We start from the raw sequence: 56457 nt of genomic DNA on the forward strand, positions 1-56457 counted from the left end.
GTTCATCCAAATGGCGGGATAAACTGCTCGCCAAATCCACTGATGCTTTGCCATCTAAAAAGTTTGCGACAGAACCGTACTCGGTGTCCTTGCGAGATCTGGAGGAGATCCTGGCCGAGCGCGGTGTCACTGTTGATCATGCAACGCTCAGCAGATGGGTGGTTAAATTCTCGCCCTTGGTCGCGATCGAGGCGCATAAGCGAAAGAAGTCCGGCGCCGCTTCCTGGCGCATGGATGAAACCTATCTCAAAGTGCGCGGCCAGTGGATGTATCTCTATCGTGCGATTGATCGTGACGGGAAAACCCTTGATTTCATGCTATCTGAACATCGGGACACTGCAGCGGCCAAGAAGTTTTTTGCGAAGGCATTGGCCAACAACGGCATTCCATTGCGGATCGTGATCGACAAGAGCGGAGCAAATGCTGCCGGAATCAATGAAGTAAACAAGATCCTCAAGCGATTTGGTTGCCCAACCAAGATCACCGCAGTGAGATCCAAGTACCTAAACAATCGAATTGAGCAAGACCATCGCTTTATCAAACGGCGAACGCGTCCGATGCTTGGATTCAAATCCTTCACGTCAGCGGCAGCGACGCTCGATGGCATCGAAGTTGCTCAAATGATCCGGAAGAAACAATTTGAACTGGAGGGCGACGGCTTCGCGCAGTTTGCGGCTCTCGCTGGATAACCGTGTCTAGTCGTTAGGATATTTTTGCGCTGAGTACGAGTTTGCGACAAAACCGAGAGATCAGCTTCTTCGGGCTTGTCTTCTTCCGGTTGGGCTTCATCTGCCTTGATCTCGTCGAGATCTGTTGTCCCGCGGGTGATGGACCTGAATGGCTTGCCGTCGAATTCTGTGATGTGCTGCAACCAGAACTCATCCACATGGTCGGACAGGAGCAGCACCTCGACCCCTTTGGCTTTGAAGCCCTCCAGATGTGGAGACTGGGCCAGTTTGGCCGGATCTTCGCCCGCGATGTAGAAGATCGCCTCTTGTCCCTCTTTCATACGAGCCACGTAATCTGCAAGGCTTGTCAAGTCGCCGACAGCGGTGGAGGCGAAGCGGCAAATCTCGAGGATCCGATCGCGGAGCGCGGCATCTTCGACCAGGCCTTCCTTCAGCACTGCACCGAAATTGCCCCAGAATGTTGCGTACTCATCAGGTGCTTTGGTGGCTTTTTTCTTCAGCTCACTCAAAACCTTCTTCGTGATCGAAGTCTTGATCTTGGCGAGCTGCGGATCGGTTTGCAACATCTCGCGCGAGACGTTGAGCGACAGATCCTGGCTATCCACAACCCCGCGCAGAAAGCGTAGATACGCTGGTATCAGATCCTTCGTAGTCTCGGAAATAAAGACCCGATTGACATAGAGCTTCACATGGCTTTTGCGCTCGGGCTCAAAGAGGTCGAACGGTTGGGTGCTGGGTACAAAGAGCAGGCTGGTGTGGTTGAGCGTGCCTTCGACCTTATTATGCATCACGTTCCACGGCGCATCAAAGGCGTGGGAGCAGTGACGGTAGAACTCGGTGTATTGCTCCTCCGAGATGTCCTTCGCAGGGCGGGTCCAGAGTGCTTCGGCTGAATTGAGCGTGTCTTCTCCAAGTTTAACCGGGAAGTTGATATGCTCGGAATAGGTCTTGATGATGTGCCGAATACGGGCCTCTTCGGCAAACTCCTTTGCGTCTTTTTTGAGGTGCAACGTCACTGTAGTTCCGTTGGTCACGCGCTCGGTCGGCTCAATGGAGAACTCGCCCTTGCCGTCAGAAGACCAAAGCCAGGCCTCGCTCTCGCCTGCCTTGCGGGTCACGACATCGACCCGAGACGCCACCATGAACGCTGAATAAAAACCCACACCAAACTGGCCAATCAGGCCTGGCTTGTCCTTGTCGTCAGCCTTGAGCGCTTCAATGAAAGCACCGGTGCCGGATTTGGCAATGGTGCCAAGGGTCTCAAGCAGATCAGCGTGGTTCATGCCGATACCATTGTCCGAAATCGACAACGCCTTGGTCTTGGCATCAATCTCAAGCGTGATCGCAAAATCCTCGGATGGGGCAAGCGACGCGTCGGTCAGGGCAGCGTAGCGCAGCTTGTCACAGGCGTCGGATGCATTGGATACGAGCTCTCGCAAAAACACCTCGCGGTTGGAATAAAGCGAACCCGCGACGATCTCCAAGAGCTGGCCCACTTCGGTCTGGAAGGAAAACGTTTCTTTCTCAAGGGTCTCTGTCATGGCTCGTAACTCCTATTGGCAATCGCGGCGCAAACTAATGATCTATCATGCCGGTTTCAACTAGCCCCAAGGGCCACCTCTCGAAGGGTGGGCGCTGCTTTTCAACCCTTTGGCACCACCAAGTGCCCGCAGCTTGGCGATGCGCTTGTCTATCGGCGGGTGCGTGGCAAAAAGGCTATCCACCGCCTGCATATGAAGCGGGTTGACGATGAACATATGCGCCGTGGCCGGGTTACGCTCGGCAGCAATATTGTCGATCCGGCCAGAGAGCTGGCCCAATCGGGCGAGCGCCGAGGCCAACCAATCAGGATTACCGCAGATCGCGGCCCCCTCGGCATCTGCCTCATACTCACGCACCCGGCTGATCGCCATCTGCACCATGCCCGCAGCCAGGGGCGCAAGGATCATCATGGCAATAGTACCGACAATACCCAAAGGCCTGTCGCGCCCGCCGCCAAAGAAGATCGCGAAATTCGCCAGCATCGAAACTGCCCCGGCCAGGGTTGCGGTGATGGTCATCGTAAGCGTGTCGCGGTTTTTGATATGTGCCAGCTCATGAGCAACAACAGCAGCCATCTCTTCGCGGCTCATGTTGCTCAACAAGCCGCGCGTGACGGCAACAGCGGCATTCTCCGGATTGCGTCCGGTGGCGAAGGCGTTGGGCTGCTCGGTCTCCATGATGTAGAGCGCGGGCATGGGCATACCGGCCTTCCGGGCCATCATTTCGGTCATTTTCCACAGCTCCGGTGCCGAGCGCGCATCAACACGCCGCGCACCATGCATACGCAGAACGGCTTTGTCCGAATTCCAGTAGGAGAAGAAGTTCATCGCAAATGCGAGGCAGAGCGCGATGACAAGGCCCACCTCACCGCCCAGCATGAGCCCGATGACACCCACAAAAGCTGACATCACGGCCATGAGAACAAACGTACGCACCATCAGACTTGGCCTCCAAAACCCATCGCCGCGCATATAGGATCTGCCTTTTGCGAGAACAATGACCTGGTACGGGAAGTAGCTGGATTGCGGGCAAAACTGTAATTCGGAGAAACTAATTCAACTTCTTCTATCCCAAGCTGCGGCCTTTGATGTTAGAACCGCAGAAGAAAAACATTGAACAGATGACTGACAATGAAGCTGGAATTTCATCACATTAACTTTGTGGCCGACGATGTCGATCGTATGCACGACTTTTACACAAGCGTACTTGGTCTTGCTGATATCCCACAACAAAATTTCCCTCGCACTGAAGCAAACGAAGATATGGGCTATGACGGCAAAATCAGATTTGCGACCGAAGGTAGCATGCAGATGCATCTTGCAGAACGGGACTTAGGTGTCGCGTTCAAAAACATGCATGCAATAAATCCGGTTGAACGAGGGCATATTGCCTTTCGTACCGATGACCTTGATGCCTTTCTCAGAAAGCTCGATGAATGCGGCATTCCATACTCAGACTATGGAACGGCTTTCTCGAAAGAGTGGCACCAAGTGTTCTTTCACGACCCAGAAGGAAACGTGATTGAAGTTCATCAAAAAGTCTCCTCCATGGGATAGGCAAATCGCTTGCGAAGCGAAGTTCCACTCGTGCATTTGACGGCCCAAAGCTGCCATTCATCGGGTCAGGCCACGCCGCAACGCAGCTTCATCAAACCGGCCATTCGCTGCGCGGGCGAGATCCGTGCGTTGTGATAGGTAAGCACCGCGGACGAAGGGGGCTTTCGCATTATCTCGGACAACGACGCCAGGCAGCCCTAAAAACAATCAAGGGATCTGTCACGACCGGCCGCCAGAGCGGCGGCGACCTTGACCGACGCCTTCCGGCACAGCCGCGCGCCAAGCTGAGGTGCCCTTGCAGCGGGAACAGATGCGCTCGCCAAAACCTTCACTCCAGAAAGAGGATTTGCAGCGCAAGCAGAACCGTTCCTTGGGCGCATCTGCAAGCGCACGCATTGGCGGTTCCGAGACGATGAATTCCTTCTTCTTTTGCATCAGTTCCTCGCGTATCGTTGATTCAGGCATTCGCTTCTTCCACTTCATTCAGGTACAAGCGAAGTGGCCTGTTGGCATGGCATCCCTTCATTTTCGGCGTTCTGAATTTCAGAGCTGTCCTGCGAAAAAACTTGCGGGGTCTCGTCTTTGGGACTTTGGTCAACGAGATCGATATTCTCCCGCGTTGTCCGCGATCCAGAGTAAAGATGGCGCAATTGGGCCTCGGATACCCCGTCGGCCTGCATCACAAGCTGCACCATTGGGTCTGCCAGCATTTCTTCCAGAAAAACATCAGACAGCTCTCTTCCTGAAAGCTTGTCCTTCGCGCGGGCATTGTCGAGATCAATTAATGAAACGGTTAGGCTCCGGGTTAATCCCGGATGGGAAATGCGTGGATGCAGGTGGACAACAACCGAGGCCTTCCAAGCTTCAGGGTCTTGGTGATCCGGAGGCGAGGCGAGTTCGGTCTCGATTTCATACTCGCCGGCGGGGAGCGTTTCTGCAAAACCGGGCACTGTGAATGGCCAGTCGAAAACTGCGATGGTCTTGCTGAATTGGTCATCCATTGCGGTGGTCCTTTCGATTAAGGGCCAGGTAGGGCTCGCCAGCCCGTTCCGGCGCGACTCTCGGGGTTTTTCGAGATTGGCTGAACCGGCCTTTGCCGCCCTGATTGTCGGTTTCCTTATTCGACGGTTCAGCAGGACGGCAGACCTAATAGCCAGGTCATTGAAAGACATGATCCCAATCGATTTCGGATTTTCCACTGAGACCTCGGTGCGTCGGTCAGACCCGAAAATTCGCACGTAGCCTATCAGTATATGGGGTTTGAAGGGCCGATTTACTACGGCGCGTTGCCAAGCAAATCAGCACATGACGCTCGGTATCGGACCGCTATTTGAGAAGTTACAACAACTTCAAATTTAGGCAGGCTTCGCTATCCCCGTTAGTTTTGGCAAGTTTTCCTTGCATAGTCGAATTCTCGCGACATCCGGCGCGTTTATTGCCCCCAATAAGAGCGTTGTAGTTCATGCCTATTTTCATTTCGCGCCTGACGGGCCCGGTGAGTTTGGCTGAGCCAGTGTGATCGCTTGTTGCGCCGCGGTAGATTGTACCTGAGGGAAATTTCAGACTGCTTGCATCGGCATCCCACTTTCTAACACCAAGGGTCGAACAGGTTCCTTGGTCGCCTTCCAGTTGCAATCCAAACATCCCACTTACCGTAGCAAACCAGTGTGAATTGACAAGGGCGGCCTTGACGCAATCATATTAAGATGCATCAAGGTTCAGCCCTTCTATGCACGCTTTGGCGAGATCGCGGTTCGGAGAATCGGAACCAGGCATGGTTGCCCAACCCGCATCCATCACGGCGTCGCGTCGCTTGTACGACGTGGCAGCCTGGATCGTTGCGAGCTTTGCTAAACGCTGATTATCCGTGCGGGACATGTCGTGGCAAATTGGCACGAGCGCCGCGATCACCTGGTCCCGCGCCATTTCGCTTGCCAACTTGTTCGCGCTTCCGCCAGTCATCCAGCCGCCCCAAGAAAATCCAACAACGCCGACAAACACCGCGCCGAGCAGCGCGCCATACATACCAGGTTTCAGCCATTCAGGATTGGTCATATCAAGTCCTCCAGCGGAGAAAGCGCCGCTTCGCTATGTTGAATTGTTTCACAACGGGCCTAGTCGCAGGCAATGGCGTGCTCCAGATCCTTTTGTGTTGTCATGTGCATCGTTGTTTGACCGACATGACTCCCTCGACCTCTGACCATCAGGTAGGTCGCGGTGCGTCGGTAAGCCTCAAAGCTGACGCCTTGCAGCAACTCCTCCTCGAAGAGAATTTCATACGCACCAGCCGGAAACACGATGTCGCTGTTTCCCAACCTGAAGGCATTGGTGAACGTCACCATTGATCTGATCGAACGCGTGAGCATCCCATACCTCCGTTGAATTGATCGCTGGATTTCCGGCACCGACCATGGTCGGCCGCATCAGTCCAGATGCCCCGTCAAGTCACAGCACTTAGGGCTATATTATTCCCAACCCACGGGCTTTATGCTGATCGAAGTTAGTACCCATCAGATTCTTTACTGTCAGGATGTGTGCAACAGCCTCACTCCCGACAATCGGGGCTAGAAGGTGGCGCATCCAGGCAGATGCAAGTCTTTGCGCCTTGCAGCAATCAAGCAATATTGAATGCGGTATACAACGCGTTGGTCGGTATCTTTGTCCCAACGATTTTTGTCGAGCGCCGCTCCCCCAGTCCGAAAGGAAAAATCATGTCTGTATCAGATGTTCTTCGCCCGGATGGCTCCGACTACGACCCTTTCCTGCTTGCAGAAGTGGGTGAAGAACCGGTGCAACAGTCACGGCTTTGTCAGCCCTTGCGCGTCTCGGGCTCGAGCCTTGGACCGAGGCTCGTGAGCTTACACTTCTGGGCCGAGATGCAGCGCATGCCCGGCTGAAAGCGCATCTTTCAACAGTCAGAGATGTACCCACGCTTAATCATGCGAGCGGTAGTGTGGCGACAAAGTTGGTGGCCTTGTTACCTAAGCGCGTGTCGCATCGCGTTTCGAAACTGCCAGAGACAATAAAGTATAACGGCCCCAGGATCCCGATTTATTGGATGCTGATTGCACTCATGGGCGCTCTGATACTTGCGCGGATCTTTTATCTCGCTCAAGCGGGCTAACCTGCGTCAGTACGAAGGCGCTCTGAAACCCGTTAGGTAACATGTGTCCGCTGTGTATTTGGTTGGCATTTTTTTTGAGTATCTGAGGGGCGCGGGGAACATGGAGCTCCCCAAAAGGGCTGTATGAGTCTCGTGCTTCTTATTCTCGGACGGTCAGGAAAGGACATTCCAATGAATGATGAAGACCAGAGTCAGGAAAACCTCACCGTCAAGCACATGGCCTCCGTCAAGGCCGCCTAGGACAAAGCGCCTGAAGGCCCCAAAAAGGCGACGGCATTGAAACACTATCAGGCCGCTGAAAGTGCCCACGAAGCAGAAAATGACGAAGAGGCTCACAAGGAACTCAAGGAAGCCAGTAGGGCGCTGATGTAACGTCACGCGTTGGAGATGTAGGCAGGATCGTCCAAAACCAGATTGTGGACCCAATCAGGCCAGAAGCGGCCGCTTCTGATCCAGATACGCTGGATCGAAATCCGCCAGTTTAACCAGACCCTCATAGTTATTGAACGTCACAGACCCATCCCGAAATGTAACCAACTCGTCCTCCCTGAGTTTGCGCAGGACGCGGTTGACGTGAATGGCGCTCAATCCCAGTGCATCGGCAAGATGGTACTGTGTGAGCGGGCAGGCATAGCCTTTCTTGCTGCCCATCCCCACAAGCGACAGCCTGACTCCAAGTTCCAGTAGGAAATGTGCCATGCGCGCATCCGCATCACGCCGCCCAAGCCCGACAAGATGTTCGACAACCATCGCTTCGTCGCGTGACACGGCCCATAAAACTGCAGTGGCCAGCCGAGGTGTCTCTGCGAAGGCTTGCAAAAGATCACTCACCAGAACCTCGGCGGCTTCGATATCAACAATCGGCTCAATGCCATGGTCTGAAGTGTGCAACAAAACGCTGCGCAGCCCAAGGAAATCCCCAGGAATCTGGAAATCGACGATTTGGCGTGATCCGTCAGGCTGAATCTTATATGAAACAACCCAGCCTGCGGCGAGGATATAGGCAGCCTGTTCCGATTGTCCCTGATAAACAAGATCTCGGCCAGCCTCAAAGGTTCTCCTCCGCTGGTGCAATTGTTCCAAAACGGCCAGTTCCGCCTCTGCCAAGGCAACAAATGCCGAGAGTTTCTGTGTTAGCGGGCTGGTGTTGGTGTTCATCGTTGGATTTCCCCGAGCCTGCAAAGACTCTACGAAGAATTTGGTATTGAGGCTACTTTCGATCAGTCCAAAATACCAAAACTCATATGACAATAGAAAAACCATCACCACCTCGCCTGGTCACGAATCCAATGACTTTAAAAGGAATGACCCCAATGTCAGACCACCAAGATCCCGCAGGCATGGCTGCACTCTCGATCTGCGAGGCTCTTCTACTTGCCTTAAACGATCTCAATCTTCTTCAGGAACGTGAGATCGTCGGGGTTTTGCGCGATGCTGCCGTGACCCACGAGTGTGCCAATGGTTCGGAATTAGAGCTAGAAACCCATTCGGCAGTCGCCAAATTGATCAACGAGATTATTGTCAGCGGTAACTTCTCGCGCCGATCTTAGATCACGCGGCCGGATACTTGGACGTCCTGTTGTTCGTGTTTCTACCGACGATGCTCCTCGCTGCAATTGCTGGTATGTGGTTCTTTTACCTGCAGCACCAGTTCGAGGATACCAGTTGGCAGCGGGAAAATGATTGGAGCATTCTGGATGCGGCGCTTGAAGGCAGTTCACACTATGCACTGCCCGGAATGCTGCGCTGGATCACCGGGAATACCGGAGTTCACCATGTTCATAATCTGGCCAGCCGTATCCCGTTCTATCGTCTTCCCGAGGTCCTTCGAGGTCATGACGTCCTTGCCAACACCCGGCGCATCACTCTCCGCGATAGCTTGCGCTTCTCAAGCCTCGCGCTCTGGGACGAAACCGAACGCATCGTTATAGTGAGTTATGAATCAATCCGGGTATAGATCAGAAACTTCGGAAACCAAATTGCGAAGCATGCCAAAGCGGCGCTCCAATGGCCTTCGGACACCATGGGCCGGAGTTGCGGCTATTGCCCATGTCTCCATCCCTTCCTAACGACGCGAATCCTGCACGCACTGCTGTGGTTCAATCTTCGTCTTGCGACTATGAAAATTACTTTTTCTTATTCCCGATCCTGACCGGCCTCTGACCCTTTGTGAAATCGGCCGTCGCCACGATTTTTTCCTTTGGTTTCTTTGGCTTTTTAACTTCGCGGTTGCCGCGCCTCTTGTCACCTTTTGACATCTAAATTCCTTTCAGGTTGGTTTCTCTCAATACGTTTGCATGTTACAAATCGACCGACTGCATTGAGGTGGTCCCGTCGTTGGGTCAAAAGACCTGCGTCACGCCCTCAAGGGTCCCAAATCTGATGCAGTTCCAGACCTGTTGGGTTTTTGTGCGACCATCGCCTCGGTTGTGATCAGAAGGCTTGCAATCGACGCCGCATCTTCCAGAGCAACCCGGACAACTTTGGTGGGGTCAATGATCCCCGCTGTCAGCATGTCGACATAAGTTTCCGTTTGAGCGTCGAACCCGAAGGATGGGTTTTCGCTTTCGATGATCTTTGCCGCGACGACCGATCCGTCCACGCCGGCATTTTCGACAATCTGGCGCAGCGGTGCCTGGATTGATCGCCGGACGATCCTGATGCCGGCATCCTGGTCGGAGTTGGCACCTTTAAGGGTCGCAAGCGCTTTGTCTGAATGGAGCAGCGCAACACCACCGCCTGGAACAACACCTTCCTGAACCGCCGCGCGAGTGGCGTTCAACGCGTCGTCAACCCGGTCTTTGCGTTCCGTTACCTCAATCTCCGTGGCCCCTCCGACCCGGATGATGGCGACCCCGCCTGTCAGTTTAGCAAGACGACTCTGCAGCTTTTCCCGTTCGTAGTCGGACGTCGTATCTTCGATTTGGGAGCGAATCTGGGCGACCCGTGAAGTGATTGCTGATTTGTCGCCAGCGCCATCAATGACGGTCGTATCGTCCTTTGAGATGACGACTTTCTTTGCGGCACCGAGCATGTCCAGCGTGACGGTTTCAAGCTTGGCCCCCAAATCGGTCGAGATCACTTGACCGCCCGTCAGGATCGCGAGATCCTCCAGCATCTCCCTGCGGCTATCCCCAAACCCAGGCGCCTTCACGGCGGCAACTTTCAATCCACCACGAAGCTTGTTGACCACAAGCATGGCCAGCGCATCGCCCTCCACGTCCTCGGCAACAACCAGAAGCTGCTTTTCGGCTTCCATGACTGCTTCGAGGAACGGCACCATGTCGGCAAGAGACGACAACTTGCTCTCGTGGAACAGTATAACGCAGTCTTCCAGCTCTACGCTCATCTTGACCACATTTGTTATGAAATATGGGCTAAGGTAACCGCGATCGAAATTCATACCTTCGACCACTTCGGTTTCGGTCTCCAATCCCTTGCTCTCTTCAACCGTGATTACGCCTTCAGTGCCGACCGCAGCCATCGCATGGGCGATCTGACGGCCAATCGCTATATCTCCGTTGGCGGAGATGGCCCCTACCTTCGCAATTTCGACACTGTCGCCAACCGGTCGGGACAGGTCCTTGATCTTTGCGGCGACGACCCGGACGGCTTGTTCAATACCTCGCTTCAGATCCATCGGATTCATGCCAGCGGCAACGGCCTTCATCCCTTCCTTGACGATCGCCTGAGCCAGTACGGTAGCAGTGGTTGTGCCGTCGCCAGCCTCTTCGTTGGTGCGGGACGCGACTTCCTTCACCATCTGGGCTCCCATGTTTTCAAAGTGATCCGGAAGCTCGAATTCTTTGGCAACAGTAACGCCGTCCTTGGTGATACGCGGGGCACCGTGGGATCTGTCCAAAATGACGTTTCGACCTTTTGGACCAAGAGTGATCCTGACGGTGTTCGCCAGCATGTTGATCCCTGTTAGCATTCGGCTGCGCGCATCAGCACTGAATTTGACGTCTTTGGCGGACATGTCGGGAACTCCCTGAGACAAGGATTGGATGATGGTCTGCTGCGTCGGAAAAGACCGTCTGGTCCATGGTCTTTTCGTCTTCGTCGAAAAGGCGACGCTAAGTGAACGGCTTCGAAGCACTCCTTTTTAAGGTTTGCCGAGCAGAACAGCACTGGACGGAGGCGTGCTGATCGGGCGAGTTTCATTCGGGCGGGAGCGGTGGCGGATTCTTTTTCGGGTCCACTTCAAAGGTCGGGAGTCAAACCACTACCGCGCGGTGTCACAAACATCGAACCGTGTTTTTGGTGACTATGATCGCGTTAATCAAGTCAGCAACGGCCTGATGGCATTTTGTTTCCAATCCTATTGTTGGAGCGTTTTCGTGAGCCGTCACCGCGGCGCGTAATTCCCTCGCGGCTTGGCGTTCCGGAAGCAATTTTTGATTATTCAAGGAGAGCGATGGTGCCTCATAGATCGAGAGTGCCGCTATTCCTGCAAACTCTGTTGGGTCAGACATCATGGGCCGTTCCTGTCGCGTTAACTCATCAGGACCAGAAGTGGGCTCGATGAATTCAACCATCGTTGCAGAATTTTCTGCATGTTGGACTGATTGAAAGCAGCTTCGCGTCGAATTTTCTCGTGAAATTTTCGCCGCACTTGGATGACCCAATAAAAACAATCGAAAACAGACCTCTCACTCGAAAACTATCTGCAATCGTCGCTCTTTCGGGTGCTGAACGGTTGTGTTGCAAACTTTTAGAACGGCCAGAGTTAACGACATGCTGGACACATTTATCCAGCGATCACACCAAACAACCGAAAGCCCAAAGTTGTAGCGCTAGAGAGCTGCTTCATTCGGATCATATAGACGACTTCAATGCCATCCAAGTTAGCGGACGCAGATGCGAAAGATTTGAACCCACACATGCGCCGAACACGCTGTATTTTGAACTGATGTTCTTGCTCGATCAGTCTATTCAGGAGTTTCGACCTTATTGTCTGTACTTTAACCGGGCAACCAAATCGCCTCAAGTTCCTGTTCACTTCTTGAAATACCTGCTGCGTTGGCTCCGCTCTTATCGATTACGGTTTTGCCAGTGCTTCCGATTGACTACAACGCTTTGGCAAAGAACTTGGTTGCTGCGAGACCGTTCCATCGCTCAGGCAGCACGAAATCATGGGTGTTCCCTGTCACCTGCTTTATCGACAGTTCGATAAAGGCGCATCCAATTGCCGCGAACACGCAGTTAAATCCGGTCCATGCGCCAGGAATTCAGCACAGGGTGCCTTTTCGATTGTGCTCGCGCGGCGATCATCGGCGAGTATTTGGGAACCTACCTATTCAATGTGGCGTTATCTACGCGCACGACCGACCGCTCTGCGGACACTAAGCGGACATAACTTGCTCCTTCAACTTGTGCGATTGCCATGGAGTGTAGTCTAATCGTGGAAGCATTGGAGGACGTCACATTGTGGGTGTCATTGCTTGACCGCCTTTTGACCAAGATCATCCAAGAAGGTGAGCTTGCGGTGACTTGGCCGGATGGGCGTTGCAGCACCTATGGCCGCGGAAAAGGGCCCAGTTCAGCCATAACCCTCCACGACAAAGCGCTTCCGCGCAAATTGGTAATGAACGGCGATCTCGCCTTGGGCGAAGCCTATATGGATGAGACTCTCACAATTTCGCAAAACGATTTACGCGGCTTTGTTTCGCTAATTGTGCGCAATGCGAACAACTATGGTGGTGGGCGTTACGGCACGTCGGTCACAGGGCTGCGCAAGTCACTTAGACGTATCGCACAGTATAATCCCGTTCATATCGCGCGCAGAAATGTCGAACATCATTATGACCTTTCCGCTGATCTCTATGAACTTTTTCTTGACCAAGACCTTCAATATACCTGCGCCTATTTCTCAGATCCGGTGCAAAGCATCGAAGAGGCCCAGGTAGCAAAGAAGGCGCACATAGCCAAGAAGCTCTTAATCGAACCAGGAATGACAGTGATGGATATCGGCTGTGGTTGGGGCGGCATGTCAATTACCATGGCGCGAGACTATGGAGCGAAGGTGGTTGGTGTGACCTTGTCCAAAGTGCAGTTGGAATATGCAAAAAGCAGAGCCGAAGCGGCCGGTGTCGGGAATATGGTCGAATTTCGCCTGATCGACTATCGAGAGGTCGACGAAGAATTTGATCGTATCGTTGTGGTCGGAATGATGGAGCATGTTGGTCGGCCCCAATATCCAACATTTTTTCGCAAACTGCGTGAGAATCTGAAACCGGATGGCGTCGCATTGGTGCATACAATCGGTCGATCCACCGCACCCGGTCGAACGTCGCCATGGATTCACAAATACATTTTTCCCGGCGGATATGCACCATCAATGTCCGAAGCCATGAAGGAGATTGAAAAGCAGGACTTGGTGACCACAGATGTTGAAGTCTGGCGCGGCCACTACGCGCGAACGCTTCAATGTTGGCAGGAAAAGTTCGAGGCCAATCTGGAATCGATCCGCGACCTCTACGATGATCGGTTTCTGCGAATGTGGCGATACTATCTGATCGTATCCGAGATGGCCTTTTCGGAACAGGGCTTGGTTGTATTTCAGTTTCAGCTAAGCCGAGGTCAGATGGTTGTTCCTGTAACCAGAGATTATCTGTGCAAAACGTCTAATCAATCGGGCTGAACTCACGATTTGCGGGCCAATCCGCTATTCGCGGGACAGTCGGTCAAATTCCGCCACAAGGCGCAACGTTTTTCTTTATTGGCCCAACCGACCCGAGCGTGCATATTTGGGCGTCATGAAAAACAAATAGTGAACATGTAAACCAGTTGCCATTCGTTGTGCCCTATGCGTACCGATAAGACGCGAGGTGATTTCAACGGACAAACTGGACTTTTGCGTTTGCGGCGGATGCACGTGCCGAAAACCCAAAACTTTGAACCTATTAAACGCGGATGGTGTGGATGACGTTTGCTCCCAAACACCGCGTTTGCGGCATCGGGTGTCGGTCGCAATCTGGCGTTCGGCGCTTCGCGTTTCGTCCAAATCCACCGGTTCTTCCGTCATCTCTTTGTCCTCCGATTCATCAGCGTTCGGCCGCAGCCGTCAGGCCGGGAGGGGGAGGAGATGTACTTCCAGACGGCTCTCCGGCCTCCATTCCTCTCAGAAACCTGAAAAGTTCGCTATCGGTTGTCAGGACCAGCGTCGTTCCGCCTGAAATCATGTCCTTGTAGGCCTGCATTGTCCGGGTAAACGCATAGAATTCGGCTGCTTGGGCGTCGATGTTGTAGGCTTTTGCGTAGATCGCAGCCGCCGAGGCGTCAGCCACGCCGCGGATTTCCTCGACGGCGCGATACGCTTCGGATTGTATCTTGTTCAGATCGCGAACCCGGTTGCCGCGAATTCGCGCGGCTTCGCCATTGCCTTCGGAAAGAAAACGTTCAGCGATCTGGCGACGCTCGGAGATCATGCGGTCATAGATCTTCGGACGCACACTCTCATTGTAATTGATCCGCTTGAAACGGATATCGAGAAGCTCGATCCCAAATACACGAACCTTCTCTGAGGCGGCTGCGAAAATCTCCTGTTCCACAAGTGCGCGGCCTTTCTGGATAGGAACCAGAGAACCTATGTCCTGCGCACGCTCCTCATCGGTTAGAAGCGTGTCCCGCAGCGGGATCCGGCCTTTCGTAGTCCGGATAATCTCTATCAACTCGTGTTTGGCGACGGCATTGCGGGTTTCGCTGCCGAGAATATCGTCTAGTCGGGATTGCGCGCTGCGCTCATCGCGCAGCCGCAGGAAATATTGCAATGGGTCGGTGATTTTCCAGCGGGCGAACAGATCGACGGAAATGTAGAGCTTGTCCTTGGTGGGCATGTCGGACGGATTGCCATCCCACTCAAGAACCCGGCGGTCGATCCGGTTGACTTCCTGAACGATGGGCAGCTTTAGCTTTAAACCGGCCGTTATAACTGGTTCTCCCACGGGTTTGCCGAATTGGGTGATAATGGCCTGTTCGACTTCGCCAACTGTGTAGAGGGAACCGGAGGCAATCACGCCAACTGCAGCCGCAATCCCTGCAATGAGACCCAGTCTGATGCTCATGACGGATCCTCCTGAAGCCTGTCGAGGTTCAAAAGCGGCAGGATGCTCGCAGTCGATCCTTCGACAATGATTTTTGACAGGATTGTGGGCAGAACATCCTGGAGGGTTTCTATGTATATCCGCCGCCTCGTGACCTCAGGCGCCTTGACGTATTCGGCCAAAAGCGCGGTGAACCGCGCGGCGTCGCCTTCCGCCTCGTTGATGCGTTTCAGGCGATAGCCGTCGGCCTCGCGGATCCGCTGATCTTTCTCGCCCTCGGCCAGCGGAATGACTTTGTTATATTCGCGGCGCGCCTCATTGATCAGGCGTTCCTTTTCCTGCTGGGCCTGGTTGACCTCATTAAACGACGCCTGAACGGGTCCCGGCGGGTTGATGTTTTTCAGCTGCACCTGGTCGATGCTGATGCCCATGGCGTATTTCGTGGACAGAGCCTGCATCTTAAAAAGTGCCTCGCTCTCGATCTCTTGCCGGCCGATGGTGATGACCTCGTCAACCGTGCGGTCTCCAACGACCTCGCGCATCACCGACTCAGAGACGTAACGCAAAGTCGCGCTTGGCTCGCGTACCTCGAACAGGAACTTCAGGGGGTCCGAGATCCGGTACTGCACCACCCATTCCACAAGCGCGGCGTTCAGATCTCCCGTAACCATTTCGGTTTCACGTCGGCCGTCTGACGGGCTTTGGAAGGGATCACTCCTGCCCGGCGTGGTGAATCCGAATTCCTGCTTCAGTTGCCGTTTCACGGGCACCAGTGTGGCAACGTCGATGCCAAACGGGAATTTGAAATGCAGGCCAGGCGGAACCTCAGCAATGTATTTGCCGAAACGCTGGACAACGGCGACCGAGTCGCTCGGGACTGTGTAATAAGAAGACCAGGCTGCAACCGCCGCCAAGACTATCGCTCCTGCAACCAGTACCCCTCTCAGAGGCGGCCGCCCTTCAGGGAGTAATCCGCTCAGGCGGTCGCGGCCTTGACGAAGAAGATCGTCAATCTCGGGAGGATTGCTCTTATGTTTGCTTTGCCATGGCCCACGGTCTTCCGGGCCGCCGTTCTGGTCGGGCATATCGTTTTCTCCCTTGCTCGTGCGAACCGGCACTCGGCGCAGACCTTGGCGGTCGGCGGGGTGGATCCACGTGTCTTATTCCCTCTGTGTCGGCATTCCTTCGTTCTCAGCAGCCTGTATTTGTGAGTTTTCTTGTGGCGATGTACCTGTTGTATCCGCATCCCATGTCTCTTTGTCCGCCTGAGATGCGCGCCCGCCCGCGTAGAGATGCCGAAGCTGCATCTCGGAAACACCGTCGGCCTCCATCACCAGCCGAACCATCGGGTCTGCCAGCATTTCTTCGAGGAAAATTTCGGCCAGATCTTTTCCGGTCAGCTTGTCCTTTGCCAGGGCGTCATCGAGGTCGGCCAGTGAAACGGTCAAGGTTCTCGCCAGGCCGGGGTGGGATGCCCGAGAATGCAGCCTCACCGCTACAGATGCTTTCCAGACTTCCGGGTGCAGCTGGTCGGGCGGTGAACACAGTTCCGTTTCAATGTCATACTCTCCTGCCGGAAGCCTCTCGTCGAAGTCAGGCACACTGAAAGGCCGGGCGAAAACCGCAATTGACTTTCTGACTAGCTCGTTCATAGGAGAAGTCCTCTCATCAAAGCGACAAGCGCGCCAAAGCTGCGGCTGCCAGAGCAATGCCCTTGTCGTGGTAGTCCCCGTGGAATACGCCATCCACCTTGACCTCCCAGATCCCATTCCTCTCTCTGACACGGACACGATCAGCTTGCGCGGTTGGATAATAGGGGTGTGCCGAAGTTTGTCTCTTTTCCGGTTGGTGCAATGGCTTAACGAGTACGCTGGAGCTCGCCGCCTTTGGCAATTGCGTTTCTCCAAGGGCCATCACGGCGCGAATAAACTCCTCCGCGTAGTCATCCGCGTTCCGGTGGTCATGCTCGTGCCGCACCATGGCCATCGGCTCAACAAAACGCTTCTTCAGGTGCTCAACAAAACGCGGTTCCGTGTGCGACATGTAAGCAATGAGCGACTGGAGAACCCGTTCATGGGCTAGAACGCGCCGTTCAAGATCGGTTGTTTCAGGCAGAGGTGGTGACATGGCGCTGCTCATCCTTCATTGATCGTGTTTTCCGGACGCTCCGGTGACTTGTTTACGTCAAGGGCTGCAAGGCAGGCTTGCGCGATGTCCCGGTTCGGGGTCTCTGTGCCTGGTATCGTCACCCAGCCAGCCGCCATCAGGGCCTCTCGCTGCCGGAAGGTAGAGGCTGCCCGGATCGCCGCCATCTTGGCAGCCCGTTCCGGATCGGATCGGGCCATGTCCAGACAGACAGGCACCAATGCGGTGGCAACATGTTCACGGGCCATAGCCACGGACCTGTCGTTCGAGGTTCGGCCGGTTACCCAGCCGCCCCAAGAAAATCCAGCTACACTAACAAGTACCGCGCCGATGACGGCACCGTAGAGGCCGGGTTTAAGCCATTCGGGAGTGTTCATTGTAGTTCCTCCAGCGGCAAAGCGCCGCCTCGCTATCTTCAGGTGTCACATTGAATGCCGTGGCCAAGTGCCGTTTCCAGGTCGGTCCAGGTAATTGGCCGCATTTCTGTTCGGCCCAGCGAACGCCCCTTGCCGTTTATGGTCAGGAAAATCGCTGTTCTGCGGTAGTCCGTGAAACTCAGCGTCTCGATAAGTTCTTCCTCAACCAATACTTCGTATTCACCGGCAGGCAGCTCGTCCGAATATCCGGATAGGGCAAACGGGCGCGGGAAGGTCACGGTGGATCTGATTGAACGCAGCGCCATCCCCGGTCTCCGCGATGTATACGTGCCTTCCGCGCTGCAAGGGCTGCCGTATCCTGATTGCAGAGAGGTAGCCTGCATTTGCGGTCATCATACATTATCCCAGAACCGGGCGATGCGCGCTGACCCATGTTAGCGCCGCTGGGCCCTGGGCAGTGCCGGCGAACCTTGGAGCTGCCCTGATGCTTGACTCTAGAGGTTTGGACACCGGCTGATCTGCGTCAGCGCGTGCTCCAAGCGATGCGGGTATGATCGAAATAATCCGAAACATTTTGATCTTGCCAGAGGAGGCCCCGGTCAGTCGGCACGTTCGCTCCCAAGGTCCGAAAGCACTGAAAAGGAGGAAATGGTGATGCCCGCAGGTGGCATTCTTTACCCGCATAGCCCTGAGTTCGATCGGTTTTTGCTAGCTTTCGTTGGTGAGGATCGGAAGGGCAATGCTGTTACGGTACTTTCGGCCCTTGCAAGGCTAGAACTCGAACCTTGGGAAGAGGCAGATCCCGATTTATTGGTTGCTGATTGCACTCATGGGCGCTCTGATGCTTGCGCGGATCTTTTATCTGGCTCAAGCGGGCTAACCTGCGTCAGTACGAAGGCGCTCTGAAATCCGTTAGGTGACATGTGTCCGCTGTGTATTTGGTTGGCATTTTTTTTGAGTACCTGAGGGGCGCGGGGAACATGGAGCTCCCCAAAAGGGCTGTATGAGTCTCGTGCTTCTTATTCTCGGACCGTCCAGGAAAGGACATTCCAATGAATGATGAAGACCAGAGTCTGGAAAACCACACCGTCAAGCACATGGCCTCCGTCAAGGCCGCTTGGGACAAAGCGCCTGAAGGTCCAAAAAGGCGACGACATTGAAACACTATGCCAAGGTATTAGTCTGGTAGCCAACAGGCGTAGCAAAGTTTGTACTCGCCCCAAGTATCACCGCAACAACAAAGGGCCGCAGGTCAATGCCGTACTATTCGGCAGGGCCGATTGCGAACGGGGTCACCACGACGGCAACAGCGTTATTGGTGACTGCTTCGGTCAGCACCAAGGACAATAGGTAGACCGCAGCAAGCGTTACAATTGGAGGCATTCCGTCTAGTGCCGGGGTTACGCTTTTGACGATCAGGCCAACGGCCCCAGAGTTTTGAAGACCTATCCCCACAATCAACATTGAGAAGATCAGGACAAGAACACCTGCGTCGATGGAACTCTAGGCCTCGTTGCTGTCGATGCACCGCAATACGAGGATGGTCGCAATGGCGATGAGAGCAAGCACACTGACCTCGGCTATCCTAGCGGCTGCAAGGACCACGACCACACACCGCGCCAGGAGAGCGAGCGGCGCTTTCTCGCGGCGGAAAGCGCGGCCTCCGGCATCCGTGATCGCTGCGAGATCGCCAGCCTCGGTCATCTGCGCAAAGCCTTCAAGTGTTCCCTCCAAAAGCAGCGTATCAGCCGGACGCAGGAGTGCCGTTGACAAGTCAGGTCCAATTGTTTCCCCGTGCCGGTGGGCGCCAATGACGCGCATGCCATAGCGAGTTGGGCAAATTCGCACACCACGACTTCGACGGGAAAGGGTAACGATAGCCTCAGCGACTATCAGGTCGATGACGGTCTCGGGGACTGGTCCTTGACGCAAACTAACTTCGCTACTTTCGATCCTACGGAGGGTGAGGAGTTCCGATGTCGTCACCTTGGCAATGATCTTGTCACTTGGCTCGAGAACGTGCTCATTCAGGCGATCGCGCTTTACCCCGGATCGCGACCGGACACCAATGATCTCCATGCCTCGCCGGTTCAGGTCAAAAATTCCGCCCATGCGCTGACCCACGCCCAGATAATCCTCCCACGGACGAAGCTCTGTGAAGAAGGCTGTTTCATTGTCTGCGCCCAGTCGTGCAATATCCCCGCGATCGGGCAAAAGAAAAGGCCCGAGCATGAGTAATGCCAAACCGCCCGTGGCTGCCGCAACCAAACCGACCGGAATAATTTCGAAAATTGAAAGGGGCTCGATTCCCGATGCCTGCGGCACACCATCAACCAGCAAATTGGTTGTATTCCCGATAAGTGTGCAAGTTCCTCCAAGAACCGCCATGTATGATTGCGGGATCAGCAGGCGTGTTGCGGCAAAAAATGAGGCTTCGCGCCAATCGAATGGCCACCGGGATTAAGACAATGACGACCGGCGTGTTGTTCATCATCAAATCTGAGGCGATTAGGTACAAAGCCAATATTTGGGCAGCTATCAGAAAGACCGAAAGGAAATCGAGTATCAACATATTGGTTTTTCCTTTCACAATGCGCAGTGGCTGGTGCTTTGGACCCGATGCAAACACACTCCTTCAGGAAAGGAGGAGGACATGCCCGAAATCTGCGAGATCGACGCCCACAGATTGCACTGCGCCGGTGCTCGAACATGACAAGGCATTTAAAACCTGCACAGGTCGTACCAGCAGTTATTTTCTTCATCTCTATCAACTGTCGCCGATCTGCAAACCTTGTTTCAGCCCGCGGATTGGACGGATCAGGACCAAACGAATTTGGTGAGCAATTCAGTCGGGATCACGGGTGTTTGCTGGTGCGAAATCCTAAGCCAATTGTCCTCATCTTGCAAATATGTGGACGCGCAGAGTGCCTCATAGATCGGCACGCCGGCCTTCTCGGCCGAAACGCGATACGCGAGCATTGCAATGCTGCCGCGAAGCGTCGTATTGCGGTCGGTCATCACAACAGATCGCCAGCCTGTATTCCGTTGCAAGTGGTCCCAGACCTGTTCGCCTTGAAGGATGCCGGGCGGAAAGGGAAAGATCATGACGGCGTTCTGTGCAGTCGTCGCGCGCGCGCTATCTAGACCACTAGTCCAGAACCTCTCCTCAAGGCTCCAAAGGAACGCGTCTTCGATCGCCGACGTGACCTCAGGTCTCTCAATCGATCGCCGGTGGTCCACGGGCGCTTGATGGGCAGAGGTCATTCGTCTGATCCTGGCGAATTGATGAACAGCATTTGTATCAGGACGAAGACGATCGCGAGTATCGTCCAGATTGCACCGCTGGACACCAAGCGACCATTGGCAACTGTCGAGCTCACCCGCGTCAGAGGAGTTACTCGTGGGCTTTCCGGAAGCAACAGGCTCAATTCCTGCGCGACGGCATTGTGGTCCTGCTTTAGCTCGGGAACGTCCCTGAATTTCGAAAGGAGGATCTCAAGCCGCGCGCAGGCTTCTTCCCGCCGCAACTTCACGAGTTCGGCGGTTTCGTTCCAGGGATCGAGGCCAAGACGTGCAAGCGCCGAGAGAACCGTCACGACATATCCGTTCCGGTCTTCGCCGACAGGTGCATAGAGAAAGCGTTCGAATTCAGGTGGGCGAGTACCCAGTGCTTTGTTTTCAGCCATCTTTATTCTCCTCTTTTATTGACGGTCAGCTCTTGACCAGTACGCACCGGGCAAAACGAAGTTCTGGACGCACACAGGTGGAGCATTTTCAGATTTAACCAATTTTACGCGATCGCTCGTCGCGGTGCCCTTACACAGGTCAGTCCAGTTGGCGGTCCAGGGGCCTTCGGTAGATTGCATTCCGGTGGCCGAGACTAACATGCGTCAGCGCCCGTCGAATGATCATGAGATACAAGGAGGGAGTTCGTTCGACCATGTAGCCCCTGGAATCTGGTGGTGAGTGACAATGGCGCGGGAAAGACCCGCAGACAGTCTGGAGGTCGGGGATGAGCACGCGATCGTCGAGATCGATGGTGACTTTTGCCAATGCGTTTGTATTGCCGGGCTACTCGGACGAGCTGGCCGCAGGCGAATATGAAATCGTCGTCGAAGAAGAGCTTTTGCAAAGCCTCAGCTTTGAGGCCTTTCGCCGGACTGCGACCTACTCGGTCGTCCATGGGAAAGGGAGCCAGATTGGTCGCACCGAACAGCGTCCAATTACCGAGAAAGACCTAGAAACGGCGCTGCGCCGGGACCGGCGCATTGACCCAGACTGAAAAATGATAGCGAGGCGGCGCTTTCTCCGCTGGAGGATTCGAAATGAACACTCCTGAATGGCTGAAACCTAGCATCTATGGGGCCGTGATCGGTGCGGTCTTTGTCGGTGTGGTTGGATTTTCATGGGGCGGTTGGGTGACTGGCGGAACCGCAGATACCAGAGCGACGGCGATGGCTCGAAACCAAGTCATAGCGGCGATGGTGCCGGTCTGCCTCGATATGGCACGCGTGGATCCGGATCGGGTTGCACATATTGACACTATTCGAAAAGCCACAACCTACAAACGCCGCGATGCCGTCATGGAGACAGGCTGGGCAACCATTCCGGGCACGGATGTTCCGGACCGTGACATCGCTCAAGCTTGTCTTGCCGGCCTTGACGTCGACAAGCCGCCGGAACGCGCGGAAAACACGGTGGAAAAGGGATGAAACATGCCACACCAAAACCGTTGGCTGAAATGGCGCTGCAGAAGCTGTCTTTTGTGATGACGATGGCCGTTCAATCAGCGGAACTGACGGGACACCCTATCCAAACTATCGAGAACGAAGACGTGCCACCACTACGAGACGAACGGCCTGAGTCGTGGCGCACCCAACAGGACCTTAACAGGGCAACTGAAACCCAAGAATAAAAGCCGATGCCATTAGGTCAGAAGGGAGCCAGTTATGACACCTAGAAAATTGCCCAAAAAGAAACCGTCAGAACGGCTTTCGGTAAGAATGTACATTCTGGCTGGTATCTTCGCGTCATTCGCATTCCCTGTGTTCGCACAATCTGCAGACGCCCTCATGCCTGAGAATGCACACTCCAGGAGTTACGGGGACGGATGGGAATGCGACCGATCCTACCGGATCGAAGACGACCTTTGCGTCGCCATTATAGTCCCTCAGAATGCTTACGCAACAAACAGGACCTATGGCAGGGGCTGGGATTGTTTGCATGGATTTCTAGAAGAAAATGGCCTGGCTTGTGTCGAAGTACCCGTACCCGAAGGCGGATATCTCGCCTCTTCAGGAAAAAGTTGGCGGTGCCTGCGCGGCTTCGTGAAAATTGACGAGACTTGCCTGGAAGTTGCAGTACCTGACAACGGGTACCTGTCGGGCGAGTCTTATGGTGATGTTTGGGTTTGCAATCGGGGCTATCGGGCCGAAGGTGAGATTTGTGCCCCAATCATGGTACCAGCCAATGCCTTTCTGAATGGATCGTCTTATGGGCAACCCTGGACATGCGAGCGCGGGTACTTCCAGCGAGTTGGCGCTTGTGAACCGGTTATTGTTCCCGAGAACGCTTACTTTGACGATGCCTCCCATGGACAAGGTTGGAAATGTGACCGCGGGTATGCGGAAACTGCCAGTGGATGCGTTTTCATAGACTTACCGGCCAACGCCCACTTGGACAGGGCCGGAAACCGCTGGGAGTGCCACCGAAATTTCCAGCGATCAAAGGGCGTTTGCGTTCTGAACAACTAACGCGAAGCCTGCTGATCCCAAATCAGGCGTCACTTCGTTGACCCTGGTGGCTTCATTGTCCCGGGTTTGGCTCGACATAGAAAGGAACAGACATGAAAACGGAAGATCATTTAGCGCAAATGAAGAGACCGGTCGCAAGAGCAGCACAGGCGCCGCCGATGGAACTCTCAATTTGTCCAGATAACCCTCCTAAGATAATCTCTTATGACGCTCCAACCGCCACCGTCTATTGTGAAGGGAATTTCGGCAAGACTGACGGCAAGACTGCAAACGGTCTAGTCCGGTTTTCGCAGGTCTTTCGTGTTCTGTCAGTAATTGACAGCACTCTAGAAGGGCGTGACAGCGGCGAGGTTCTCGATGGTATCGACAACGGCATTCCAGTGCATGGCGATCTTAGCGCGGCCATCGCTCACGAAGCGGTAGCCCCAGACACTCTGATCTATGGAATGGCACCGTCCAGTGGTACATTGTCCACGGCAGACAGAGGCGTTGTTCTGGACGCGATTTCGTCAGGCATGAATATCGTCAGTGGGCTACACGAATATCTCGGCGACGATCTCGAAATTGGCTCAGCCGCCCAGTTTGGATGTGTTACCATTCGGGACATTCGGAAGCCGCAACCTAGCAAGAACATGCGTCTGTTTGACGGCTGCGTTGCAGATGTTGAAGCGATCCGTATCGCTGTGTTGGGCACTGATTGCGCAATCGGAAAGCGGACCACGGCAACTTTGCTGGCGAATGCCCTGAATGAACGGGGGATCAAGACGGTTTTGGTCGGAACCGGTCAGACCGGCGTGATGCAGGGAGCCAAGTATGGTATTGCCTTGGATGCAGTGCCGCCTCAGTTCTGCTGTGGCGAGCTTGAGCGTGTCATTGTTGCGGCATCCGAAAAGGAACAACCAGATGTCATCCTAATTGAAGGCCAAGGCGCGCTCAGCCATCCGGCTTTCTGCACATCAGCATTCATTCTTCGCGGTAGCCAGCCACACGCCGTCATTCTGCAACACGCCCCCAAACGGACCCACCGTTGCGATTTTCCCAACATGCCGATGCCCGATCCGCGCCTCGAGATAAAACTTATCGAAGCTTTCGCCAAAACGAAAGTGATTGGTGTCACGCTCAATCATGAAGGAATGACGAACACCGAGGTGGAAACAGCCATCAGGGGCTTTTCACGCAACTTCTGTCTCCCAGTGACTGACGCTCTGCTCCGACCAGCGGCGCACTTGGCAGAGTTGGTTCTTTCTGCCTATCCCCAGTTGCGGCCATTGCCGCGTGTGGTTGCCGAATGACGACGCCGCGGATCGAAATCGACTTGTGCAAGATCCGCCAGAATACGCGCTTTCTGGTGGACCGTCTTGCTTCGCACGGGATCAGTGTGACAGGCGTGACAAAGGCTGTTTGCGGTGACCCAGCCGTCGCCCATGCCATGCTAGAAAGCGGCGTTTCCCAGTTGGCCGATGCCCGGGTCGCGAACGTAAAGCGCATGCGTTGCGCCGGCATCATCTGCCCAATATCCATGATCCGCTCTCCTTTGCTGAGCGAAATCGATCAAATCATCGAGACCTGTGAAACCAGTTACAATACAGAGATTGACGTTATCGCGGAACTTTCCGCAGTCGCGCTACGCAATGGCGAGGTGCATGGCGTTATCTTGATGATTGAGATGGGAGATATGCGCGATGGGATAATGCCAGAAGATCTTGAGCGTATCGCGACATTGGTGATGAAGATGCCTGGCGTAGCTCTCAAAGGTATTGGTGCCAACTTCGCCTGCCTGGGCAACATTGCTCCAAACGCTGATGCAATGGATGTCGTAACGACGCTCGCATACGAAATCGAGGGCGCTTGCGGCCCATTTCTTGAGACCGTATCAGGAGGCAGTTCCGCCAATTTACCTTGGGCTTTGGATCTACCGACAAAGGGGCGTATCAACGAACTGCGCCTGGGCGAGGCGATCCTGTTGGGCACCGATCCCGTTTCCGGCGAGCAGATAGATGGGCTTCATACAGATGCGTTCACTCTTGTGGTCGAGGTGATCGAAACAAAGTTCAAGACAAGGCCCTTTCCCTTGCGTCTGATTGATCCGGCTCTTTTGGCGTTGCGTCTTGTGCAGGATAGTTCCAGCAAGTCCCGTTCGGTTCTTGCTGTCGGGCTGCAGGACACGAATGTTGGCGGGCTGAGCTTTCCTACGGACATCACATTTGTCGGCGCGACGAGTGATCACACTGTCACTGAAACCTCCAAATGCGCTTTGCAGGTTGGGGCCGAAATCAGGTGTCAGTTGAACTACGGTGCGCTCATGAGGGCGATGAACGCGACCGATGTCGAAAAGGTCTTTGTCAGTGAAACAACTTGGAACGGAGCTGTGATAGAACCGGATCGTGTGCATCCAACGGTGATATAGGCCGATGAGCTCAAATTGAGGCAGCATCAAATCACGATAGAGGAACCGATCTCTTGGTAGCCCATAGTAAATCGGGTCTCCAACACCTATATGTGCACTAGCCACAAGTGAATTTTATGTTCCATCGCGAGTTCGAAATACTTGTTGGCAATCAAAGGAAAAAGCGTGTCTTTCAAGGATCTGACGATCAGAGCGGCAGCGTTGCTGAATTCGAAGGCTGCTGAAGACTCAGAAGTCGAACCCAAACTCAAACCTGCCTTCATCGGCCCGGAACAGGTCAAGTCTGACCCCAAGAAATTATGAAAATCCGGTAGGTCTGAACGGTGTCGTCACGTTAACCGTCGTTCGGTTGCCGATGATATGATTTGGACGTAGGTGACATTGATGAATTCAACATCCATCAGCTACAAGCGTCACCGATTTCCCCCTCAGATCATTACCCACGCGGTGTGGCTTTATCCCAAGCTAACCTGCGTCAGTATTGCGGGGCGGAGAAGATGAGTACATGGCTTCGTGCCTGCCGAATCTCCGGCGGCACTCATTTCCGAGCAAAATAGAAGCGCGTGAAGCGTGCGGTTCTTGAAACGAGCCGCATTGCCCAGCGTTTCCTATTCTCGGAATGTCCAGGAAAGGACATTCTAATGACGCCTGAACAAACCAATGTCACCGAGAAGATGACCTCGGTCAAAGCAGCTTGTGACAAAGCACCTGCCGGTCCCAGAAAGGATCGGGCGCTGGAACACTACCAGGCTGCCGAGAAAGCGCACGAGGCGAATAACTACGACGAGACGGACAGGGAACTCAACGCGGCTGCAGAAGAGATTATCTGACTTATCTCGTCTTATTACTGACTTATCTCGTCTTAGAAGAAAATCAGGCCGCCCAAGTTTAGCGAAGGGCGGCCTCCTTCATTTCAAAAGTGAGCCGGTCTGATCCAGATACGCCGTATCGAAACCTGAAATGGCCACCAATCCGTCATAGTCGTCGAACGTCACGCGGCCGTCCTGAAAGGTCAGCAGCCGTTTTTCGCGAAGCTGCCTCAAAACACGGTTCACATGGATGGCGCTTAAGCCGAGTGCATCAGCAAGATGGTACTGCGTCAAAGGGCAAGCGAATCCTTTCTTGCTCCCCATTCCGACCAACCTCAGCCGTTCCGCCAGTTCCAAGAAGAAATGCGCCATGCGCGAATCTGCGGCGCGTCGGCCAACCCCAACGAGGTGTTCGACGACCATGGCTTCGTCCCGTGATGCTGCCCAGAGAACGGCTGCCGCCAGGCGAGGCGTTTTCTCGAATGCTTCCAGAAGGTCGCCCCCCAGAACCTCCACCGCCTGAATGTCCGTGACCGGTTCGAAACTGTGGTCGGAGGTGCGCAGAAGGACGCTGCGCAATCCAAGAAAATCCCCTGGTATCTGGAAGTCTACGATCTGTCGGGTTCCATCCGGCTGAAGCTTGTAGGAACACACCCAACCAGCGGCCAGAATGTAAGCGGCCTGATCCGACTGCCCCTGATGCACAAGATCACGCCCCGCGGTGAAGGAACGGCGGCGCAGATGCAAACGCTTCAAAACGTCCAATTCATCGTCAGACAAGGCGACGAAGACTTGCAGCTTCCGTGTCAGCGGGCTTTCAAAGATATCCGTCATCGGGGCCTCACAAGCCGGAAAAGCTCCAGGCGCAATCGTGCAGAGACTGCTTTCGGTTAGCCCAACATAGCCTTTTTTCTGCGAAGATGCTTGTGATAAGCGAGGCCGCCCGGTCGCGCGTTACTTTAACCGTTACCTGGAAGGAAGTCACAAAATGCGTAGCGAACAGGACTTCTCGGGAATGGCGGCCCTCGCAATCTGCGAGTCGATGCTGCTGGCGATGAACGATCACAAGCTTCTCGCAGAACGTGAGATCATGGGTATCCTTCGCGATGCTGCAAAGACGCATGAAACCGCGGCTGTAACTGATGGAGAGATAGAGGCGCATCGGTCCGTGGCGGTTCTCATCAACCGGATCATTGCTAGCGGGAACTCCGTTCGGAGGCCGCCGGGATGACACATAATTTCAGCGAGATAGATATCGCCCATGCCGTTTTCGTCCAACTCGAATAACGCACGGGGCCAACAGCCCGACCAGCAGGACATGCCGGGTAGCATGGGCCACCAAGACGGTAGCATCCAAACCGACATGCAGACTGCCGGATCTGCCTCGACCGCGCGGCAAGCGCGGGTCCAGCCAGGACCCTTGCCCGTCACGGGCGGGGCACCCAGCGCGGGATACCCCTCCGGTGTAACCGGTCCAAGACAGGAAGAGGCGCGGCTGACCGCATCAGACTGGACACGAACCCTGATGAAGTACCGGCAGCCAATCCCCTCTCGCAGTATTTTCGAACTGACGGTCACGCTCGCGCCTTTCGTGGCAATATGGGCGGTTGCCTGGTGGGTGCTCTCGATCAGCACCGCGTTGGCACTGGCTCTCGCGTTGGCGAATGCAGCCTTCCTGCTCCGGCTGTTCATAATCCAGCACGACTGCGGGCATGGTTCCCTGTTCCGCGACCGGCGTCTGTGCGATTGGATCGGTCGCGTGATCGGCGTTATCACGCTGACACCCTACGACGTCTGGCGCAAGACCCACGCGATCCACCACGCCACGAGCGGAAACCTGGACCGGCGGGGCATCGGAGACCTGCCGGTGCTGACAGTCAGGGAGTACCTCGGGAAGGGATGGCCCGATCGTACGCTTTACCGCCTGTTACGCCATCCGGTTTTCCTGTTCGGGGTGGTGCCGTTCTACACGTTCTTCCTGCACAACCGGCTGCCAGTACACCTGATGCGGTCCGGCTGGCGCTACTGGTTGAGTGCGATGGCGACAAATGTTGCCATAGGCCTCACTCTGACAGTGATTGTCTTGCTGGGCGGTTGGGAGGTAATGCTGTTCGTCTTCCTGCCGACGATGCTTCTGGCCGCAATAGCCGGCATGTGGTTTTTCTACGTGCAGCATCAGTTTGAGGAAACCAGCTGGCGGCACGAGGAAGACTGGAACATCCGGGACGCGTCCCTTCACGGCAGTTCGCACTACGCTCTGCCCGGCATCCTGCGCTGGATCACCGGGAACATCGGAGTCCACCATGTGCATCACCTGGCCAGCCGCATCCCGTTTTACCGTTTACACGACGTGGTCAAGGATCACGACGTCCTGGCACAGACCAGACGCATTACGCTTTGGGAAAGCTTCCGCTGCGCGCGACTGCACCTTTGGGATGAGAAAAGCCGCAGATTGCTGTCGTTTGCAGAGGCCCGGGCACTTCCCACCTGAGCCTTGCGTAATATTGCCACTGGTCAGTGAATTGGTGCGTTGGATAGGAAACTGGGAGCACCTCAATAGGACATTTGTTGCTCCACGGACGGCCACATCTGCGTCAGTAGGGTTTCTTTCTGAGCCAGTATTGTCGGGACAATTGGGCTGATTATTCAGTTGTCGCTCTATTCAGGAAGGTGGATGCTGCGACCGGCATATCGTCAGCGGCAAAGGTATGAATGAAGGAGGGCGGACAGATTGAGCTCATGGCCGACTATGAACCCTATCTTGCGCTCGCAATTGTCATCCTTCTGTTCGCAGCATTTCTTTCCGAGCGCTTCGAACCGGACGTAACCGCTGCGGGGGCCGCCGCGCTGTTTGTCGTATTGGGGTTTGTCCCCACGAATGAAGTTCTGGCAGTGTTTTCGAACCCTGCACCCATAACGATCGCCGCGATGTTCGTAATCAGCGGCGCGCTGGTCCGAACCGGGTTTCTCGACGCACTTGCGAACAAGGTTGTCGCCGCAGGGAGCAAGCGCCCGGTCGCCGGTATAGCGGCGTTTCTCATCGCGACGCTAGTCGCCTCGGGTCTGATTAACAACACGCCGGTCGTCATCGTCCTCATACCGGTGGCCATTCGTTTGGCGCAGAGCCTGGGCTTTGCCGCGACACGCCTGTTGATTCCGCTATCCTACATGTCCGTCCTGGGCGGGACGTGTACTCTGATCGGCACGTCGACCAACCTTCTGGTGGACGGCGTTTCCCAGGCGTCTGGCTTGGAACCGTTTTCAATTTTCGAGATCACACCGGTCGGTCTGGTGGCCGCGGCCACAGGCGGTGTGGCGCTCCTCCTGCTTGGACCTGTCCTACTGCCGGACCGAAAGGATATTGCGGAACAGGGCGGCGACGATAAAGCGACTTTTTTGACCGAGGTACGCCCGCAAGAGGACTACCCGAATATTGGTCGAACGATTCATGAAATCGCCGCCCTCAGCCGAAGAGGTGTTGAAATCGTCGGCATCCGTGCGCGGTCTGGAGTCAAGAGAGAGGGATTGAGTGAACACATACTCGAACCGGGCGACAGGATCATTGCCAAGGTTGCGACATCAGAACTGCTCACCCTCAGGAAACTTGAAGGGATCGAAGTCGGGTTGCGCCAGGGGCCAGAGGCCGAAAACACCTCGGAGCTGATCGTCGCCGAAGCTATCGTGACGCTTTCACGCCGAAGCCGCGGAGTGCGCATTGCCCAGCTTGCCATGGGGCACCGATACGGCATGCGTGTTCTTGGCGCCCACCGACATGGGGAAGTGCTTGGACCCGACCTGTCGACGGCGCTTTTGCGCCCCGCCGATACACTGCTTTTGGAAGGAACGCCTGAAGGCTTTGCCCGAATGACCGAGGCGGGCGATCTTGCCGCGATCACAGATGCCGGGGGGCGCGCCTTCCGCCGCGGGAAAGCGCCGCTAGCTCTGTTCGCGCTTTTCGCGGTTGTGGCGCTCGCCGCAGCCGGGTTCGCCGAGATCAGCGTGCTTGCCCTTGTCGCGGTCGCTGCCATCCTCGTGCTCCGGTGCATCGACAGCGGCGAAGCCTGGGCGTCCATCGACGCCAGCGTCCTTGTGCTGATCTTTTCCATGCTAATCGTCGGAAGCGGTATGCAGAATGCAGGAGCTGTCAACCTGATCGTGGAGACATTGGTGCCGACTCTCGTAGAGTTGCCCCTAATTGTTACGCTCGCTGCGATCTACATACTGTCTTCGGCGCTCACCGAGGCGGTTACCAACAACGCCGTTGCCGTCGTCGTTACACCTCTCGCGATCGGTGTTGCGGAACAACTCGGTGTCGACGCAAAGCCGTTCGTCGTCGCTGTGATGTTTGGCGCAAGTGCAAGTTTCGCCACTCCGGTCGGCTATCAGACCAACACATTGGTATATGGCGCAGGGAACTACAGGTTTTCCGACTTCCTCAGGATCGGCGTTCCGATGAATCTTATCGTCGGCGCAGCCGTGGTCGGGGTGATCCCGGTATTCTTCCCATTCTAGGGTATCCGGTCTTGATCTGCGGTACTTGTAGCGCATTTTGCGCGCGCTGCATGAATTGTCAGCAGGAGCAGCATGAGGATCCCGACCGTTGCGGCAATAGCTGATCCTGAGAGAATTCCAAGCTTTGCGGCATTCAGCGTCGCCGGATCGAAGGCCAAACCCGCTATGAACAGCGACATCGTGAAACCGATACCAGTTAGAAACGAGCCGGCCAGAATTAACGGCCCCGACAGGCCCGGCGCTAACACTGCCAGGCCCAATCGGACAGCTAGCCAGCTGAACCCGAAGACGCCGATCGGTTTTCCTAACACCAGGCCGACAATTATCGCTAAGGAGACCGGTTGTTCGAAATCGGCACCCTGAACCGTGATGCCGGCATTTGCCAGCGCGAAGATCGGCATGATTGCAAAGCCGACCCAAGGGTGCAGCATTGTCTCGAGCCGTTCGACTGGCGAGAGTGCCTCCGTGACCGCTCTGCTTGCTTGACGCAGGTTATGGCGGGTTGCGGTACCTCCCTGCTGCCGATAGCCGGCCGGAACGGCGCGTAGGCGCCCAAGGATTGCATGCAGCCGGGCATCGCTTACCCATATGCGCGTCGGCGTCATAAGGCCCAGAATGACCCCTGCGATGGTCGCGTGAACGCCGGAGGCGTCGATGCATAGCCAGACTGCCGCACCGAGCAGAAAATAAACCGGGACACTTCTGATCCCGACGCGCGAGGCGCCTGCGACGATACCAATTCCCAGCAGACCCAAACCGAGCGCCGACCAGTTCAACGCTTCCCCGTAACCGAAGGCGACTACGAGAATTGCGCCGATATCGTCAAAAATGGCCAGAGAAAGAAGGAACAGACGCAAGGTGGACGGGATCCGCCTTCCGAAAAGCGCCAGGCACCCAATCACGAACGCCGTATCGGTTGCCATCACGGTTCCCCAGCCGTGCGCCCCGGGCTGCCCGGACATCAACAAATGATAGAGCGCGACCGGCACCACCATGCCGCCCAAAGCGCCCGCGAACGGCAGGGCGGCCTGTCGCGGGTTTTGCAATTCGCCCAGTACGATCTCGCGCTTGAGCTCCAGAGAAAGCACGAAAAAGAAGAGGGTCATCAGCCCGTCGTTGATCCAGTGTCGCAGCGAGCGGGTGAAATCGAACGAACCGAATGTCAGGCCAATAGGGGTCTTCCAGAAGCCCAGGAAGCCTTCTTGCCAAGGCGAGTTTGCCAGCGCCAAAGCCAGCAGAACAGCCAGGAACAGGAGCCCACTCGCGGCCGCTTGGATCTCTAGGAAGCGTGCGAAGGGTTTTGTTATTCTATCGGCGGGCTCTTGGGGCAGGCTTTGATGATTGTCTATCATGGGACAACTACGCCAATTCGGGTGAAAAGAGACTACGCCATTGAAGCGTGGACGCAATGACCACGTGGATCAATGTCTGGCTATGCAGGAGCCATCCACGCAGGATATTCACCAGCAGGTTTTTCAGTTTCTGAGAAACAGACAATGCGGAAACGGTTGATTAGGCTTCACAAATTAAGGAACAGGTTAGCATCCGGCATTCATGAAGCCCCGGAGTTGGTTCTTTGTCATTTCCCCGCGAACGGCTCCGAACAATAGCTGGATCGTCACCAGAAGTCGTTTGTCAGACTTCGGTGCTTCGGCTCTTTCCTTGAGCCAGCTGTGACTTTCCAAAGTTCAGTCCGCTTCACTCAGAATTTTGAAACCAGCGGCCAATAGATGCGTGGACATTTCCTCGGGTGTCGCGAGATGACTGATCGAAGGTTCTGAAGCCTAAGGTGCCGGATACAAAACTCACCGCCTTCTCCCTGCAAAATGTCATAAATTCTAAACCTTGCGCCGGATTTGAGAAAACGTCGCGCCTCGGCATAGACCGTAGCCTTTTCCGGGACGTTCATAGCGACGTGAACTGGAACCGCACCATCGAAATGGCTGTCGGGAAAAGAAAGGTCTGTTGAATCACCCTGAAGGAACACGGTTTTGTCGCTCAAGTTGACCCCTTCCGAAATCTCGTTTGCCGCATCGTATAACTCTTGCGTCAAATCCAACTTCCTTGGCCGGTATCTTCGATCCGAAGACTTCCACCGCGCGAAACGCGAAGGGCTGGTTCAGACGTCTGTATCAGCAAGCGCCCGGTATACGGTCATTCTTGAAATCCCTAGTTCACGCGCGATCTGGGCTTTTGCGGTGCCCTCGCTCGCCAATCGCCGGATTTCCTCATCATCTACGGATTTCCGCCGCCCCTTGTAGACACCTTTACCTTTGGCGGTGTCGATCCCAGCACGCTGACGGTCGCGGATAAACTTCAGCTCCATATCGGCGACCATACCGAGAACGGTGATGACCATGCGACCCATATCTCCGGCGGTGGTTACGTCCGGTTCAAGAACACGAAGTGATGCGCCCTTGGCGTCCAGCTCATATACCAAGTTCAGCACGTCACGCGTGGAACGACCGAGGCGATCTAGGCGATGCACAACCAGCTCATCCCCTTCGCGCAGAAATTCTATCACTGTAGCCAATTCAGAACGGTCATCACGGGAAGCACCAGAGACTGTTTCGGATCGAACGATCTCACAGCCTGCTGCTCTCAGCGTGGCTTTCTGGATATCAAGATCCTGGCTTGATGAGCTGACGCGAGCATATCCAATCTTGGGCATAGCAAATTGTCACATTAGGGTGGTTCCCACTCTGATAATGTAACAATATGCTGTTGACTACTCATTTGTGACATCTTGGCGTGCCACATCACCCTGTCTCCTGCGGGTGTACCCTTTTGTGACGCACGGATCAGGCGGCCATTGCTCCGAAGTCGATCCGCTTGTGTAGGTCAACATCGAACCGGCCATAGGGATTGATGTGGGAATAGATCAGTGGCGTGAGACCGTGGTAATCCCGCTCAGACAGGCGGGTTGCCCATCCCGGTTCTGACAACACGGATTGCACCATGCGCGTGTTTACATAGACAAGGGATGCCTGAAGCAGATGCAAAGCATGGGCGGAGATTTCCTGATCGGCAATCCGGTTGCTGGAAATCTCGCCGCCTTTGCCAAAGAACACGAAACCATTGGCGCTGTTCCAGTTCTCCACCACATTCAGCCCTTCATGAATCTCGCGGCGGAAATCCTCGGATCGAAGATAACGACATAGAAAGATGGTCTTGATCGCTCGCCCGAGCTCAGCGAGAGCCTTATAAGTTGGATGCATCACATCAGCGCGGGCGAAACGACGCAGGATGGCTTCCGGATCGGCCGTGCCGTGCTGCATGGCCGAAGCGTATTTGACCATTTCGTCGTACTGTCTTTCGATCTCGGCCCAGTCAACAGTGCCGGACAGGATCGGTAGCAGGTTGGGCAGTTGTCCCCGCATTGCGGAATTCGGTAAGGCCAGCTTTTGTCGGGCGATGGCCTTCAGACGCGGGGCCAGTTCGAATCCAAGAAGATGACAGAAGGCGAAGCCGATGGCACTTTGGCCGTGGCTATCAACATACTGGCGCTGGATCTCCATGTCGGTGCAATGGCGCAGAACCCCTTCGATCATCGCGGCCACTTCGGATGATGAGCAGCGTTTCAGCTGGGAATAAATACAAGTTGCCTGCCGTTCTACATGCCAATAGATCATGACACCGCGCCCGCCATAGCGTGCGTGCCATTCGGTCATCAGATTGCGATCCCAGGCTCCGAACTTGGTGGAATCCGCCGCGCAGGCGGTTCCCGCATTGCCCCAAACTGACGGATTGCGAACCGCCAACGTGGCATCTGCAACCTTGGCCGCCGCTGCCCGAAGAGACGCGGGATCGACGTAGCGGCGACGGATATGCAACAGCTCATCATAGCTGATTTCCGGCGTGCCAGCAGCTACACGTTTCAAACCGGCATTGGTGCCCAGGCCGTAGAGGCAAAGCAGCAGGCGTTGATCCCGAATATTACGCGGCAGTGCTTCCCGGCTGGCCGACGTTTCAAATGCTCCCAGAAAGCCTGTGTCCAGCGCGGTTTCCTTCAGCGCATCCAGCAGCCCGGTCATGGGCCACCGTCGACTAATCTCTGATTTAAGGCCGATCAATCCTTTTGGTTCTGGTGCCGGGGTGAAAGGTGTAATGCTAATGCGGTTGTCGCCAGACCAGCGCAGGCGCGCCTTGTCATTGCTGGGCAGCGAGGCGTTGAGTTGGCGCAACTCATACTCCAACTGGGATGTGTCGCAAACTTTTTGTCTGGATTGACGAGCCCGCAGGTTCCAACGTTTGTTCTCGTCGAATAGTTTTTTTAACAGGTTGTTTGAGCATGATCTCATTGAAGGGCTGTCATTTCCCCAAGGATGCAGTTTTGTACGCTGTTTACTTCTATCTGCGGTACACTGTGTCCTATCGGGATTTGGAAGCGATCATGGCTGAGCGCGGTGTGCGAGTGGACCATGCCACATTGAATAGGTGGGTTGTGAAATACTCGCCGATCGTCGCAGCTCGTGCGCAATCAAAGAAGCGTCAAACGCTGAGTTCATGGCGCATGGATGAGACCTATATTCGTGTTCGCGGCAAATGGATGTACCTCTATCGGGCCGTCGATAAAGCTGGGAATACTCTTGATTTCATGCTGTCCGAGCGCAGGAACCGTCCAGCAGCAGCCAGTTTCTTTGCCAAAGCGCTGTCGTCAAATGGAATCCCGAGCAAGATCGTCATCGACAAAAGCGGTGCTAATGCGGCAGGCATTCGAGAGGTGAACAGGATCCTGAAGCGGTTCGGCTGCCTAGCCAAAATCCAAACGGTCAGGTCCAAGTATCTGAATAACCTGATCGAACAAGATCATCGATTTATCAAGCGTCGCGTACGGCACATGTGTGGGTTCAAATCGTTCAGTTCCGCATCAGCTACTTTGGACGGCATAGAGGTCGCCAACATGATCCGGAAGCGGCAATTCCCCAGCAATACGACGTCTGGCTTCCAGCTATTCGCCGAGATCGTAGGATAGGTGTGTCCAGTAAGTCGCTGACTTTGGCCGCTCCAAATGTTTGCGACACATCCCGAAAGCCTCACGACTACAAATATTCTGGACGTTCAGCTGACCATTACCGAAAAAGTAGCCTCGGCTGTGGGTGACGCGGGCGGGGCGATCAAGCGCATTCACGCAGGTCATGCGCGTGCGAAACCTCCGGAACATCTCTCGTCTTATGAATGTTCCCTGCTGCGGGTTGGTTTTCTGAACCGACGAGATATGCAAGAGCGCGTCCGCGGCTGCATCCTGCGGGTTGTCGAAGACGAACCTGAGTATTGGCGCGGGTGGGCGCAATTGGCCGAGGCACTGCTGACGGATGTGAAGCTTTTTACCGGGCTGTATCCAGGGACGCAGGATGAGAAAATCCAACGTGCGGAAGAGGCGGCGCGGAACGCAGTGTCTCTGAACCCGTATTCTGCGCGCGCTCACTTCCTTTTGGCGCTTGTACTTCAGATTCAGCGCGATCTTGACGGATTCTTCTCGTCGGCCGAAACGGCGCTGGCATTGGGGACAGACCGCTATTTGCAAGGGCAGATCGGCTATGAGTTCATTTGGTCCGGGCGTCTGGAATTGGGCGCTGCTCTTGTTGAAAATGCAATTGCGTTGGACCCAAATGCATCAGACCCGAACTGGTATCAGGCGCTCGCCGAGTATCATTTCCTGAACGGAGATTATGAAACGGCGCTGAGCACCTATCGCAAGGGGGCACAGCCGGATATTTGGTGGTCGGTGTCCATCGAGGTTGCAATTCTGGCTGAACTGGGTCCGCACGAGGCCGCCATTTCCGCGCGGGACAGGCTGAACAAAATTCGTCCGGGGATAAAAATTGCTGACATTGTCTGGATGTATCGGCGCTTTGCACGCCCGGATGAACACATACTGCCTTTCGTGGAAGCATACAGGGCAGTGGACATGCCCGAGGGACGGTTTGCACCGCTTCAGGATAGTGCAGATTAACTGACAGGGGGGCGGTAAGGCATAGTGTGGTGCTAAGTCTGGCACCGGTTCTTATTCGGGCACGCCCGCTCTTTGCAGGCTTGCCAGCCAGATCCGTCGGTTTTCGGGGTGGTTCTTCGATCCTGCAAATTGCCTCCGCATCGCTGAGATTGACAGTTTGGGGTTGATCTCAAGCGCATCTTTGACGGCCTCTTGGGCATCGTCTTCCCTACCCATCTCGGCAAGAGTGGCCGCGCTCAACAAGTGATGAAACAGCCGCCAAGTATTGCTTGTTGCCACCGTGCCCAACTGCCGGGCAGCGTCCAACGCCTCTTCGTAGCGCTCCAGGTGAAAAAGGATGTGACCCTGGTAGAAGTACATGTTTTGCAACATCGGATCGCGTGGACTTAGCCTGATTGCCATCTCTATCTCGGGCAGGGCGAGGTCCTGCATGCGGAACCAGTCATAGGTATGCGCCAATTCCAGCCGTATACGCGCATCATTGGGGTTGAGGACGACAGCGCGTTCGAGATTTGCGATGGCTGGATCGGCCTTTCCGGTAAAGCGGTAGATATAGCCAAGGGCCGCATGTGCTTGCGCGTCCTGATCGTCCAGTTCAATTGCTCGCTTGGCGGCCTCAGTCGCGGCAATCAACGTGTCCTGAGGGGCATCCGACCACTGAAAGAAGAATATCGTTCCTAGCGCGCGGGCCGATAGGCTGTGTGCTGCCGCGAATTCCGGATCGGCTGCGATGGCGGACTGTGCAAAAGTCACCGCGTCCTGCTGGGCCTCTTGTGAAAATACTGCCTGCCGCGCCCGGCCGCGCAAATACAGATCCCATGCACCCATGTCTTTGGTCGGCTTTTCCTGCAACCGTACTTCGCCGGACTGATATATCTCAGGCAACAACTGGCCGGCGATGGCCCGGCTGATCTCGTCTTGAACATCAAAGACATCCGTTACCTGACGATCAAATACCTCGGCCCAGATGGTTTCGGCGCTGTCGACATCAATAAGTTCTCCGCTGATGCGCATCTGACCATCGGCGCGGCGGACGCTGCCGCGGACAACATAGCCAACCCCGAGGTCGCGAGCTATTTCGATCGGGGTTGCCTGATCCTTCGCGTAAGAGAACATCGTTGCGCTGGACACAACGAACAGTTCCCGGTTGCGCGACAAATGCGCGATCAGGTCGTCGGTGAGACCATCGACGAAATACTGACCCGTTCTTTCGTCCCCGATATTGTCAAATTGCACAACGGCCAAAGAGGGTTTCCCGGTGTCCGGCAATCGCTGCCGGTCGGCAAATATGGAGAGCGACAGCAACGCGATTGCCAAAGCTAAGAGACCACCCGCAACAAGAACGCCACGTTTGTGCGCTTGGGTAATGCGCTCAGGCGGGTCATCCGATGCAACCGGAGCCACAAATTGGAACCCGCGCTTTGGAAAGGTCTTGATGTAGCCAGAACTTGCCGCAGTGTCGCCCAAGGCCTTGCGTACGGACCGAATGCGCGTGTTCAGCGCGGCATCCGTGATCGCGGAGCCGCCCCAAATCTCATCAATAATCTCTTGCTTGCTAACAATCCTGTCTCTGTTTCTGACGAGAAATTCCAGCAATTGCAGGGCCTGAGGTTCCAGAGCAACCCGTTCGCCACAGCGGTTCAATCCCTGTGTCGGATCAAGTTGGAACTCTAAAAAACGGTACATACTGAAACCTACACTCCGCCATGTCCTTGGCTCAACGAAGTTTGCGGATTGTCAGAGGAATGTCAGAAAAAATCAGATTCCGATCAAGCCCGGCGCGTTCTTCGGGTGTAGCGTTTTCGGGGGTTAGCGCTCCGCAGCATTACCCAATGCAATAAGGAGATTGGATATGGCACTATTAAGAACACTTTGCGTGGCGGCCGCAGTCGCTCTGACGGGAAGCACTGCATTCGCTGAAACGGATCTTGAGGCGGCGTTGGATAAGGGCGCCGAGCGCCTAAATGCCGATCAGATCGCAGAGCTGCTGATCGGAAACACTGTCGCAGCCACGTCAGGCGAGAAGAGATTCCGTTTTTTCTATGACCCGAACAATATCGTGAGTGGAGAGCTTACGAACGGTGGATGGAATGGTGCTGGTGCATTTGCCATCACCGATACAGATAAGGTTTGCGTTTCCATGGCTGCTGACAAGGGGCGCTATCGCTGCATGACAGTGCTGCGTGTCGGGGACTCAATCCAGAAGTTCAGCGCCGATGGAAAGAGAACTTTCGAGCTGCACAGCTTTGAACCGTCTACCGGTCTCTGAGTTTCGGTTTCATTCTGGTTCTGACATTGGACCTGCCGTTTTTCTGGCTGAGGAGAAATGGCAGGCAGGAATACAGCGGCCCTGTTCTCCATGCACGGTGAATGTCTGAATTGAACGGAAATAGATTGCCATAGGTCGAACACTTCTGGTGTCAGCTTTGGGCCGAATGAGTCTAATGAGGGCCTGTTGCTGGTTGAACTGGTCACCAAGATTGCCGTATTGGAACTGTGAAGCTCAGCCGACAGAAATCGTCTTCGATAGCCTGACCAACCAAAGTTCTTTTCCAGAAGAGATTTCCTTATGAAAACACCCAAAGTCGATCCTTCTAGCACACAGACCAAGCACGAGATCGAACAGTATTTGAGATCCGTCAACGAAGGCGATCAGGTTGTAATCCGCAGCACTCAAGGTGGGTTATTGGATTTGAAGGTTGCTCAAGTCACCGGTACCAAGCCGAGTGCAGGGCGCCTTTATACCGAGCATAGCGGCGGTTGGGGAGGAACTGCTTGGTATGCGAAATCTGGGAAGAACTGCTATGCCCCCAAGGGCCAATCAACTCTCGTTATCCCAACGCGTGAAGTCCTTGAATACGTAAGTACAGTCAAAATTCCTGAGTTCTATGTCGTCGCGCCTGGATCCCACATGCTCTAGCTATTGAATTGGTACTACACAGAGGGTTTTGTTGACTAAATCGACGCCGAGCGGATCGACAACCGAGCCAATCTTGTGGCCAATTTCGAATTTGTTGAACGACCATTTAAGGTGCTTGACGATACGCTATAGAAGTCATACCCAGTGATTGGCCTTCACGCAGGCCGGTGTGCCCGCCATGCAAAGCTAAGCAGCGTTTCAGCATAATATTAGCGCCTCCGCGTCTACTGCGCGGAAAGATTAGTAGCGGGCACCTAGTCAGATCCAAAAGGAGATGACACATGTCAGATTATTACATGAAGAAGTTAAAAGTGTTGGGGAAGCGGTACGCGCGAGCGACCACTATGGCCCACAACGAAGCTCTGAACGCTATCGCAGTACAGCTCGGTTTTGCTCACTGGAAAGCACTGACTGATGCTGTGAAAGCTGAATGGCAGCCAACCGAAGACGATCTCAAGCAAGCTGAAGCGTTTGTATGCGATGCTGGTGCAAAGGCAAACGGTGATGCCACCAACAATGATACCCTATTCTCCTTCGAACCAGCATTTGAAGAGGGGGAGCTTTGCGGTCATTGGTACCAGATTGGAGACAGTCTTGGTGATGTTGTAGCTTCAGGAAAGGGTTGGGATTTACGGATTCCTGAGGCTCCGCTTGAAGCGCCTATTGTTGAAATTGACGAGCGCTATTCAGAAACAAGCCCGGTAAATGATCCGAACTTTCTTGCCCAACTTCTTGAGATCGCTCAGGCGCGCAGCAATAGAGTGCGCGCACAGATGGCGGTTGATTGGCCTCGAAGATCAACAAAAGCAGATCTTGATGGCGTAGCACGGCATCCTTTGGGGCGTGGCGACGCCGCAACATGGTTTTGTCACAGTTGCGATGCACAGATCACGGGCTCGCAAGCGGCTGAAAACTACTGGCATTGTCCCAACTGTGGCACTCACCCATTGAATATCCATCCGGTACCATTTGATGACCAGTTTCCTGGGGAGCCAGTTCAGACTCCAGATGTGGCGCAAAGGCAGAATCCGGAAATAAGGATTGTGGAACCGCGGCTTACACTGCGTTTGGATGAGGAAACCGTTGCAACTCTGGTTCGCTGCGCATTGCTTGAGGACGCGACTACAGTCAACGAACGGCTTGGCGCTATTCGCGCACAAATAAGTCTGATCGACGGAGAGGTTGTTTGGATCACCTTTGACGAATTGCTTTGGCCTGAGGACAAGGAGCCGACTTCTGCGCGGGCGGTTGCCACGAAGCTCGGGCTCGAGGTCGAACAGGAGATTTCCTTGTTCTCGGAACCATTCGCCTGGCCTGATTTAGGCGGAATGACGGCAAATACCGCCGAGTATGTGGAAATGCTGTTGAACGCTTATGAGGAACACGGTGTGATAAAGCGCTGATGCCGACGACCTGACGTCAGTTGGGTGACTGGGTGTGAGATCCCGGTCACCTCGTTTTGCAAAGTCATTGGACAGACGAGCCAAATTGACCGACAATCGCGTCATGGAACTGACGGCAACCAAACCTGTCCACCTGATCCATGTGGACCCGGACGTCAACATGGCGCGGTTCTATGGAATAGAGTTGCAGCCGACGCTTTTTGGCGAAGTTTCCGTTCTTCGTACTTGGGGACGTATCGGCACAAACGGACAAGCCATGATGGTAACTTATGATGACGAAGTCGAGGCTGCTGATGCACTCCATAACCTCGAAAAGCAAAAGCGCCGTCGAGGGTACGTCCCGGTCGGTGAGTGACTTCGGGCTGTACACTGTTTCCCTGACAAATCCCGAGCCTGTCGTCTCGTGACCGGGCTCGAGGTTCCAGCCGACATATCGGCTTCCACCCAGAACACCCCAGCATGATCTCCCTGACGCAGTAGCCCCTGACCCGTCTCATTCGAGCTGGGGCAGGGGCTTTGGGTCATGGTCGGTCCATGCCGCGGTGATCTGCCCATTCGGGATTAGATCCCTTTTGCGCTCCCGCAGGATCAAAGATCCTTTGGCTTCTTTTGTTGGTCAGGCGGGATTTGGACAAGCCAAACGCCACCCGATGTCAGGGGGAAGGCGCGGCCTCCCCCCTCGGACAAGACAAATAGACAAGACCGTGTCCTCGCGCGGGGCGCTGCGGGCCGCACCACTCTTGTCGATTTGTCCTGTCTCGCCCCTCTCCGCGTTCGCCACGGGGCAGGTTTTAGAGACGACGCCCTTTCAGGGCTCGGCTCAAAACCAGCACCAAAGGGGACCAGCCCCGGAGGTCGCACCACAAAAGGAGAGACGGTTTTGGACATTGAAGCAACAAATGACATCGAGAGTGACACCAGCCTTCAGGCGACGGAAATCGCTGCCCAGAATGACCTGTTTCGGACAGCCCTGATCGATCCGAACGCAGCGATTGAGATGCACTCCAAGGGCATTCAGGGACAGGTTTTTGTCACGCCCGGTGTGTCAGGCGAAGGGATGGGGTTCCAGACCGCGGCTTTGAAGGCGGTGGCAATGGATGACCAGTTTGATGAAGGCAATGACCCTTATGGCGATCACACGTTCGGAACGGTGACGGTCAGCGGCCAGAAGCTGTTCTGGAAAATCGACCTCTATGACGCGGATTACACATACGGCTGCGACCGCCCGTTTGATCCCACAGTGACCCGCCGTGTCCTGACCATCATGTGCCCTAGCGAATACTGATTTCCACCGCAGCTCGGAAAGGGGGTGATGAAAATAAGTCAGGAAACCTTGCAGCAACGACGGCGCGAAGCCGTTGAGCTGGTCAAGAAGGGAGGTCTCTCCGCCAAGATCGGCCTCGCCTTCTTGAAACAACACGCAGCTGCGTAAGCGGCCCCGCTCTACCCCGGAAGGGGTAGGGCACCCTTAACACGAAGCGAAACACTCAAACAAGGATTTGCCCCATGAGCAAAGTCGAAACATTCACCGCACCGGAAACCATCGAAACCGTCGCACTGTCCAATCTCTACCTGTCTGATCTGAACCCACGACAGGAGGTCACGGAGGAAAGCATCGCCCTGCTGGCCGACAGTCTGGTCATGTGCGGACTGATCCAGAACCTCAGTGGCCTGCGGGATGCAGATGGCAAAGTCGCCATTGTTGCCGGTGGCCGCCGCCTGCGGGCTCTGAATATCGCCGTGACCGAACGGGTCGATCTGGCACAGGTTCCCGTGAAGGTCACCGACAATCCCTTTGTGGCCGAACAATGGGCCAATGCGGAAAACACGGCCCGCGAAGAACTGGACCCGGTGGACGAGGTCCGCGCCTATGGCAAGATGGCCGAGAAATCCCTGTCTGTTGCCAAGATCAGCAATGCGTTTGGCGTGACCGAAGCCCATGTGCGCCGCCGCCTCGCGCTTGCCGATCTGCCCGCCGCCGTATTGGACGCGCTCAAAGCTGGTGAGATCAGCATGGGACTGGCCAAGGCCATGACCGTCAGCACCGAGGAAGAGAAAATTCTGGACGTGCTGGAACAGGCCAAGGAATGCAGGTGGTTTAGTGAGCATGATGTGAAACAGGCCCTGACGTCGGAAGCTGTCAGCAGCACCAACCGCAAGGCCGTGTTTGTGGGGCAGGAGGCCTATGTAGAAGCAGGCGGCACGGTCACCGCTGATCTCTTTGCCGATCAAACCCTGTTCAATGACGGCGTGCTATTGGATCATCTGTTTGCTGAGAAACTGGCGGCAGAAGCAGCGAAACTGCGCGAAGCGGAAGGCTGGGACTGGGTGGAGACCCACGAAGACAGCTACATTCCGTATGGATTTTCGGGAAGCGAAGGCATGCACCGTCTGGAGATGGTGAGTCGAGAGTTCACCGAAATACAGGCCGAGCGGTATGACGCACTTGCCGAGCTCTATGAGGGTGAAGCTCTGGACGCGGATGGCGAAAAGGAGCTGGCCGCGCTCGAGGACTATGCCGCGCCGTATTATTCCGACGATCAGCGCAAACTGTCCGGTGTGTTTGTCTATGTCGGCAACAGTGGCGAAATCAAAACATCATCAGCCTATGTCGCGGCAGAACATGTGCAAGCCGCCATTGAGGCCGGTGTTCTGGCCCCGGTCAAAAAACCAGAGATCAAGGAGGCACCAAAACCAGCCTATTCGCAGAAGTTTATCGACGATATGGTGGCGATCCGGCTGGCGGCGGTTCAAACGGCCCTGCTGGACAAGCCGGATTATGTGCTGAGCCTGTTTGCCTTCTCCGCAACCCCGGCCTCCGGTCTGACCAGCACCCTGTTTGGGTTTGGCTATGGTGGTGCCGAGCGGAACACGCCCGAGATCGACGACCAGTTCATCCTTGACCCACGTCTCGGCGGAGAACGGGGTGAGGCGGCAGAGGCAGCCCATGAACAGTTCCAAGAGATGGCCGCGCAAGGCAGCGTGGAGGCGTTCAACGCGTTTCGCGAATTGGGCAAGAAGACCCGCAACGGGGAGATCACAGGTTTTCTGGCCCGGCGGTTCCTGACCCAGCGCCCGGAGTTCATGGCAGAGATCGAAGCTGAGATTGGAGCAGACATGCGCGCGATCTGGACCCCGTCGGCCGAGAATTGCTTCAAACGGTTGAAAGGTTGGCAACTGGATGATCTCTACAAAGACCTGCTGGACCTGAATGGTGACACCGACATGTTCAAAGCCTTTGCGAAATCCAAGAAAGGCGCGAAGAACGAAGCGATGCACAAGCTGTTCAATGACAAAGAACATCAGGCGGCACTTGGTGTGACCGAGGCACAGAAAGCCCGGATCGACGCTTGGGTGCCGGATTGCTTCTGATCCCGGCAGGGCAGGGCGCATTGCGCCCTGTCTATCAACCCCTAGCTGTGTCAGCCTCAGTGATGAAAACTCAAAGTGGCATTGCGCGAACACCCCGTCGAGCATAGCTATCAGAGGTCGGCCACCCGGCTCATTTTTGAAAGCAACCACTTCGCAAAACTGGATTTGGAAAGACCCATGGACACCTCATCAAACAAGCCCGAGAAAGCGGCCCGCCGCGTCTGGAAATCCGCGCAGATGTTTGTTGGGTTCCATACGGATCAAAAGGGCAAGCCGCGCGAACAGCCAAAGCTTTGGCCGCCCAAGAACGGCAGCGCGTCGATCCATAACGACCCCAGCGCGCAGGAAGCGATTGTTGTTGTCAAAGCCGCTGATCCGGAAACCGCACACGATGTTCAGATCAAGCTGCACCCAAACCGCATTGTTGTACGCCGCGATGCAGATATGTGGTGGCAGGGCGTGGCCGTGGATGAGCATTCCGTGACGGTCCGGATGGCCGATAACACGATCATTGAAATCCGGCATGACGGTTCGGTGAAACGCCGCTCGGCGGAAGATGAAACCCATGTGGAAGCGGATGGCAGCATCTTCAAGTTCACCGAGTTTGCTGAGGCGCATATGACAGGAGACGGCGTGGAAATGACCCGGCGCACCGAGGATCGCATTGCCACGATCACAGCCGATGGTGTTGTTGATCGTGCGCGCAAGCGTTAGCCTGACTTCAATACCTCGAGACTTTCCTTCGGTTAAACTTGTGGCCCGCTTCGGTGGGCCTCTTTCTTGTGTGCTAGACGTCGGCAGAGGCTTGCCGAGGTCGCCTCTATTCCCTCCACATGCCGTTCCAAATCCATGTTGACTGTTCTCGCCAACCTAGCCAATGTCGCGCGTTCGTATCGATGCGTCTGCCCCAGCGCACATGTGTTGGAGCCGGTGCAAACCATCAAGGAAACACAAGCAACATGACCGATGACTGGAACGACTATGCCGATGGTTGGGACGACAATGACGACGTCAGACGCTACGCGAGTCGCGCTTTCACCACGCTGGACGAGCACTTGGATATTCGCGGGAAGAACTGGCGATCAAAGCGCGTGCTCGACTTTGGATGTGGCACCGGATTGCTGGCGGAAAAAATTGCGCCTTTTGTGGAGGAAGTTGTCGCAGTTGATACCTCGGAGAATATGATTGCCGTCCTGCAGGAAAAGCAGCTGCACAATGTTAGAGCAGTTCATGGAGATATTCTGGCTGGAGATGTTTCGGGGCTCGAGAACGGGTTTTCAGATTTCGATTTGATCTGCGCGTCTTCCGTGTGCGCCTTTCTCCCAGACTACAGTGGCGCTGTGGCGGTGCTGGCGGGTTTGCTCAACAAGGGGGGACATTTCGTTCAGTGGGATTGGCATGCGTCAGATGATGACGGATTTGGGTTGACGCCGAATCAAATGAAGGCCGCGCTGGAGGCGGCAACGCTTGGTTCAATTCGGGTCGAACGGATTTTCGAGTTCAAATCTGAGGAGCAGGTCATGCCTGTTCTGATAGGAGCAGGGGTTCGAAATACGGAATGATCTTGTGTTTGGATGCGTGAACAAGCATTGCGTCCAATTAGCCAGCCATTGTTGTAAATCCGGGTGCGCTCAAGATTTTCGGATGAACAAGTATCCCTTTTGGGAAAGCTCCGTACTCCAGTTTGATTGGTGAGACTGGATTACGTCTTTGAACCCTTTGATGTTGGATGCCTCGTCAGCGATCAGAAGCCAGCCGCCATCTTCGACATGATTGAGCAACCGTTCCAATACGGTCTTCTGCAATGCCTCGGAGAGCATATGTAAGGTTCGGTCTATCAAAACCACATCAAATTTGCCTTTTGGCACGTATGCGGTGACGTCAGCCACAGTGCCCTCCACCACAAGTTTTTCTGATTTGGCCGCGCTGATCAGTTGCTGGATGCCGTTTGGAGAAATATCCACGCCAACGACATGGTGACCAAGCCGGGCGATGAACAGCGCGTCTCTGCCTTGACCGCAGCCAATGTCGAGAACACGCGCGCCGGTTTGATCAAACTGATCAAAAAAGTCGACGAATACCTGTGTGGGTTCGCCAAGTGCGTTTGGTTGTTCACCATAGAGTTTGTCGTAATTGTAAGCCATGAATCGGCGGATAGTAGATTTGGCCGCTGAATGCTAAGTGAAATATTTCGTGATCGTTGGCTGTTCCTTTCGACCGCGTCGAAAGCCTAGGTTCGGGCGGTTCTTCTTGGGCTGTGAGGCTCAAACTCAAGTGTTTGCTGCCGTCTTTTGCCCAACCCGCCCCGCTAAATTGAGTCCGTCTGTTAACCTGATCCACGCAAGCGCGGATCAGGGCCGGACCGTCCTGTCTTTGGCCTCCGCCCGTTGAAAAGCGCGACTTTTGCCACCGGTGATCCTCCCTCCTTTGCTGCGAAGGTCACACCGATCCAGAAAGGCCACCCGCACCTTGAATTGAGCACTGCGCCTGTGATGAACCGAGGTGATGTTGCCGCCATCGAAGACATCACATTTCTCAGACGTTCCGCCCGCAGCGGTCACAGAGTTCTTGCCTTCCTGTCACTTGGTCTGACAGGTTCAAACCCCTTGCCTTAGAAGATCCTCGGCTGCTGTGTTTCTGAAGGGATGAACATAAGCGGGCAGTCGGGGAAGACGCGCGGGGCCCGACATGGGCGCCGCGCTTAAACAGGGAAATTCCCCTGCGCCTGCGGCGCATTCCGCGCGGACCAAATTCCCTGCTGACATCCCCTTGATGCCCGCTTTTCTCATGTTCATCGAAACACGTCATAGCGAGGATCTACCAATGGCAACTCAAACTCTGAAACTGAACGTCAAGACAGGTGAAAAAGAAGGCAAGACTTTCTGGGATCGGTGCGGGGTTCTCTTCGTCAACACCGATGAGACAGGCAACATCACCTCGATCCAGGTCAAGCACAGCATGTTCCCCGGCGTTGAGATGGTGGCCTTCCCGAAGCGCACCGATGACGAGCCCGTCACCGAATGACGAGAGGGCAGGGCGGCGCAAGCCGCCCTTTCTTCTGCTCCGGCCAGAGGCCGGAGCACATATGCGCCATGCGTGGCGCGCGGTCCAAAGACCGGGCAGGGACTCTGCCCTGCCTTAACGCGGCAGTTCGCACCCCTGCTACACCCGCCGCGCGAGCGGCGGGAAACAGAGCGCGCTGAGGCGCGCGAATAATGCCATACTGACCTTGAACGTGCCGGTATGTGACGGGCGCTGTTCGGGGCAGCCCACGCTTTGCGTGATTGCCCTGCGCCAGTCCACCGGCACCCACGCCTGCTGGCTGGAAAAGGGGCGGGACCCTTTTCCCGGCGTGGAGATTGCCTCCAAGAGCAAAACTGTTCCGAGGGCAATTTTAGAAAATGCGGATTTCTAAAATCACCCCCGGTTTCCTCTTGGAGAGTATGACAGGATAAGGTAGTTGTGTTACAAACTGAAAATACAACCAGAGGTATGCATTGAGCAAGCCCGCCGATACCACTGTCTTTTCCGTACGCTTGCCAGTGGATGCGCTGGAGCGTTTGGAGGCAGCTGTAAGTGTGCTGGGAGCCAAGAGCCGCAATCAGATCATCCAGCGTCTGATCTATCGGTTGATCGGTTATCTCGATCCCGACCCTGCTGTTGTGGATCTCTGGCAGAAGCACTTGCGGCAGGTTCAGGGCGGGTACACCAACCTCAATCAGCTTGCGAAATCGGCCAAGCGCGGCACGGTGATCTGGACGGATGACGACCGCCGCGACGTCGAAAATCTCCATCGCGCGATCATCCAGCACCGGCAAGACCTGAAGGCGATGATCACAGCGGCCCGCCGAAACCGAGAGCCAGAATCCGCCATTCGCCGGATCTTGCGTGACGACGATTGGGCACCTGAAGAATGAACGCCGCAGCCCACGGTCTGACAGCCGGAGACTTCCTGGAACTTGCCTTCCGTGAGGCTCAGAAAGGTGTCGATCGTTCCAAGCGGATCAATCAGCAGCTGCAGACAGCTAAGCGTATGAAGTTCCTGATCTCGCGGGCCTCATCCATCAAGGCGCGGCTTGGTGCCGTGGTCGGAAAGCCCGAGGCGGTTGTGAAACACGTCCGCAAAGGTGGGGTAAAAAACGCGCATGAGCTGCGCCGGCAGATCAACTATCTGACTGTCAGGGCAGAGGGTGTCTTGGACATTCGAGATAATGGCGTGACCCCGCTCGATGCGGATCAGGTCAGTGAATTGATCGAGACTTGGGCTGAGGATTTCAACGGGAAAACCAACTACGGTTACACCCGTCACATGATCGTTTCTTTTCCCGAAGGCACCTATCCGGACGCCGCTCATGAGGCCGGTTTGGAGTTCGCAGATCGGCTATTTGGCAGCGGTGATTTTGGCGATACCTGGGACTACCTGACTGTTTTCCACAACGACACTGACAACCCCCATGTCCACATCGTTGTGAACAACCGAGGCGTCGAACATGGGCAGTGGTTGGCTATGGGTATGAGCAGCGAAATGAACATCGACGTCCAGCGCTCTATCCAGGTCGAGGTTGCTGAGGAATACGGAATTGAGCTGACCGCAACGACCCGCCTTGAGCGCGGTTTGCGGCAGGAAGTCGAGACCGATACGTGGAAAGTTCAGGCCGGAATGTCGGTTGTTGAAACCACTCCGGACGTCGAAGTTACGGCCCGCGACATGGCCGCCGATGTGATGACACTATCCATCGCAAGAATGTCGGATCTGTTTGATGAGCGCGCCAACGCCATCAAAGACCGGATCGAAGAGTTTGCCATCAAGCTCGTTGAAGGAGAGGAACCTATGGTATCGAGAATGGAACATCTATTGGACCAAGCCCATCATTTTGATGATTACGGTGAGCCGGGAGACCCGTCTTATGTGTCGCCCGAAGTCATGAGTAACTTGCGGCGGCACATCGAATTAGGTGGTTCTGAAGAAACAATCACGCCCGAGTTGAAGGCTCAGGTTGATGCCCATATCAGCGACGTTCGGGACAACGAACAGAGCCATCCGTATCTGTCTGCCCTTGCTGATATTGTCGATGACAAGGAGTTCCAGGCGTCCGCTGATTATGCCCCGGCAGCACGCCGCTACGAGGTCTATATGAAGGACACCTTGGGCGAGGGGGCCTATGAGGACTTCCAGTCTCAGACCAAAGAATTGCTGCAATCCATCGACAAGATGGAAGGGCTGGCCCGTGAGGTTGACGACCCTCATCTGCGTGTCGCAATGGACATTCAGATTGGCGAGCTGAAGGGTGACGTTGCGGATCTGCGCACCAACGATCCGGACCTGCAAGCCTTCATCATCGAGGACCGCCGCTATTCAACGATGATGGGAATGAGTGCCGCTGAAATGGATGTCCTGGACTATCCAGAGGCCGACAAGTGGGCGGCGATCCGCAAGGAAGTCACCGACACAGCCAGCAGCTACGGCCTCGATGGCGAGGCGTTCGTTGCCCGCTTTGGCGATCATCAGAACGTCACTTTGGGCACAACAATGGGATGGCGCAGCGACGACATTTCGACCGCCACAGCCCACTTCCAGGCTCAAGGATTGTCGGATAGCCACGACCGGGCAGAGGCCGTTGTCGACGAGCTGCACCAGCTTGCTTCTTCCAAGATCATCGCAATCTCAGAAGAACTCTCAGAGGTTCACGCCCACGCAACGCACCCGCTCTTGCAAGGGCACGGTGACGATGACGGTCACAGCCTATAGGACTTCACCCGGTCTGCCTGAAGAGTGCGCCAATGCTCTGAGCAGATCCATCACTGAGTTATCCATCAACTCGCAAAGGAAAACTATGGTTTCGCGTACAGACTATCTTTTGAACGAAGTTGAACACTTCGCACCCTATTCCCAATTTGATCAATCCGCCGCGCGCGAGGATCGCGTTTCAGAGCAGATCGACATCATCAAGAAAGAACAGCAGGCGATGGGCTTTGATCGTGCAGCCATCGCTTCAAAGAGCTTCGACATCGAGGACCAGGCCAACCGCCGTGTTGACGAACACACGGCGCAACAAAATCTGGTCGAAGAACTGAAAATCGAATTGGAGGCTGCGGAGCGGTCGGGGGAGCCGGTTGATCTGAACGATATGCAGGCCTTGGTTTCTCAGCACATGAACGATGCTCAGGAATACGACCTGTATCATCCCTACTATTCGTCCCTTGCTGACCTGTCCGGCGACAAAGGTTTTCAGGATTCCGACGACTACCAGTCGCCCGGTGATCGCTATGTTCAGTATATGCAATCCGCTCTGGGTCAGGCCGGTTTCGAGAACTACGAACAGCAGACCAAGGACATTGTGAACTCCATCGAGAACATGGAGGCTCTTGCACGTGAGGTCGAAGATCCGCATCTGCGTGCCGCAATGGACGTGCAGATCGGAGAGCTGAAGGGCGATGTTGCCGAGCTACGCCCATACGACACCGACCTGCAGGCGTACACTGTTGCTGACGACAGTTACACCACATCCATGAATGCGGCCGAGTTGGACAACCTGGACCCGTCCGAGGCCGAAAAATGGCTAGCAGTGCGTGACGACATTGTTGCAACCGCCAACAGCTTCGGACTCGATGGAAACAAGTTCCTGGCTCGCTACAACGATCATGACAGCGTTTCAGTTGGCGCAACGGCGACTTGGAAAGACGCGGATATTTCCACCGCTGCCGCCCACTTTAACAGCCAAGGCGTACCAGACAGCTACGAGCGCGCCGAGGCCGTTGTCGGTGAGCTGCACCAGGTTTCATCCAGCAAGATTGCCGCTGTGGTGCAGGAGATTGCCCATACCCGCGAACAGGCCACCCACGTTCATGAAGATGATGGTCACAGCCTTTAACGACGGAAGACATTATAGATTATTGTTCGCGCTGGTGAATGTGTTGCCGGGAACAGCGAGACCACCGGGTTGGAGTAATGTGGGGTCTGTTCCGATTGGGACGGACTCTTATCGTTGGACATTCCGGGCTTTCGCTGCACCACGTTTGAATAGGCAAGAAGCGGACAATGCTGCCATTGATCGCTGAAAGGTCACCGACAACTCCCGGCCCAAAGCAGTCTTTTGTGCAATTGACAGCGAAAGGCAGCTTCGAACACAAAGTGAGCTTTTGATAGTGGAGCGTTCGTCTCCAGCGACAGGAAAAAGCCTCTCTGGTCGGGTACGCTGGCACAGTCGGCAATCTCGGATTGGATATACTAGGATTTTAGTTCATGGTTCCGTCGAGCATACTGGTTTCAGCCGCAACACGATGCTTTGCGGCGAAAAAGAGTTCTTCAGAACTGGCGTAAGATTGTCAGCGGACGGCTAATCATTAGGTTAAGCCTTTAAAGAGATTTAGTTTAAAGTAATTGTTCTTCCGCTTCTCCAACATTTGAAATCTTGTATCGGAATAGGTTTTGAGCTTTGATTCAGCAAGTCTATGCGAAAAAACGCCTCTCCCGGCTGATAGCTGCGCGAAAAGGTTGCCAAGTTAAATCCGGCTAGCCACATTGGGCAGGAAACGCCCTTTAGCCAGGTGGGATACTTGGGAAAGTCCGAAAAGCCAACTTACGCGGAAGAAGTCGCCGGGGCGATCAGGGCTGTAGGCACATCTAGTTTTATGCCGGAATTGTTGAACCTCATGCGCGAGGCAGCTTCGTTCAAGGGCGCGTTTGTCAGCCTTTTGAACCCGGGAAAAGCGCCCGAACATGTCTATGACAATGTGCGTTCGGAACGTCGCTCGGTTGTTGTCGACCGATGGCTTGATCGCGCCTGGCTGCTGGACCCGTTTGTTGTTCGTTTCATTGGTGAACGCCACGAACCAGTGATGGTACTAAGAGACGTAACACCGGACAGGTTTGCCAATTCCGACTACTTTCGGATCTACTACAAATCCCTGTTTCTGACGGACGAGATCGGGGTGTTTGTAGCAATAGCAAACGGCACCTTGTTTCTCTCTCTCGGTCCTTCCGAGGGAAAAACCCGGTTCACGCGGCGGGATGTCGAACGGTTGACAGACTTGCACCCGATCATATCGGCGCTTTGCGAGCAGCACTTCCATCGCAACCCCTCCTCAGGCCGACTCGACGAGAGCGAGGTCGATTTCGACGGGGTCATCGACAAGGTTTGCAAAGGTTTGACACAGCGGGAGATCGAGGTCGTGCAGTTCCTTTTGCGCGGGCACTCGACGCAGTCCATTGCGCTTTTGCTTGATGTTTCCCCGGCGACGATCAAAGTGCATCGCAAGAACATCTATAGAAAGCTGCGTATATCTTCCCAGTCTGCCCTGTTTTCAATGTTTCTGCATTCGGCGAACGATTAGTCGTACCCCTTTGGGGGTACAAATCACACCGCCCTTTGGAGGTATTCACAGGGTAAGTCTCCCGGCTCTAAGCTGATTCTACAAATCAACAAGTGCGGGTGTCCGGATCAGACCATGATCGACGTAAAGAATGTGACAAAACGCTTTGGCGAAGGTCAGGCGGCCGTGACGGCTCTGGGGGACGTGTCGCTGACCATTCCCGAAGGAAGCTTTTTCACGCTTTTGGGCCCGTCAGGTTGTGGCAAGACGACACTACTGCGGCTGATCGCCGGGTTCGAGCTTCCAAGCGAAGGCGAAATAGCGCTGGACGGTGAGTCGATTGGCCATCTGGCACCCAACAATCGGCCCGTGAACACGGTGTTTCAGAACTACGCCCTGTTTCCGCACATGAGTGTGGCCCGCAATGTCGGGTTTGGCCTTGAGATGCTGAAAAGGCCGAAAGCCGAGATAGACGGCACCATCACCGAGATGCTGGACCTGGTACAGCTGGGCGAGTTTGCAACGCGCCGGGTTGATCAATTGTCAGGCGGGCAGCAGCAGCGCGTGGCTTTGGCGCGCGCACTGGCGCCGCGCCCAAAGGTTCTGCTGCTGGACGAACCCCTTTCTGCTCTAGACCTGAAACTTCGTAAAGGAATGCAGAGCGAGTTGAAGCGACTGCAGCATGAGACAGGCATTACGTTTGTTTTTGTCACGCATGACCAAGGGGAAGCACTGGCGATGTCGGACCGGATCGCTGTGATGTCGGCAGGCTCGGTACGTCAGGTCGGCACACCGGAAGAGATTTACACAGCCCCGAAAAGCAGGTTCGTCGCGGATTTTATCGGGGACACCAACATCGTAAACGCTACTTTGCTTGGCTTTGACGGAGACGTGGCAAAAATCCGGTTGGGCGAAGGCAAACCACTCACGATTCACGCTGCCAGCACCTTGCTCGAACCGGGCCCCGTACATGTCGCTCTGCGCCCCGAAACGATCCGTGTGGTCGAGGAGAGTGCCGAAACAGCGCTCTTGCGTGGCGAGGTCGTGGACAGCACCTATTTCGGGGCCGGGTCGCAAATGCTTGTGCGGCTGGAAGATGGTGTCAGTGTTCACGTCCAGGTTTCCACTCCGCGCCCCGTCGGATCGCGCGTCGGGCTCGAATGTGACACCTCCATGCTGCATGTGCTGGAAGACTGATGGCCGGCGTTGCACATATCCCGCAGCCGGACGCCGCGTCGAGATTGCTTGCGGCGCAGGCCGAGCGCGCGCTTCAAAGACGCAGAACGCGGCTTTTCCTGCTGGCCCCGGCGCTCGGGATTATCGGTATCTTTGGACTGTTCCCGCTCTCTATCGCCCTGGTTTACTCGTTCCTTGAACCCGGGACCTATGGCGGCGTTGAATGGACGTTCTCTTACGACGCCTATGTGCAGTTCCTGTTCGAGCGGGATATTTTTGATGACACGCTGACCTTTAACAGCGCCTATCTTCAGATCTTCGGGCGTTCCTTTGGTCTTGCTATCACCACTATGATTGGAACCCTGATCCTTGGGTTTCCTGTTGCTTACTTCATTGCGGCCCGTCCGCAGGAACAACGCAATTTCTGGCTGTTCGCCATCACTCTGCCGTTTTGGACGAACCTGTTGATCCGTACGTACTCGATGCTTCTGATCGTACGAGACGAGGGTTTTGTGAACCTGACGCTGATGAACATCGGCCTGATCAGCGAGCCGATCGAGATGTTGTACACAGATGGCGCGGTACTGGCCGGGCTGGTCTACAGCTACCTGCCTTTCATGATCCTCCCGATCTATGCCTCGCTGGAGAAGTTCGACTTTTCGCTGCTTGAGGCAGGGCATGATCTCTATGCCACACGCACGCAGGTGTTCCGCCACATCATTATACCGATTACCCGTCCGGGCATTGTCGCGGGCTGCGTTCTAGTGCTGATCCCGGCGCTTGGGGCCTACATCACGCCGGAACTGCTCGGCGGTGGCAAGAAACTGATGATCGGCAACCTGATTGCCCTGCAGTTCGGTTCGGGCCGCAACTGGCCCTTTGGCGCCGCTGCTGCACTGATCCTGATGGCAGTCGTGTTAATCGCGCTTCTTGTCAGCTTGCGGGCAGGTGCTTCGAAGGAGAGTGGACATGGCTAAACTGTCGTCACTCTTCCGGCCGTCGACAGACGCGCGCGAACTACGCCGGCAACCCCTGTTCACCGGCATGTCCTGGCTGGTTCTGTTGTTCCTCTACGCACCGATTGCCGTCCTGATCGTGTTCTCGTTCAACGATAACCGCTCTGTTGTGCGCTGGACCGAGTTCAGCTTGCGCTGGTACGCGGCGGCCTTGGAAAACGATGACATCCGACGGTCGGCAATGATCTCGGTACAGGTTGCTCTCACCGCGACCATGTTTTCCACCATCATTGCCACAATGGCTGCACTGGCGACAACGCGCGGCGATGTGTATCGCGGCCGTTCTGCGGCTATTGCGCTCATAAACCAGCCCCTGATGATCCCCGAGATCGTCACGGCGATTGCGACGCTGGCCTTCTTTTCGATCCTGCGCCAGCTCACGGGTGTTACCGGGATTGGCTGGCTGATCCTCGCCCACACAGTTTTCTGCGTGCCCTTTGCTTACATGCCGATCCGCGCACGTTTGTCAGATTTGTCCGTCACTTACGAAGCCGCCGCCGCCGATTTGTACGCGACGCCCTGGCAGACATTCCGCTATGTGACGCTGCCTCTTTTGATGCCCGGTGTTATGGCGGGGGCGATGCTGGCCTTTGTAGTCTCTCTTGACGACGTCATTATCACGCTTCTGGTGGCCGGACCGGGTGAAACCACCTTGCCCATCTATATTCTGGGCCAAATCCGTCGCGGCGTAACGCCAGAGGTCAACGCCGTTTCGACCATCCTCATCGGAGTGACCATAGTCATGGTCGCCCTGACCTTCTTTCTGCAACGCAAACGAAAATAACAAGAAGCCCGCGCTGCTGCGGGACGCCATCAATCTCAACGGAGGACAAAATGAAATACACTCTTCTCAAAGCCGCAGCCATCTCGGCCCTGGCGCTCAGCGCGGCAGGAGCGCATGCCGAAGGCAAACTGAACATCTATAACTGGGGAAACTACACCAACCCAGAGATGATCGAGAAATTCGAAGCCCAATACGATATTGAGGTCACGCTGGACAGCTATGACAGCAATGAAACCATGCTGGCCAAGGTCAAAGAGGGCAACACCGGCTATGATGTTGTTGTTCCTGGCGACTACATGATCGCGATCATGGTAGGCGAAGGCTTACTGGCCGAGATCAACGCCTCCGAAATGGACAACTTCAAGAACATGGACCCGAACTGGGTTGATGTATACTGGGATCCGGGTCGCAAGTATTCGGTCCCATATCAGTGGGGTACGACCAGCTTTACGGTCGACAGCGCGGTCTACAGCGGTGATATAGACACGCTTGGCCTGATCTTCGATACGCCCGAAGAGCTTAAGGGCCGTATCAACATGCTGAATGACATGAATGATG

60 protein-coding genes and 2 pseudogenes (1 of these 62 only partly in view) are annotated in these 56457 nt (G+C 55.2%); 35 read left to right on the top strand and 27 right to left on the bottom strand.

Features of this window, described 5'->3' with window-relative positions; all coding sequences use genetic code 11:
* Positions 1-23: 23 nt before the first annotated feature.
* The gene (locus tag AC2FI8_RS21290; RefSeq protein ID WP_496780913.1) at positions 24-689 is read left to right on the top strand and encodes an IS6 family transposase; all 666 of its coding nucleotides are present in this window, start codon (positions 24-26) and stop codon (positions 687-689) included.
* Here the strand turns inward: AC2FI8_RS21290 and htpG are convergent.
* Entirely contained in the window at positions 617-2230 is a 1614-nt protein-coding gene (htpG, locus tag AC2FI8_RS21295; protein ID WP_496780895.1) for a molecular chaperone HtpG, read from the bottom strand. The two genes, AC2FI8_RS21290 and htpG, sit on opposite strands and share 73 nt — an antisense overlap.
* A 60-nt stretch (positions 2231-2290) precedes the next feature.
* Positions 2291-3169: a zinc metalloprotease HtpX gene (gene htpX / locus AC2FI8_RS21300; protein ID WP_496780896.1), complete on the bottom strand. Its 879-nt coding sequence runs from the start codon at positions 3167-3169 to the stop codon at positions 2291-2293.
* A 192-nt stretch (positions 3170-3361) separates the two neighbouring features.
* On the opposite strand from htpX, the gene AC2FI8_RS21305 reads away from it, so the two are divergent.
* Complete coding sequence (locus AC2FI8_RS21305; protein ID WP_496707563.1) at positions 3362-3787, top strand: VOC family protein; 426 nt, start codon at positions 3362-3364, stop codon at positions 3785-3787.
* Between the two features lie 219 nt (positions 3788-4006).
* On the opposite strand, the gene AC2FI8_RS21310 is transcribed toward AC2FI8_RS21305, so the two are convergent.
* The 5 genes from AC2FI8_RS21310 to AC2FI8_RS21330 form a co-directional block, all read right to left on the bottom strand.
* Positions 4007-4252 carry a hypothetical protein gene (locus tag AC2FI8_RS21310; RefSeq protein WP_496707561.1) on the bottom strand — a complete coding sequence of 82 codons (246 nt, stop codon included), beginning with the start codon at positions 4250-4252 and terminating at the stop codon, positions 4007-4009.
* 14 nt (positions 4253-4266) lie between these two features.
* The gene (locus tag AC2FI8_RS21315; RefSeq protein WP_496720973.1) at positions 4267-4788 is read right to left on the bottom strand and encodes a hypothetical protein; all 522 of its coding nucleotides are present in this window, start codon (positions 4786-4788) and stop codon (positions 4267-4269) included.
* Positions 4789-5125: 337 nt separating this feature from the next.
* Positions 5126-5431 (bottom strand): hypothetical protein, encoded by a 306-nt coding sequence (locus AC2FI8_RS21320; protein ID WP_496780897.1) that lies wholly within the window; start codon positions 5429-5431, stop codon positions 5126-5128.
* 57 nt (positions 5432-5488) lie between these two features.
* Entirely contained in the window at positions 5489-5842 is a 354-nt protein-coding gene (locus AC2FI8_RS21325) for a hypothetical protein (RefSeq protein ID WP_176865328.1), read from the bottom strand.
* Positions 5843-5901: 59 nt separating this feature from the next.
* A complete protein-coding gene (locus AC2FI8_RS21330) occupies positions 5902-6153 on the bottom strand; it encodes a hypothetical protein (RefSeq protein ID WP_299893153.1) in 252 nt (83 codons plus the stop codon).
* A gap of 345 nt (positions 6154-6498) precedes the next feature.
* Here AC2FI8_RS21330 and AC2FI8_RS21335 point away from each other — a divergent pair, with 345 nt between their 5' ends.
* A complete protein-coding gene (locus AC2FI8_RS21335) occupies positions 6499-6684 on the top strand; it encodes a hypothetical protein (protein ID WP_496780898.1) in 186 nt (61 codons plus the stop codon).
* Positions 6685-7337: 653 nt separating this feature from the next.
* On the opposite strand, the gene AC2FI8_RS21340 is transcribed toward AC2FI8_RS21335, so the two are convergent.
* Positions 7338-8069, bottom strand: a complete 732-nt coding sequence (locus AC2FI8_RS21340) for a Crp/Fnr family transcriptional regulator (protein ID WP_496780899.1) — start codon at positions 8067-8069, stop codon at positions 7338-7340.
* A gap of 155 nt (positions 8070-8224) precedes the next feature.
* Between AC2FI8_RS21340 and AC2FI8_RS21345 the strand changes: the two genes are divergently transcribed.
* Both AC2FI8_RS21345 and AC2FI8_RS21350 read left to right on the top strand, forming a co-directional pair.
* The gene (locus tag AC2FI8_RS21345) at positions 8225-8461 is read left to right on the top strand and encodes a hypothetical protein (RefSeq protein WP_299664513.1); all 237 of its coding nucleotides are present in this window, start codon (positions 8225-8227) and stop codon (positions 8459-8461) included.
* Between the two features lie 17 nt (positions 8462-8478).
* On the top strand, positions 8479-8868 hold the full coding sequence (locus tag AC2FI8_RS21350; RefSeq protein ID WP_496737249.1) for a fatty acid desaturase: 390 nt from the start codon (positions 8479-8481) through the stop codon (positions 8866-8868).
* A gap of 399 nt (positions 8869-9267) precedes the next feature.
* On the opposite strand, the gene groL is transcribed toward AC2FI8_RS21350, so the two are convergent.
* The 3 genes from groL to AC2FI8_RS21365 form a co-directional block, all read right to left on the bottom strand.
* A complete protein-coding gene (groL, locus tag AC2FI8_RS21355; protein WP_496707552.1) occupies positions 9268-10890 on the bottom strand; it encodes a chaperonin GroEL in 1623 nt (540 codons plus the stop codon).
* 259 nt (positions 10891-11149) lie between these two features.
* Positions 11150-11389, bottom strand: a complete 240-nt coding sequence (locus tag AC2FI8_RS21360; RefSeq protein ID WP_282121193.1) for a hypothetical protein — start codon at positions 11387-11389, stop codon at positions 11150-11152.
* Positions 11390-11661: 272 nt separating this feature from the next.
* Positions 11662-11913 (bottom strand): DDE-type integrase/transposase/recombinase, encoded by a 252-nt coding sequence (locus AC2FI8_RS21365; protein ID WP_366524170.1) that lies wholly within the window; start codon positions 11911-11913, stop codon positions 11662-11664.
* A gap of 384 nt (positions 11914-12297) precedes the next feature.
* Between AC2FI8_RS21365 and AC2FI8_RS21370 the strand changes: the two genes are divergently transcribed.
* Positions 12298-13554 carry a class I SAM-dependent methyltransferase gene (locus tag AC2FI8_RS21370; protein ID WP_282121194.1) on the top strand — a complete coding sequence of 419 codons (1257 nt, stop codon included), beginning with the start codon at positions 12298-12300 and terminating at the stop codon, positions 13552-13554.
* Positions 13555-13957: 403 nt separating this feature from the next.
* Here AC2FI8_RS21370 and hflC read toward each other — a convergent pair whose 3' ends face one another.
* The 9 genes and pseudogenes from hflC to AC2FI8_RS21415 form a co-directional block, all read right to left on the bottom strand.
* Positions 13958-14977, bottom strand: a complete 1020-nt coding sequence (gene hflC / locus AC2FI8_RS21375) for a protease modulator HflC (protein ID WP_010442286.1) — start codon at positions 14975-14977, stop codon at positions 13958-13960.
* A complete protein-coding gene (hflK, locus tag AC2FI8_RS21380) occupies positions 14974-16041 on the bottom strand; it encodes an FtsH protease activity modulator HflK (protein ID WP_496707550.1) in 1068 nt (355 codons plus the stop codon). Before hflK ends, hflC begins: the two co-directional genes overlap by 4 nt.
* 75 nt (positions 16042-16116) lie before the next feature.
* Positions 16117-16404: a hypothetical protein gene (locus AC2FI8_RS21385; RefSeq protein ID WP_282170949.1), complete on the bottom strand. Its 288-nt coding sequence runs from the start codon at positions 16402-16404 to the stop codon at positions 16117-16119.
* A gap of 220 nt (positions 16405-16624) precedes the next feature.
* The gene (locus AC2FI8_RS21390) at positions 16625-17083 is read right to left on the bottom strand and encodes a hypothetical protein (protein ID WP_496707549.1); all 459 of its coding nucleotides are present in this window, start codon (positions 17081-17083) and stop codon (positions 16625-16627) included.
* Between the two features lie 8 nt (positions 17084-17091).
* Positions 17092-17478: a hypothetical protein gene (locus AC2FI8_RS21395; RefSeq protein WP_496671860.1), complete on the bottom strand. Its 387-nt coding sequence runs from the start codon at positions 17476-17478 to the stop codon at positions 17092-17094.
* A 38-nt stretch (positions 17479-17516) separates the two neighbouring features.
* The gene (locus AC2FI8_RS21400; protein ID WP_496707547.1) at positions 17517-17783 is read right to left on the bottom strand and encodes a hypothetical protein; all 267 of its coding nucleotides are present in this window, start codon (positions 17781-17783) and stop codon (positions 17517-17519) included.
* A 958-nt stretch (positions 17784-18741) separates the two neighbouring features.
* Positions 18742-19866: pseudogene (locus AC2FI8_RS21405) on the bottom strand (SLC13 family permease).
* Positions 19867-20295: 429 nt separating this feature from the next.
* On the bottom strand, positions 20296-20742 hold the full coding sequence (locus AC2FI8_RS21410) for a hypothetical protein (protein WP_282121129.1): 447 nt from the start codon (positions 20740-20742) through the stop codon (positions 20296-20298).
* The gene (locus tag AC2FI8_RS21415; RefSeq protein WP_282121130.1) at positions 20739-21164 is read right to left on the bottom strand and encodes a hypothetical protein; all 426 of its coding nucleotides are present in this window, start codon (positions 21162-21164) and stop codon (positions 20739-20741) included. The genes AC2FI8_RS21410 and AC2FI8_RS21415 overlap by 4 nt, the downstream gene beginning before the upstream one ends.
* Before the next feature lie 326 nt (positions 21165-21490).
* On the opposite strand from AC2FI8_RS21415, the gene AC2FI8_RS21420 reads away from it, so the two are divergent.
* The 7 genes from AC2FI8_RS21420 (at position 21491) to AC2FI8_RS21450 (ending at position 26468) form a co-directional block, all read left to right on the top strand.
* The gene (locus AC2FI8_RS21420; RefSeq protein WP_299665506.1) at positions 21491-21760 is read left to right on the top strand and encodes a hypothetical protein; all 270 of its coding nucleotides are present in this window, start codon (positions 21491-21493) and stop codon (positions 21758-21760) included.
* 43 nt (positions 21761-21803) lie between these two features.
* On the top strand, positions 21804-22190 hold the full coding sequence (locus AC2FI8_RS21425) for a hypothetical protein (protein WP_282121132.1): 387 nt from the start codon (positions 21804-21806) through the stop codon (positions 22188-22190).
* The gene (locus AC2FI8_RS21430; RefSeq protein ID WP_298854938.1) at positions 22187-22393 is read left to right on the top strand and encodes a hypothetical protein; all 207 of its coding nucleotides are present in this window, start codon (positions 22187-22189) and stop codon (positions 22391-22393) included. The genes AC2FI8_RS21425 and AC2FI8_RS21430 overlap by 4 nt, the downstream gene beginning before the upstream one ends.
* A gap of 996 nt (positions 22394-23389) precedes the next feature.
* Positions 23390-24523 carry an N-acetyltransferase DgcN family protein gene (locus tag AC2FI8_RS21435; protein ID WP_233494631.1) on the top strand — a complete coding sequence of 378 codons (1134 nt, stop codon included), beginning with the start codon at positions 23390-23392 and terminating at the stop codon, positions 24521-24523.
* Positions 24520-25638: an alanine/ornithine racemase family PLP-dependent enzyme gene (locus AC2FI8_RS21440; RefSeq protein WP_282170941.1), complete on the top strand. Its 1119-nt coding sequence runs from the start codon at positions 24520-24522 to the stop codon at positions 25636-25638. The genes AC2FI8_RS21435 and AC2FI8_RS21440 overlap by 4 nt, the downstream gene beginning before the upstream one ends.
* A gap of 165 nt (positions 25639-25803) precedes the next feature.
* On the top strand, positions 25804-25941 hold the full coding sequence (locus AC2FI8_RS21445) for a hypothetical protein (protein ID WP_282121136.1): 138 nt from the start codon (positions 25804-25806) through the stop codon (positions 25939-25941).
* Positions 25942-26279: 338 nt separating this feature from the next.
* A complete protein-coding gene (locus AC2FI8_RS21450) occupies positions 26280-26468 on the top strand; it encodes a hypothetical protein (RefSeq protein ID WP_113788272.1) in 189 nt (62 codons plus the stop codon).
* Positions 26469-26546: 78 nt separating this feature from the next.
* On the opposite strand, the gene AC2FI8_RS21455 is transcribed toward AC2FI8_RS21450, so the two are convergent.
* Positions 26547-27281 carry a Crp/Fnr family transcriptional regulator gene (locus AC2FI8_RS21455; RefSeq protein ID WP_496707542.1) on the bottom strand — a complete coding sequence of 245 codons (735 nt, stop codon included), beginning with the start codon at positions 27279-27281 and terminating at the stop codon, positions 26547-26549.
* A gap of 154 nt (positions 27282-27435) precedes the next feature.
* On the opposite strand from AC2FI8_RS21455, the gene AC2FI8_RS21460 reads away from it, so the two are divergent.
* The 3 genes from AC2FI8_RS21460 to AC2FI8_RS21470 all read left to right on the top strand — a co-directional run bounded on the left by AC2FI8_RS21460 (position 27436) and on the right by AC2FI8_RS21470 (position 30959).
* Positions 27436-27678 (top strand): hypothetical protein, encoded by a 243-nt coding sequence (locus AC2FI8_RS21460; protein WP_282121138.1) that lies wholly within the window; start codon positions 27436-27438, stop codon positions 27676-27678.
* A 30-nt stretch (positions 27679-27708) separates the two neighbouring features.
* Positions 27709-28938, top strand: coding sequence for a fatty acid desaturase (locus tag AC2FI8_RS21465; protein ID WP_496780900.1), 1230 nt, complete (start codon positions 27709-27711; stop codon positions 28936-28938).
* 248 nt (positions 28939-29186) lie between these two features.
* Positions 29187-30959 carry an SLC13 family permease gene (locus AC2FI8_RS21470; RefSeq protein ID WP_496707538.1) on the top strand — a complete coding sequence of 591 codons (1773 nt, stop codon included), beginning with the start codon at positions 29187-29189 and terminating at the stop codon, positions 30957-30959.
* On the opposite strand, the gene nhaA is transcribed toward AC2FI8_RS21470, so the two are convergent.
* The 4 genes and pseudogenes from nhaA to AC2FI8_RS21490 form a co-directional block, all read right to left on the bottom strand.
* Positions 30956-32311 carry a Na+/H+ antiporter NhaA gene (gene nhaA / locus AC2FI8_RS21475; RefSeq protein WP_282121140.1) on the bottom strand — a complete coding sequence of 452 codons (1356 nt, stop codon included), beginning with the start codon at positions 32309-32311 and terminating at the stop codon, positions 30956-30958. The genes AC2FI8_RS21470 and nhaA overlap by 4 nt on opposite strands.
* A gap of 350 nt (positions 32312-32661) precedes the next feature.
* A complete protein-coding gene (locus AC2FI8_RS21480) occupies positions 32662-33018 on the bottom strand; it encodes a class I SAM-dependent methyltransferase (RefSeq protein WP_299665493.1) in 357 nt (118 codons plus the stop codon).
* Between the two features lie 60 nt (positions 33019-33078).
* On the bottom strand, positions 33079-33630 hold the full coding sequence (locus AC2FI8_RS21485) for a recombinase family protein (RefSeq protein WP_299665490.1): 552 nt from the start codon (positions 33628-33630) through the stop codon (positions 33079-33081).
* 130 nt (positions 33631-33760) lie between these two features.
* Positions 33761-35158 (bottom strand): annotated as a pseudogene (locus tag AC2FI8_RS21490) (Tn3 family transposase); the annotation flags it as partial.
* A 92-nt stretch (positions 35159-35250) separates the two neighbouring features.
* Between AC2FI8_RS21490 and AC2FI8_RS21495 the strand changes: the two are divergent.
* Together AC2FI8_RS21495 and AC2FI8_RS21500 are read left to right on the top strand one after the other, a co-directional pair.
* Positions 35251-35934 (top strand): IS6 family transposase, encoded by a 684-nt coding sequence (locus tag AC2FI8_RS21495; RefSeq protein WP_496707534.1) that lies wholly within the window; start codon positions 35251-35253, stop codon positions 35932-35934.
* Between the two features lie 36 nt (positions 35935-35970).
* Positions 35971-36915 carry a hypothetical protein gene (locus AC2FI8_RS21500; RefSeq protein ID WP_496780901.1) on the top strand — a complete coding sequence of 315 codons (945 nt, stop codon included), beginning with the start codon at positions 35971-35973 and terminating at the stop codon, positions 36913-36915.
* 51 nt (positions 36916-36966) lie between these two features.
* On the opposite strand, the gene AC2FI8_RS21505 is transcribed toward AC2FI8_RS21500, so the two are convergent.
* Entirely contained in the window at positions 36967-38601 is a 1635-nt protein-coding gene (locus AC2FI8_RS21505; protein ID WP_496780902.1) for a winged helix-turn-helix domain-containing protein, read from the bottom strand.
* Positions 38602-38767: 166 nt separating this feature from the next.
* On the opposite strand from AC2FI8_RS21505, the gene AC2FI8_RS21510 reads away from it, so the two are divergent.
* The 8 genes from AC2FI8_RS21510 to AC2FI8_RS21545 all read left to right on the top strand — a co-directional run bounded on the left by AC2FI8_RS21510 (position 38768) and on the right by AC2FI8_RS21545 (position 46172).
* Positions 38768-39184: a hypothetical protein gene (locus tag AC2FI8_RS21510; RefSeq protein ID WP_170518746.1), complete on the top strand. Its 417-nt coding sequence runs from the start codon at positions 38768-38770 to the stop codon at positions 39182-39184.
* A gap of 300 nt (positions 39185-39484) precedes the next feature.
* Positions 39485-39835, top strand: coding sequence for a hypothetical protein (locus AC2FI8_RS21515; RefSeq protein ID WP_496780903.1), 351 nt, complete (start codon positions 39485-39487; stop codon positions 39833-39835).
* 281 nt (positions 39836-40116) lie between these two features.
* Positions 40117-41238, top strand: a complete 1122-nt coding sequence (locus tag AC2FI8_RS21520; protein ID WP_496780904.1) for a hypothetical protein — start codon at positions 40117-40119, stop codon at positions 41236-41238.
* 85 nt (positions 41239-41323) lie between these two features.
* Entirely contained in the window at positions 41324-41593 is a 270-nt protein-coding gene (locus AC2FI8_RS21525) for a WGR domain-containing protein (protein WP_496780905.1), read from the top strand.
* A gap of 525 nt (positions 41594-42118) precedes the next feature.
* Complete coding sequence (locus tag AC2FI8_RS21530) at positions 42119-42523, top strand: DUF3768 domain-containing protein (RefSeq protein WP_496780906.1); 405 nt, start codon at positions 42119-42121, stop codon at positions 42521-42523.
* Between the two features lie 221 nt (positions 42524-42744).
* Positions 42745-44610: a ParB/RepB/Spo0J family partition protein gene (locus tag AC2FI8_RS21535; protein WP_496780907.1), complete on the top strand. Its 1866-nt coding sequence runs from the start codon at positions 42745-42747 to the stop codon at positions 44608-44610.
* Positions 44611-44787: 177 nt separating this feature from the next.
* Positions 44788-45324: a hypothetical protein gene (locus AC2FI8_RS21540; RefSeq protein WP_496780908.1), complete on the top strand. Its 537-nt coding sequence runs from the start codon at positions 44788-44790 to the stop codon at positions 45322-45324.
* A gap of 245 nt (positions 45325-45569) precedes the next feature.
* Complete coding sequence (locus AC2FI8_RS21545) at positions 45570-46172, top strand: class I SAM-dependent DNA methyltransferase (RefSeq protein WP_496780909.1); 603 nt, start codon at positions 45570-45572, stop codon at positions 46170-46172.
* 69 nt (positions 46173-46241) lie between these two features.
* Here AC2FI8_RS21545 and AC2FI8_RS21550 read toward each other — a convergent pair whose 3' ends face one another.
* Positions 46242-46754 (bottom strand): class I SAM-dependent methyltransferase, encoded by a 513-nt coding sequence (locus AC2FI8_RS21550; protein WP_170510954.1) that lies wholly within the window; start codon positions 46752-46754, stop codon positions 46242-46244.
* Between the two features lie 679 nt (positions 46755-47433).
* Here AC2FI8_RS21550 and AC2FI8_RS21555 point away from each other — a divergent pair.
* The 9 genes from AC2FI8_RS21555 to AC2FI8_RS21595 all read left to right on the top strand — a co-directional run.
* Positions 47434-47634, top strand: coding sequence for a hypothetical protein (locus tag AC2FI8_RS21555; RefSeq protein WP_170591530.1), 201 nt, complete (start codon positions 47434-47436; stop codon positions 47632-47634).
* Between the two features lie 473 nt (positions 47635-48107).
* On the top strand, positions 48108-48527 hold the full coding sequence (locus AC2FI8_RS21560) for a hypothetical protein (protein WP_496780910.1): 420 nt from the start codon (positions 48108-48110) through the stop codon (positions 48525-48527).
* The gene (locus AC2FI8_RS21565; RefSeq protein ID WP_496780911.1) at positions 48524-50359 is read left to right on the top strand and encodes a relaxase/mobilization nuclease domain-containing protein; all 1836 of its coding nucleotides are present in this window, start codon (positions 48524-48526) and stop codon (positions 50357-50359) included. The genes AC2FI8_RS21560 and AC2FI8_RS21565 overlap by 4 nt, the downstream gene beginning before the upstream one ends.
* 85 nt (positions 50360-50444) lie before the next feature.
* Positions 50445-51482: a hypothetical protein gene (locus AC2FI8_RS21570; protein ID WP_496780912.1), complete on the top strand. Its 1038-nt coding sequence runs from the start codon at positions 50445-50447 to the stop codon at positions 51480-51482.
* Positions 51483-52167: 685 nt separating this feature from the next.
* Positions 52168-52944: a helix-turn-helix transcriptional regulator gene (locus AC2FI8_RS21575; protein WP_496716024.1), complete on the top strand. Its 777-nt coding sequence runs from the start codon at positions 52168-52170 to the stop codon at positions 52942-52944.
* Between the two features lie 114 nt (positions 52945-53058).
* Complete coding sequence (locus tag AC2FI8_RS21580; protein ID WP_170542871.1) at positions 53059-54120, top strand: ABC transporter ATP-binding protein; 1062 nt, start codon at positions 53059-53061, stop codon at positions 54118-54120.
* Positions 54120-55076, top strand: a complete 957-nt coding sequence (locus AC2FI8_RS21585) for an ABC transporter permease (protein ID WP_170542873.1) — start codon at positions 54120-54122, stop codon at positions 55074-55076. The genes AC2FI8_RS21580 and AC2FI8_RS21585 overlap by 1 nt, the downstream gene beginning before the upstream one ends.
* The gene (locus AC2FI8_RS21590; RefSeq protein WP_170542875.1) at positions 55069-55899 is read left to right on the top strand and encodes an ABC transporter permease; all 831 of its coding nucleotides are present in this window, start codon (positions 55069-55071) and stop codon (positions 55897-55899) included. Before AC2FI8_RS21585 ends, AC2FI8_RS21590 begins: the two co-directional genes overlap by 8 nt.
* A gap of 50 nt (positions 55900-55949) precedes the next feature.
* A protein-coding gene (locus tag AC2FI8_RS21595; protein WP_170542877.1) for an extracellular solute-binding protein crosses the window boundary here: on the top strand, positions 55950-56457 show its 5' end (the start). 524 nt of this gene lie beyond the right edge of the window; 508 of the gene's 1032 nt are visible here — the first part of the coding sequence; it begins with the start codon at positions 55950-55952; the stop codon falls past the right edge of the window.

The organism is Ruegeria sp. CDSB029, from assembly GCF_059611125.1.

Coding starts and splice junctions, on each gene's coding strand:
- AC2FI8_RS21335 (WP_496780898.1), top strand. CDS start 6,499: ATGTCTGTATCAGATGTTCTTCGCCCGGATGGCTCCGACTACGACCCT.
- AC2FI8_RS21510 (WP_170518746.1), top strand. CDS start 38,768: ATGGCACTATTAAGAACACTTTGCGTGGCGGCCGCAGTCGCTCTGACG.
- AC2FI8_RS21345 (WP_299664513.1), top strand. CDS start 8,225: ATGTCAGACCACCAAGATCCCGCAGGCATGGCTGCACTCTCGATCTGC.
- AC2FI8_RS21485 (WP_299665490.1), bottom strand. CDS start 33,630: ATGCCCAAGATTGGATATGCTCGCGTCAGCTCATCAAGCCAGGATCTT.
- AC2FI8_RS21440 (WP_282170941.1), top strand. CDS start 24,520: ATGACGACGCCGCGGATCGAAATCGACTTGTGCAAGATCCGCCAGAAT.
- AC2FI8_RS21495 (WP_496707534.1), top strand. CDS start 35,251: ATGATCTCATTGAAGGGCTGTCATTTCCCCAAGGATGCAGTTTTGTAC.
- AC2FI8_RS21565 (WP_496780911.1), top strand. CDS start 48,524: ATGAACGCCGCAGCCCACGGTCTGACAGCCGGAGACTTCCTGGAACTT.
- AC2FI8_RS21325 (WP_176865328.1), bottom strand. CDS start 5,842: ATGACCAATCCTGAATGGCTGAAACCTGGTATGTATGGCGCGCTGCTC.
- AC2FI8_RS21455 (WP_496707542.1), bottom strand. CDS start 27,281: ATGACGGATATCTTTGAAAGCCCGCTGACACGGAAGCTGCAAGTCTTC.
- nhaA (WP_282121140.1), bottom strand. CDS start 32,311: ATGATAGACAATCATCAAAGCCTGCCCCAAGAGCCCGCCGATAGAATA.
- AC2FI8_RS21540 (WP_496780908.1), top strand. CDS start 44,788: ATGGACACCTCATCAAACAAGCCCGAGAAAGCGGCCCGCCGCGTCTGG.
- hflK (WP_496707550.1), bottom strand. CDS start 16,041: ATGCCCGACCAGAACGGCGGCCCGGAAGACCGTGGGCCATGGCAAAGC.
- AC2FI8_RS21435 (WP_233494631.1), top strand. CDS start 23,390: ATGGAACTCTCAATTTGTCCAGATAACCCTCCTAAGATAATCTCTTAT.
- AC2FI8_RS21555 (WP_170591530.1), top strand. CDS start 47,434: ATGGCAACTCAAACTCTGAAACTGAACGTCAAGACAGGTGAAAAAGAA.
- AC2FI8_RS21370 (WP_282121194.1), top strand. CDS start 12,298: ATGGAGTGTAGTCTAATCGTGGAAGCATTGGAGGACGTCACATTGTGG.
- AC2FI8_RS21420 (WP_299665506.1), top strand. CDS start 21,491: ATGAGCACGCGATCGTCGAGATCGATGGTGACTTTTGCCAATGCGTTT.
- AC2FI8_RS21410 (WP_282121129.1), bottom strand. CDS start 20,742: ATGACCTCTGCCCATCAAGCGCCCGTGGACCACCGGCGATCGATTGAG.
- groL (WP_496707552.1), bottom strand. CDS start 10,890: ATGTCCGCCAAAGACGTCAAATTCAGTGCTGATGCGCGCAGCCGAATG.
- AC2FI8_RS21395 (WP_496671860.1), bottom strand. CDS start 17,478: ATGAACACTCCCGAATGGCTTAAACCCGGCCTCTACGGTGCCGTCATC.
- AC2FI8_RS21550 (WP_170510954.1), bottom strand. CDS start 46,754: ATGGCTTACAATTACGACAAACTCTATGGTGAACAACCAAACGCACTT.
- AC2FI8_RS21305 (WP_496707563.1), top strand. CDS start 3,362: ATGAAGCTGGAATTTCATCACATTAACTTTGTGGCCGACGATGTCGAT.
- AC2FI8_RS21450 (WP_113788272.1), top strand. CDS start 26,280: ATGACGCCTGAACAAACCAATGTCACCGAGAAGATGACCTCGGTCAAA.
- AC2FI8_RS21315 (WP_496720973.1), bottom strand. CDS start 4,788: ATGGATGACCAATTCAGCAAGACCATCGCAGTTTTCGACTGGCCATTC.
- AC2FI8_RS21320 (WP_496780897.1), bottom strand. CDS start 5,431: ATGTTTGGATTGCAACTGGAAGGCGACCAAGGAACCTGTTCGACCCTT.
- AC2FI8_RS21330 (WP_299893153.1), bottom strand. CDS start 6,153: ATGCTCACGCGTTCGATCAGATCAATGGTGACGTTCACCAATGCCTTC.
- AC2FI8_RS21520 (WP_496780904.1), top strand. CDS start 40,117: ATGTCAGATTATTACATGAAGAAGTTAAAAGTGTTGGGGAAGCGGTAC.
- AC2FI8_RS21505 (WP_496780902.1), bottom strand. CDS start 38,601: ATGTACCGTTTTTTAGAGTTCCAACTTGATCCGACACAGGGATTGAAC.
- AC2FI8_RS21500 (WP_496780901.1), top strand. CDS start 35,971: ATGTTTGCGACACATCCCGAAAGCCTCACGACTACAAATATTCTGGAC.
- AC2FI8_RS21430 (WP_298854938.1), top strand. CDS start 22,187: ATGAAACATGCCACACCAAAACCGTTGGCTGAAATGGCGCTGCAGAAG.
- AC2FI8_RS21390 (WP_496707549.1), bottom strand. CDS start 17,083: ATGTCACCACCTCTGCCTGAAACAACCGATCTTGAACGGCGCGTTCTA.
- AC2FI8_RS21340 (WP_496780899.1), bottom strand. CDS start 8,069: ATGAACACCAACACCAGCCCGCTAACACAGAAACTCTCGGCATTTGTT.
- AC2FI8_RS21470 (WP_496707538.1), top strand. CDS start 29,187: ATGGCCGACTATGAACCCTATCTTGCGCTCGCAATTGTCATCCTTCTG.
- AC2FI8_RS21535 (WP_496780907.1), top strand. CDS start 42,745: ATGAGCAAAGTCGAAACATTCACCGCACCGGAAACCATCGAAACCGTC.
- AC2FI8_RS21580 (WP_170542871.1), top strand. CDS start 53,059: ATGATCGACGTAAAGAATGTGACAAAACGCTTTGGCGAAGGTCAGGCG.
- AC2FI8_RS21515 (WP_496780903.1), top strand. CDS start 39,485: ATGAAAACACCCAAAGTCGATCCTTCTAGCACACAGACCAAGCACGAG.
- htpX (WP_496780896.1), bottom strand. CDS start 3,169: ATGGTGCGTACGTTTGTTCTCATGGCCGTGATGTCAGCTTTTGTGGGT.
- AC2FI8_RS21310 (WP_496707561.1), bottom strand. CDS start 4,252: ATGCCTGAATCAACGATACGCGAGGAACTGATGCAAAAGAAGAAGGAA.
- AC2FI8_RS21360 (WP_282121193.1), bottom strand. CDS start 11,389: ATGATGTCTGACCCAACAGAGTTTGCAGGAATAGCGGCACTCTCGATC.
- AC2FI8_RS21460 (WP_282121138.1), top strand. CDS start 27,436: ATGCGTAGCGAACAGGACTTCTCGGGAATGGCGGCCCTCGCAATCTGC.
- AC2FI8_RS21570 (WP_496780912.1), top strand. CDS start 50,445: ATGGTTTCGCGTACAGACTATCTTTTGAACGAAGTTGAACACTTCGCA.
- AC2FI8_RS21465 (WP_496780900.1), top strand. CDS start 27,709: ATGCCGTTTTCGTCCAACTCGAATAACGCACGGGGCCAACAGCCCGAC.
- hflC (WP_010442286.1), bottom strand. CDS start 14,977: ATGAGCATCAGACTGGGTCTCATTGCAGGGATTGCGGCTGCAGTTGGC.
- AC2FI8_RS21415 (WP_282121130.1), bottom strand. CDS start 21,164: ATGGCTGAAAACAAAGCACTGGGTACTCGCCCACCTGAATTCGAACGC.
- AC2FI8_RS21425 (WP_282121132.1), top strand. CDS start 21,804: ATGAACACTCCTGAATGGCTGAAACCTAGCATCTATGGGGCCGTGATC.
- htpG (WP_496780895.1), bottom strand. CDS start 2,230: ATGACAGAGACCCTTGAGAAAGAAACGTTTTCCTTCCAGACCGAAGTG.
- AC2FI8_RS21545 (WP_496780909.1), top strand. CDS start 45,570: ATGACCGATGACTGGAACGACTATGCCGATGGTTGGGACGACAATGAC.
- AC2FI8_RS21585 (WP_170542873.1), top strand. CDS start 54,120: ATGGCCGGCGTTGCACATATCCCGCAGCCGGACGCCGCGTCGAGATTG.
- AC2FI8_RS21400 (WP_496707547.1), bottom strand. CDS start 17,783: ATGGCGCTGCGTTCAATCAGATCCACCGTGACCTTCCCGCGCCCGTTT.
- AC2FI8_RS21590 (WP_170542875.1), top strand. CDS start 55,069: ATGGCTAAACTGTCGTCACTCTTCCGGCCGTCGACAGACGCGCGCGAA.